General features: G+C 31.6%; 54 protein-coding genes and 1 riboswitch (2 of these 55 cut by a window edge). Of the genes, 25 read left to right on the top strand and 29 right to left on the bottom strand.

The window, feature by feature from the left end:
* The 3 genes in view from WNY78_RS04815 to WNY78_RS04825 are tightly spaced (at most 18 nt apart) and all read right to left on the bottom strand, a layout consistent with a single transcriptional unit that may run on beyond the window.
* Nucleotides 1-129: the start of a DUF4252 domain-containing protein gene (locus tag WNY78_RS04815; RefSeq protein ID WP_342872053.1), read on the bottom strand. It extends 441 nt beyond the left edge of the window; only the first 129 of its 570 coding nucleotides appear in the window; its start codon is at nt 127-129; its stop codon lies off the left edge, out of view.
* An 18-nt stretch (nt 130-147) separates the two neighbouring features.
* A complete protein-coding gene (locus WNY78_RS04820; RefSeq protein ID WP_342872054.1) occupies nt 148-669 on the bottom strand; it encodes a hypothetical protein in 522 nt (173 codons plus the stop codon).
* Nucleotides 656-1,165 (bottom strand): sigma-70 family RNA polymerase sigma factor, encoded by a 510-nt coding sequence (locus WNY78_RS04825; protein ID WP_342872055.1) that lies wholly within the window; start codon nt 1,163-1,165, stop codon nt 656-658. Before WNY78_RS04825 ends, WNY78_RS04820 begins: the two co-directional genes overlap by 14 nt.
* Nucleotides 1,166-1,483: 318 nt before the next feature.
* Here WNY78_RS04825 and WNY78_RS04830 point away from each other — a divergent pair, with 318 nt between their 5' ends.
* Complete coding sequence (locus WNY78_RS04830) at nt 1,484-2,995, top strand: S41 family peptidase (protein ID WP_342872056.1); 1,512 nt, start codon at nt 1,484-1,486, stop codon at nt 2,993-2,995.
* 79 nt (nt 2,996-3,074) lie between these two features.
* On the opposite strand, the gene WNY78_RS04835 is transcribed toward WNY78_RS04830, so the two are convergent.
* Entirely contained in the window at nt 3,075-4,127 is a 1,053-nt protein-coding gene (locus WNY78_RS04835; protein WP_342872057.1) for a YncE family protein, read from the bottom strand.
* A 10-nt stretch (nt 4,128-4,137) separates the two neighbouring features.
* Nucleotides 4,138-5,988, bottom strand: a complete 1,851-nt coding sequence (locus WNY78_RS04840; RefSeq protein WP_342872058.1) for a TonB-dependent receptor — start codon at nt 5,986-5,988, stop codon at nt 4,138-4,140.
* Between the two features lie 28 nt (nt 5,989-6,016).
* Nucleotides 6,017-6,217: riboswitch (cobalamin riboswitch) on the bottom strand.
* Nucleotides 6,218-6,477: 260 nt separating this feature from the next.
* On the opposite strand from WNY78_RS04840, the gene WNY78_RS04845 reads away from it, so the two are divergent.
* The 8 genes from WNY78_RS04845 (at nt 6,478) to WNY78_RS04880 (ending at nt 14,489) form a co-directional block, all read left to right on the top strand.
* Nucleotides 6,478-7,638 carry an ABC transporter substrate-binding protein gene (locus tag WNY78_RS04845; RefSeq protein WP_342872059.1) on the top strand — a complete coding sequence of 387 codons (1,161 nt, stop codon included), beginning with the start codon at nt 6,478-6,480 and terminating at the stop codon, nt 7,636-7,638.
* Between the two features lie 115 nt (nt 7,639-7,753).
* Entirely contained in the window at nt 7,754-8,776 is a 1,023-nt protein-coding gene (locus tag WNY78_RS04850; protein WP_342872060.1) for an iron ABC transporter permease, read from the top strand.
* Nucleotides 8,777-9,577 (top strand): ABC transporter ATP-binding protein, encoded by an 801-nt coding sequence (locus tag WNY78_RS04855; RefSeq protein ID WP_342872061.1) that lies wholly within the window; start codon nt 8,777-8,779, stop codon nt 9,575-9,577.
* A 126-nt stretch (nt 9,578-9,703) separates the two neighbouring features.
* On the top strand, nt 9,704-11,389 hold the full coding sequence (locus WNY78_RS04860; RefSeq protein WP_342872062.1) for a hypothetical protein: 1,686 nt from the start codon (nt 9,704-9,706) through the stop codon (nt 11,387-11,389).
* Nucleotides 11,390-11,398: 9 nt separating this feature from the next.
* Nucleotides 11,399-12,043 carry an SCO family protein gene (locus WNY78_RS04865; RefSeq protein WP_342872063.1) on the top strand — a complete coding sequence of 215 codons (645 nt, stop codon included), beginning with the start codon at nt 11,399-11,401 and terminating at the stop codon, nt 12,041-12,043.
* Between the two features lie 72 nt (nt 12,044-12,115).
* Complete coding sequence (gene rmuC, locus WNY78_RS04870; protein ID WP_342872064.1) at nt 12,116-13,504, top strand: DNA recombination protein RmuC; 1,389 nt, start codon at nt 12,116-12,118, stop codon at nt 13,502-13,504.
* 66 nt (nt 13,505-13,570) lie between these two features.
* Nucleotides 13,571-13,951, top strand: a complete 381-nt coding sequence (locus WNY78_RS04875; protein ID WP_342872065.1) for a 6-phosphogluconate dehydrogenase — start codon at nt 13,571-13,573, stop codon at nt 13,949-13,951.
* Nucleotides 13,941-14,489 carry an acyl-CoA thioesterase gene (locus WNY78_RS04880; protein ID WP_342872066.1) on the top strand — a complete coding sequence of 183 codons (549 nt, stop codon included), beginning with the start codon at nt 13,941-13,943 and terminating at the stop codon, nt 14,487-14,489. The genes WNY78_RS04875 and WNY78_RS04880 overlap by 11 nt, the downstream gene beginning before the upstream one ends.
* A 69-nt stretch (nt 14,490-14,558) precedes the next feature.
* Here WNY78_RS04880 and WNY78_RS04885 read toward each other — a convergent pair whose 3' ends face one another.
* From WNY78_RS04885 to WNY78_RS04895, 3 genes are read right to left on the bottom strand one after another with little or no spacing between them, the layout of a single operon-like run.
* Nucleotides 14,559-16,850 carry a TonB-dependent receptor plug domain-containing protein gene (locus tag WNY78_RS04885; RefSeq protein ID WP_342872067.1) on the bottom strand — a complete coding sequence of 764 codons (2,292 nt, stop codon included), beginning with the start codon at nt 16,848-16,850 and terminating at the stop codon, nt 14,559-14,561.
* Nucleotides 16,834-17,745, bottom strand: coding sequence for a FecR family protein (locus WNY78_RS04890; RefSeq protein ID WP_342872068.1), 912 nt, complete (start codon nt 17,743-17,745; stop codon nt 16,834-16,836). The genes WNY78_RS04885 and WNY78_RS04890 overlap by 17 nt, the downstream gene beginning before the upstream one ends.
* A 46-nt stretch (nt 17,746-17,791) precedes the next feature.
* Entirely contained in the window at nt 17,792-18,316 is a 525-nt protein-coding gene (locus WNY78_RS04895) for a sigma-70 family RNA polymerase sigma factor (RefSeq protein WP_342872069.1), read from the bottom strand.
* Between the two features lie 112 nt (nt 18,317-18,428).
* Here WNY78_RS04895 and WNY78_RS04900 point away from each other — a divergent pair, with 112 nt between their 5' ends.
* Nucleotides 18,429-19,502, top strand: coding sequence for a hypothetical protein (locus WNY78_RS04900; protein WP_342872070.1), 1,074 nt, complete (start codon nt 18,429-18,431; stop codon nt 19,500-19,502).
* Nucleotides 19,503-19,649: 147 nt separating this feature from the next.
* Complete coding sequence (locus tag WNY78_RS04905) at nt 19,650-20,417, top strand: T9SS type A sorting domain-containing protein (RefSeq protein WP_342872071.1); 768 nt, start codon at nt 19,650-19,652, stop codon at nt 20,415-20,417.
* Between the two features lie 98 nt (nt 20,418-20,515).
* Here WNY78_RS04905 and WNY78_RS04910 read toward each other — a convergent pair whose 3' ends face one another.
* The 6 genes from WNY78_RS04910 to rpmH form a co-directional block, all read right to left on the bottom strand.
* Entirely contained in the window at nt 20,516-21,283 is a 768-nt protein-coding gene (locus WNY78_RS04910; RefSeq protein ID WP_342872072.1) for a T9SS type A sorting domain-containing protein, read from the bottom strand.
* Between the two features lie 130 nt (nt 21,284-21,413).
* Entirely contained in the window at nt 21,414-22,286 is an 873-nt protein-coding gene (locus WNY78_RS04915) for a T9SS type A sorting domain-containing protein (protein WP_342872073.1), read from the bottom strand.
* A gap of 205 nt (nt 22,287-22,491) precedes the next feature.
* The gene (locus WNY78_RS04920) at nt 22,492-23,295 is read right to left on the bottom strand and encodes a T9SS type A sorting domain-containing protein (RefSeq protein ID WP_342872074.1); all 804 of its coding nucleotides are present in this window, start codon (nt 23,293-23,295) and stop codon (nt 22,492-22,494) included.
* Between the two features lie 5 nt (nt 23,296-23,300).
* A complete protein-coding gene (locus tag WNY78_RS04925) occupies nt 23,301-23,825 on the bottom strand; it encodes an ankyrin repeat domain-containing protein (protein ID WP_342872075.1) in 525 nt (174 codons plus the stop codon).
* Nucleotides 23,826-23,903: 78 nt separating this feature from the next.
* The gene (carB, locus tag WNY78_RS04930) at nt 23,904-26,756 is read right to left on the bottom strand and encodes a carbamoyl-phosphate synthase large subunit (RefSeq protein WP_342872076.1); all 2,853 of its coding nucleotides are present in this window, start codon (nt 26,754-26,756) and stop codon (nt 23,904-23,906) included.
* A 101-nt stretch (nt 26,757-26,857) separates the two neighbouring features.
* Complete coding sequence (gene rpmH / locus WNY78_RS04935; RefSeq protein ID WP_040278062.1) at nt 26,858-27,019, bottom strand: 50S ribosomal protein L34; 162 nt, start codon at nt 27,017-27,019, stop codon at nt 26,858-26,860.
* A gap of 196 nt (nt 27,020-27,215) precedes the next feature.
* On the opposite strand from rpmH, the gene WNY78_RS04940 reads away from it, so the two are divergent.
* From WNY78_RS04940 to WNY78_RS04950, 3 genes are all read left to right on the top strand, one after another.
* On the top strand, nt 27,216-28,115 hold the full coding sequence (locus WNY78_RS04940) for a DUF6263 family protein (RefSeq protein ID WP_342872077.1): 900 nt from the start codon (nt 27,216-27,218) through the stop codon (nt 28,113-28,115).
* On the top strand, nt 28,105-28,665 hold the full coding sequence (locus WNY78_RS04945; RefSeq protein ID WP_342872078.1) for a DUF2892 domain-containing protein: 561 nt from the start codon (nt 28,105-28,107) through the stop codon (nt 28,663-28,665). The genes WNY78_RS04940 and WNY78_RS04945 overlap by 11 nt, the downstream gene beginning before the upstream one ends.
* Nucleotides 28,666-28,810: 145 nt before the next feature.
* On the top strand, nt 28,811-29,497 hold the full coding sequence (locus WNY78_RS04950; protein ID WP_342872079.1) for a hypothetical protein: 687 nt from the start codon (nt 28,811-28,813) through the stop codon (nt 29,495-29,497).
* On the opposite strand, the gene cls is transcribed toward WNY78_RS04950, so the two are convergent.
* The 3 genes from cls to WNY78_RS04965 form a co-directional block, all read right to left on the bottom strand.
* Nucleotides 29,498-30,952: a cardiolipin synthase gene (gene cls, locus WNY78_RS04955; protein WP_342872080.1), complete on the bottom strand. Its 1,455-nt coding sequence runs from the start codon at nt 30,950-30,952 to the stop codon at nt 29,498-29,500. It lies immediately after the preceding gene.
* Nucleotides 30,953-31,909 carry a lytic transglycosylase domain-containing protein gene (locus WNY78_RS04960; RefSeq protein ID WP_342872081.1) on the bottom strand — a complete coding sequence of 319 codons (957 nt, stop codon included), beginning with the start codon at nt 31,907-31,909 and terminating at the stop codon, nt 30,953-30,955. It abuts the gene before it with no gap.
* A gap of 72 nt (nt 31,910-31,981) precedes the next feature.
* Nucleotides 31,982-32,647 (bottom strand): alpha/beta hydrolase, encoded by a 666-nt coding sequence (locus WNY78_RS04965; protein ID WP_342872082.1) that lies wholly within the window; start codon nt 32,645-32,647, stop codon nt 31,982-31,984.
* 115 nt (nt 32,648-32,762) lie between these two features.
* On the opposite strand from WNY78_RS04965, the gene WNY78_RS04970 reads away from it, so the two are divergent.
* Nucleotides 32,763-33,059 carry an N-acetyltransferase gene (locus WNY78_RS04970; protein ID WP_342872083.1) on the top strand — a complete coding sequence of 99 codons (297 nt, stop codon included), beginning with the start codon at nt 32,763-32,765 and terminating at the stop codon, nt 33,057-33,059.
* A gap of 353 nt (nt 33,060-33,412) precedes the next feature.
* Here WNY78_RS04970 and WNY78_RS04975 read toward each other — a convergent pair whose 3' ends face one another.
* Nucleotides 33,413-33,919 carry a hypothetical protein gene (locus WNY78_RS04975; RefSeq protein WP_342872084.1) on the bottom strand — a complete coding sequence of 169 codons (507 nt, stop codon included), beginning with the start codon at nt 33,917-33,919 and terminating at the stop codon, nt 33,413-33,415.
* 113 nt (nt 33,920-34,032) lie between these two features.
* Nucleotides 34,033-35,358, bottom strand: a complete 1,326-nt coding sequence (gene mtaB / locus WNY78_RS04980; protein WP_342872085.1) for a tRNA (N(6)-L-threonylcarbamoyladenosine(37)-C(2))-methylthiotransferase MtaB — start codon at nt 35,356-35,358, stop codon at nt 34,033-34,035.
* Between the two features lie 144 nt (nt 35,359-35,502).
* Here mtaB and WNY78_RS04985 point away from each other — a divergent pair, with 144 nt between their 5' ends.
* The 3 genes from WNY78_RS04985 to WNY78_RS04995 are packed head-to-tail and all read left to right on the top strand — an operon-like array spanning nt 35,503 to nt 40,080.
* Nucleotides 35,503-36,654: an ATP-binding cassette domain-containing protein gene (locus tag WNY78_RS04985; RefSeq protein ID WP_342872086.1), complete on the top strand. Its 1,152-nt coding sequence runs from the start codon at nt 35,503-35,505 to the stop codon at nt 36,652-36,654.
* 12 nt (nt 36,655-36,666) lie between these two features.
* A complete protein-coding gene (locus WNY78_RS04990) occupies nt 36,667-38,463 on the top strand; it encodes a hypothetical protein (protein ID WP_342872087.1) in 1,797 nt (598 codons plus the stop codon).
* Nucleotides 38,464-38,466: 3 nt separating this feature from the next.
* Nucleotides 38,467-40,080, top strand: a complete 1,614-nt coding sequence (locus WNY78_RS04995; protein ID WP_342872088.1) for an ABC transporter substrate-binding protein — start codon at nt 38,467-38,469, stop codon at nt 40,078-40,080.
* Here the strand turns inward: WNY78_RS04995 and WNY78_RS05000 are convergent.
* From WNY78_RS05000 to WNY78_RS05010, 3 genes are all read right to left on the bottom strand, one after another.
* On the bottom strand, nt 40,067-40,966 hold the full coding sequence (locus tag WNY78_RS05000) for a hypothetical protein (protein WP_342872089.1): 900 nt from the start codon (nt 40,964-40,966) through the stop codon (nt 40,067-40,069). The genes WNY78_RS04995 and WNY78_RS05000 overlap by 14 nt on opposite strands.
* A 17-nt stretch (nt 40,967-40,983) precedes the next feature.
* Nucleotides 40,984-42,159, bottom strand: a complete 1,176-nt coding sequence (locus tag WNY78_RS05005; protein ID WP_342872090.1) for a GlmU family protein — start codon at nt 42,157-42,159, stop codon at nt 40,984-40,986.
* A gap of 142 nt (nt 42,160-42,301) precedes the next feature.
* The gene (locus WNY78_RS05010; RefSeq protein ID WP_342872091.1) at nt 42,302-42,553 is read right to left on the bottom strand and encodes a type B 50S ribosomal protein L31; all 252 of its coding nucleotides are present in this window, start codon (nt 42,551-42,553) and stop codon (nt 42,302-42,304) included.
* 185 nt (nt 42,554-42,738) lie between these two features.
* Here WNY78_RS05010 and WNY78_RS05015 point away from each other — a divergent pair, with 185 nt between their 5' ends.
* The 7 genes from WNY78_RS05015 to WNY78_RS05045 all read left to right on the top strand — a co-directional run bounded on the left by WNY78_RS05015 (nt 42,739) and on the right by WNY78_RS05045 (nt 49,773).
* On the top strand, nt 42,739-43,254 hold the full coding sequence (locus WNY78_RS05015; RefSeq protein WP_342872092.1) for a DUF4199 domain-containing protein: 516 nt from the start codon (nt 42,739-42,741) through the stop codon (nt 43,252-43,254).
* Between the two features lie 58 nt (nt 43,255-43,312).
* Nucleotides 43,313-44,260: a glycosyltransferase family 2 protein gene (locus WNY78_RS05020; protein WP_342872093.1), complete on the top strand. Its 948-nt coding sequence runs from the start codon at nt 43,313-43,315 to the stop codon at nt 44,258-44,260.
* A 75-nt stretch (nt 44,261-44,335) separates the two neighbouring features.
* Nucleotides 44,336-46,066: a phospho-sugar mutase gene (locus tag WNY78_RS05025; RefSeq protein WP_342872094.1), complete on the top strand. Its 1,731-nt coding sequence runs from the start codon at nt 44,336-44,338 to the stop codon at nt 46,064-46,066.
* Nucleotides 46,066-47,898, top strand: coding sequence for an ABC transporter ATP-binding protein (locus tag WNY78_RS05030; protein ID WP_342872095.1), 1,833 nt, complete (start codon nt 46,066-46,068; stop codon nt 47,896-47,898). Before WNY78_RS05025 ends, WNY78_RS05030 begins: the two co-directional genes overlap by 1 nt.
* A gap of 354 nt (nt 47,899-48,252) precedes the next feature.
* Nucleotides 48,253-48,795: an RNA polymerase sigma factor gene (locus WNY78_RS05035; RefSeq protein WP_342872096.1), complete on the top strand. Its 543-nt coding sequence runs from the start codon at nt 48,253-48,255 to the stop codon at nt 48,793-48,795.
* Nucleotides 48,796-48,825: 30 nt separating this feature from the next.
* Entirely contained in the window at nt 48,826-49,326 is a 501-nt protein-coding gene (locus WNY78_RS05040) for a hypothetical protein (RefSeq protein ID WP_342872097.1), read from the top strand.
* Nucleotides 49,327-49,329: 3 nt separating this feature from the next.
* Nucleotides 49,330-49,773 carry a hypothetical protein gene (locus WNY78_RS05045; RefSeq protein ID WP_342872098.1) on the top strand — a complete coding sequence of 148 codons (444 nt, stop codon included), beginning with the start codon at nt 49,330-49,332 and terminating at the stop codon, nt 49,771-49,773.
* 36 nt (nt 49,774-49,809) lie between these two features.
* On the opposite strand, the gene WNY78_RS05050 is transcribed toward WNY78_RS05045, so the two are convergent.
* The 7 genes from WNY78_RS05050 to WNY78_RS05080 form a co-directional block, all read right to left on the bottom strand.
* Nucleotides 49,810-50,922, bottom strand: coding sequence for an oxidoreductase (locus tag WNY78_RS05050; RefSeq protein ID WP_342872099.1), 1,113 nt, complete (start codon nt 50,920-50,922; stop codon nt 49,810-49,812).
* A 91-nt stretch (nt 50,923-51,013) separates the two neighbouring features.
* Nucleotides 51,014-52,216: a YHYH protein gene (locus WNY78_RS05055; protein WP_342872100.1), complete on the bottom strand. Its 1,203-nt coding sequence runs from the start codon at nt 52,214-52,216 to the stop codon at nt 51,014-51,016.
* 53 nt (nt 52,217-52,269) lie between these two features.
* A complete protein-coding gene (locus WNY78_RS05060; protein WP_342872101.1) occupies nt 52,270-54,582 on the bottom strand; it encodes a CotH kinase family protein in 2,313 nt (770 codons plus the stop codon).
* Between the two features lie 135 nt (nt 54,583-54,717).
* Nucleotides 54,718-55,383 (bottom strand): SCO family protein, encoded by a 666-nt coding sequence (locus WNY78_RS05065; protein ID WP_342872102.1) that lies wholly within the window; start codon nt 55,381-55,383, stop codon nt 54,718-54,720.
* Nucleotides 55,361-55,894, bottom strand: a complete 534-nt coding sequence (locus WNY78_RS05070; protein ID WP_342872103.1) for a toxin-antitoxin system YwqK family antitoxin — start codon at nt 55,892-55,894, stop codon at nt 55,361-55,363. The genes WNY78_RS05065 and WNY78_RS05070 overlap by 23 nt, the downstream gene beginning before the upstream one ends.
* A gap of 61 nt (nt 55,895-55,955) precedes the next feature.
* Entirely contained in the window at nt 55,956-57,053 is a 1,098-nt protein-coding gene (locus WNY78_RS05075; RefSeq protein ID WP_342872104.1) for a YHYH protein, read from the bottom strand.
* 74 nt (nt 57,054-57,127) lie between these two features.
* Nucleotides 57,128-57,671: the 3' end of a YHYH protein gene (locus WNY78_RS05080; RefSeq protein WP_342872105.1), read on the bottom strand. Its footprint extends 563 nt past the window's final position; the window shows 544 of its 1,107 coding nt (coding positions 564-1,107); the start codon falls outside the window, past its right edge — the gene reads right to left on this strand; it ends in the stop codon at nt 57,128-57,130.

Here is a 57,671-nt window from a genome sequence, read left to right on the forward strand (position 1 = left end):
GCTAAACATTTTTTGATTGATAACTCCTGAGCTTACATCTTTCATGTCCTCATATTTATCAAACATACTTTGACCAAATGAGACTGAACTTACTAAAGCTATTGCGAATATTAATATAAATTTTTTCATAATTTCTTGTTTTAATTTTTACTTGTTTTTGTTTTGTTTTTTCTTTTTTGATTTTAAAATCTTGTTGGTTGCTTTTGAAAACTCTGCAACATGTTCAAAGTTCTCTGCACCTTGAGATAATTTATTAGACATTAAGCCAAACGCTGCCATATTGCTTTCACCTTGTTCAAATTTTGAACCTACAAGGTCAAAAACTTCTACAGCTTGGTTGTATGCTATTTGCTGTTCTACTGTGAGATCACCAATTGTCTTTTTCTTATCACCAAATTGGGTGGTGAAAATCCCTAACGAGAGTACTAATAATGCAGCGACAGAAATCCATTGATAGATGTAACTCTTTTTAGTTTTTAACGGAACGTCTTTTGTATATAAATCCTCTTGTTTTGTTGTGTTAAAGTATTGAAACATGGTTTTGTAAGACTCCAAATGTGGTGCAACCTCATCTTGAGCAAAATACGCTTTGAGTTGCTGCTCTTCTTTAATGGTTGTCTCACCATTGTCGTACTTTTCCAGTAATTTTTCTATACTATTTAATACCATAGCGATGTGTATTAGTTAATTTTTCTCTTATTGTTTTTCTAGCTCTTGATAACGCGACTCTAATTGCTGTAGGATTCATATCTACTACTTTTGCAATCTCATCAAAGTCATACTCTTCTATATCTCTAAGCTGTAATATTATTTTCTGTTGTTCTGGTAACTCTTCAATTATTTTAGACACCCAATCTACACTATCTCTAGCTTCAACTTGTTTTTCTAATGAGGTGTTATTCTCTTCGTAATTACTATGAACTATTTTCAAATTTTGTGCCTGTTTTGATTTTAATCTGTCTAAACAAAAATTCTTTGTCATTGTCATCGCAAAAGCTTCAATATTGCGATACTCTTTAATATTTTGTTTCTTATTCCATAATTTCAATAAAATCTCTTGCGTTGCGTCTTCTGCTTCTTCACGAGAAACTAGAAGTCTTTTTGCTAAACGAAAGACTTTATCCTTAAAAGGCAATACCAATTTTGTAAAATCAGTTTGTGTCATTTGTGGTTTGTTAGTTAAAAAACGAGTGATTAATTCCGCTTCTTATTATTACGACGAACATGTTTCAGTTTTGTTACAATCTATAATTTATATTAATTAGACCTGTCACATTGAGCGTAATCGAAATGCTTAGCATTACTAATAAATATCATTCGCAATATATTTTTTAATTTACAATAATGTAAGTAAATTTAGAGTTTACTAGACTAACTTAGTAATAGAAGTTGAAAAGGAAAATTAATCTAAAATTTCAGAATAAAAGTAGGACAACGCTATGATCTCTTTTTCTCTTCGGAAATTTTAAAACACAAAAACTACATGAACGTATTTAAAATTAGTCTGTTATTAATTCTAACACTGTCAATGACAAGTTGTTTTGAAGATAGAGACGATAATGCAATTGCTGCAAGTGAGATTAACGATTTTGTTTGGAAAGGTATGAATGCAGTGTATTTATATAAAGACGATGTACCAGATTTAGCAAATGATCGTTTTACGACCAATGAGCAGTATGGTAATTATTTAAGTGGCTTTACTGCACCCGAAAACTTATTTGAAAGTCTTATTTATCAAAGAGCAACGGTTGATCGCTTTAGTGTAATTGTTGATGACTATATTGCTCTCGAACAACAATTTAATGGTATCTCTACAAGCAACGGAATGGAATTTGGCTTATTTAGATTCAATGAAACTGATACTGAACTTTATGGTTATGTACAATATGTGATGCCAAATACATCTGCCGAAACTCAAGGTGTAACACGAGGTGATATATTTTATGGTGTTGATGGAGTCCAACTCACAGTAGATAATTATATTAATTTACTTTTTAGTTCTAACAGTAGTTATACTATTAATATAGGAAATTATGATGATAACGGAACCAACGATGATCCAAATGATGATAGTGTATTAGAAACTACAAATTCAATTGAGTTAACGAAACAACCTTATACTGAAAATCCAATTCTAATTAGTAACGTTTTAAATCTAAATGCTAATACAGTTGGCTATTTAATGTATAATGGATTTACAGGTACAGATGCTTTTGATTCTCAACTTAATGCTGTTTTTGCAGATTTCAATGCTGCTGGAGTTACAGATTTAGTTATCGATTTAAGATATAATGGTGGTGGATCGGTAAATACTGCCATATGGTTATCTTCAATGATTACAGGACAATTTACAGGAGACTTATTAGTAAGTGAACAATGGAATAGTGAACTACAAGCACAAATTGAAAATAATAATCCGCAAAGTCTATTAAACCCTTTTGTTGATGAAATGAGAAAGTTTAATACTGATGGTGATGTGGTATTTCAAGAAAGCATCAATCATCTTAATCTAAATAAGGTGTATATCTTAACGACTAGAGGAACAGCATCTGCAAGTGAACTGGTTATAAATGGTCTAAATCCATATATAGACGTTATACAAATAGGAAGTACGTCTAGAGGAAAATATCAAGCATCGATTACAATTTACGATTCTCCAAATCTTGGAAGAGCAGATGCAAATCCAAATCATACTTATGCTATGCAACCTTTAATATTTAAAACGGTAAATTCTGTTGGATTTACTGATTTTGATTCTGGTCTAGTTCCAAACATTATTGTTAATGAAAACTTTGGTAATCTTGGCGTTTTAGGATCCGTAGATGAACCATTATTAGCTGCAGCAATAGCAGACATTGAAGGTACAGGAAGGATAAGCAATCAAAATAATTATGATATCAAATCATTTAAAAGTTCTAAAGATTTTAAACAATTTTCAACAGATATGTATATCGATACTAATACAACGATATTAAACAGACTAGAATTAAAATAATAACTATCATTTTAGATATAAAAAAGCCACTCCTTTGAGTGGCTTTTTTATTGTTTATTTTAATCTAAATAGACTGTACTTAGTTGAAGTAAATTTTAGATGCTCCTAAACCTACATTAAAACTATTGAGTTCACTTCCTGAGCTTAAATCATAAATTAAAAGTTCACTTTGCTCTGTAAAACTAGCATCTGTTACATACAATAAACCATTATTAATTGCCATTCCGTATGCATAATTTGCTGTTATATCAAAAACTGGAGTACTTGGCAATGTTGTATCTGCATCTGCTAAACCATACACCGAATTATTTAAAACATAGTACGTCATACCATTACTATAAGTCATTAATTCAGGATGTGCACCTACAGGAAATTCTAAAGAAGATGTTACAGTATTATCATTAACATTAATTCTAGTTATTGCTCCTTCTGTTTCTAAAGGTGGATCTGCCCAAACAATATTAGCACCTGTACTTAATACGACTAAATTACCTGCTGCATCAAAAGCCATTTCATCTGGTACATCATTAACTGTGATTGTTTCAACTGTATTAGTAGATAAATCCATAGCGGAAATAATATTATTGGTATTATATCCACCTTTATGAGATACAAATAACGTTTCATTATTAGAAATTAACTGTTCTGGTCCTTCTCCTACCAAAACTGTAGATTCAACAGTATTACTTGTTAAATCAAGAACTGCAATAAAATCATCTGTTGCCACATTAGGATCTCCCCAATTTGAAACATAAGCTTTTCCATTCGCAAAACTTATATAACGAGGAGCACTTAATCCTGTTGTGATAGTTGTCACTTTTTCAAAAGTATAACGATCTACAACTGTAATTGAATTAGCTGTATCAGTAATGATGTAAGCTAAATCACCATTAAAACCAATAGACTGTAAATACACACCTAAAGCTTCATTGTTAACATTAAAATAAATTTGATTTTCTGTAGTTGTAAAATCTGAAGAAATAAATGAAACCGATCCTGCAGGACCTCCTTCTCCACTTACTAAAATCCCATTCTCGTAAGCTCCAAGAGGTTCTGGATTAAAATCATCATCATTTGAGCACGAAACCACTAATAATGACATTGCAATAATTGATAAAAAAACTTTTTTCATTGTAATTAATTTAAAATTTATAGAGTATTTGAATATTAAAATTTCGGTTTGGCATTGGTCTAAAAGCCACGTTTTGATACTTTTGGTTATATAGATTACTGAGTTTAAAACCAAGATCTATTTGATGATTCTCTTTTTCTAAAATCTCGTAGTTGCAACCAACATTAGCAACATTAAAAGCGTCTACACTATATAACGCACTAGATAAATTATCTGCTGTAGTAAATACGTCTCCATTGTATATCTGTTGATAATACATAGAATAGCGTTTAAAACGATATGCTAGATTAATATTAGCAGTATGAAATGGCACATAAATGAGTTGATTTTTAGTTTCAATGTCTTCGGAAACTGTATAAGCATAATTTAGTCTCAACTTAAATTGATGTGCTTTTATAGATTTCTCAAGTGCTGCACTTACTTCTAATCCGTAATTTTGAGTTTCTGCAACATTATCTGGACTCCATAATCCTGAAGTATTTGGCATCCATTGAATCAAATCTTTCGTTTTTATATAAAACGTATTTAGATTTAATTCAATTGATTTAGTTTTAAAATTTTGGCCTAAATCTATTTGGTAAGATGTTTCGGATTTTAAATTAAGGTTACCGCCTGGTTGCCAATACAAATCATTAAATGTTGGCACTCTATAATTTTTAGAGGTATTGACGGTTATTTTATAAGATTTTGAAATAGTATGAGCAACATCAAAAGCAAATACCAACGGACTATCAAAACCAGAAGTAAAATCCTGTCTTAGACTAAAACCATAATTCCACTTATTGTTAGCTTTATAATCTAAAATTGCTGTAGTAGAAAATGCTTGTCTGTTAGGATTCCCAAAACTACTTCCTTCTCCTTTATAATAGTTATAATCTACTGTTGTGTTAAGTTTTAGTTTTTGTGATAAATGTACATCAGCATTATAATTTGCAATGAACGTATTTACTTTTCCGAAGGAATACGCATCAGAATCCTGGTTACCAAAATATTTAAAATGCTCTTGAAGATGCGCTATCTTAAATTTCGAAGTCAAACTCGCGCTACGTCGCGTCCACTCCAACAATGTTCTCAAATTAAAATCTTCGTATTTACTATTTGAAGGTGAATTTGTAGTGCCAGATAATTGACGATCACTACTATAATTTTGATGGTACAATTTTAGTACATTATTTTTAGACAAAACATAACCAACATTAACGCTTAAATCAAGATTATGAAAGGCACCATTTTCATTTTTTAAGTCTGTTCCAAGAAAGCGGTAATCATTTTCAGAATTCACATAAGCAGCACCAATATTTGCTGACCATGTTCCATTTCCGAAGGACGCATTATAACTCATATTTTGCGTATCAAAACTCCCGAAAGCAACTAGAATGCGATTATCAAAGTGTTTTTTAAAATCTAAATCATTAGACAAATGAATTGTACCACCAATCGCTCCACTACCATATTGCACGCTCCCTCCTCCACTTCTTATGCTTATATTATCGTAATTTACGGTTGAAATAGTGTTGAAATCTACTTGTCCGTTGAGCTGAGAATTAATATTAATTCCGTTCCAAATCACAGCTGTTTGAGATGCATTTGTTCCTCTAAACGATGGAGATGACACCATACCATAACCATTTTCTTTAAAGTAAATATTGGAATTGAAACGTAGAATATCTGTTAATGAAGATTTATATTTTCTCAAAATAGAATCACTCAATACAGTTAGTTTGTAACCTTTAGCGTATCGTTTTAACTTGACGTCACTCAACACCACCTCATCCAGCTTTTGAATAGAATCCAAAGTTGTTTGCGACCAAGTTAAACTGCTAAAAAGCAGAAATAAAGAAAATAGTGTTATCTGTCTCATACCTCAAAGACTTTTCTCCCGAAAGTCATTTTTGATTTAAGAATTTGGCAGGTCTCCTGACTTGCGTCTTGTTATTGGTCTTCCCAGAAAAATTATTTTCCAGTGACTTGAAGGTAATAACAAGCTTTATAGCTTACAGTTGCGGGAACAGTTCTGGAATTGAAAATTATTTCTCACCAGATTCCCTTTTAATTGACTTTGTCGTCATTCTGAATTTATTTCAGAATCTCATCATACTTTTAAGTATGTGATTAGCGATTTAGTCAAACCAAAATTCAAATGCAAAAGTAGTATATTAAAGTAACTCGATAAGACAAATTGTTACTTTTTCTTATTCATTTTATAGATAAGATAAATGAATCCAATTAAAAAATGGGCAATAATAATACCTGCAACAATATATAATGTTAAATTTGAATCGCCTCTCATGGTATAATTTTTATCAAAATTAATGATAAATCATCAATCTAAAAGTTACAAATGTTACCAATGAAATATTTTAGAATATTATTACTTCTTTTAATTATAAGTTCATGTAAAAATGAGACAAAACAAGATCTAATTACAACTCCTACAACTCAACACCAAGAGTTAAAATATGCCGAAGGCTTTTTAGTTACAAATGCTAAAAACTATAAACTACTAACAATTAAAAGTCCTTGGCCTAAGAGTGAAAAAGTTTTTAAATATGTATTAATTTCTGCGGAAGAAGCTGCTAAAACAACATTTTTGAAAGATGAATTTGATGGTATTATCATAACACCTGTTCAAAAAATTGTAGTAACCTCAACAACTCATATTCCAGCGTTAGAACTTTTAGAAGTTGAAGAAACTCTAATAGGATTTCCTGGAACAGATTATGTGTCTTCAGAAAAAACAAGAGCTAGAATAGATAACGGAAACGTAAGAGAATTAGGAAAAAATGAAGGGATCAATACCGAAGTTTTATTAGAATTACGTCCAGACGTTGTAGTCGCTTTTGGTGTTGATGGTACCAATAAAAGTATGGAAACAATTCAAAAAGCTAGAATCCCTGTGATTTATAATGGAGATTGGGTTGAAAAATCACCTTTAGCAAAAGCAGAATGGATCAAGTTTTTTGGTGCACTCTACAATAAAGAAAAAGTAGCAGATTCTATTTTTAACCAAATAGAACAGGATTATTTAGACGCAAAAAAAATTGCTTCAAATTCTACAACACGTCCAACTGTTTTATGTGGAGCGATGTATAAAGATGTTTGGTATTTACCAAATGGTACAAGTGCAGAAGCACAATTTTTAAATGATGCCAATGCAAATTATTTATGGAGTGACACAAAAGAAACAGGAAGCATCGCTTTAAGTTTCGAAGCCGTTTTTGATAAAGCTAAAACTACAGATTTATGGTTAAGTCCGTCGTATTATTCTAGTTACGAAGCACTAGAAAAATCGAATCCTCATTATAAGCAGTTTAGCGCATTTCAAAATAAAAATGTTTATACGTTTTCTAATACCACAGGTAAAACTGGAGGAGTTACCTATTATGAATTAGGAATGGCTCGACCAGATTTAGTACTCAAGGACATGATAAAAATTTGTCATCCTGAATTATTACAAGATTATGAAACGACATTTTTTAAGCCTTTGAAATTAACTAATAAAATAGACTAATGTCATTCAGAGCATTCCGACGACAGTCGGAGTCGAAGAATCTTTTTAATAAAATTCAAATTAAATAATGAGATTCCTCGTTCCTCGGAATGACAAATGTGAATGACAACAAAATATGAAAACCAAGCACACATATTCATTCTTTATCTTAGCAATTGTATTATTGCTATGCTTTGTTGTGAATATTAGTTTAGGATCTGTGAGTATTCCATTTTCCGAAGTAATTGCAAGTGTTTTTGGAAATTCTAACAATGAATCTTGGCAATATATCATTCAGGATTATAGATTACCAAAGGCATTTACAGCGATTTTGGTTGGTTCTGGTTTAGGTATTTCAGGATTGTTGATGCAAACGTTATTTCGTAATCCGTTGGCTGGACCATTTGTTTTAGGAATAAGTTCTGGAGCAAGTTTAGGCGTTGCTTTAGTTATTTTAGGTTCTGGATTATTTGGAGGTATTTTTGCAAGTGTACTCATTTCTAAGTGGAGTATTGTAATTGCAGCAAGTTTAGGAAGTTTTCTAGTCTTATTAGCAGTATTACTCGTTTCCTCAAAAGTGAGAGACACAATGGCCATTTTAATTATTGGATTGATGTTTGGTAGCATTACAGCAGCAATAGTGAGTGTTCTCTCCTATTTTAGTTCTGCGGAACAATTGCAACAATATATATTTTGGGGCTTTGGAAGTTTAGGAAATCTCTCATGGAATGAATTGTTTATTTTCTTCGGAATATATCTCCTAGGAATTCTATTAGCCATCTTCTCAATTAAAGCATTAAATACATTTTTATTAGGAGAAAATTATGCTAAAAGCTTAGGTTTAGATGTCAAAACAAGCAGATTTATTATCATCATCGCTACCAGTTTATTAGCAGGAACCATAACTGCTTTTGCAGGACCTATTGCGTTTATCGGGTTGGCAATTCCGCATATGACAAGACAAATTTTCAATACTTCTAATCATAAACTATTGTTACCAGCTGTATTTTTATTTGGAGCTATTGTGATGCTTATTTGTGATAGTATTGCACAATTACCATCAAGTGATTATACGCTACCAATTAATGCTATTACCTCTTTAATTGGAGCTCCTGTGGTGGTCTGGTTATTGGTACGACAACGTAAAATGGTGTTTTAAATGACAAAAAGCAGCAAACATACCATCCTAAAAACCAAACACCTTTCCATTGGCTATAAAACCAAGAAAGGCACATCTGTTATTGCAGACAACATCAACCTAGAGCTCAAACAAGGAGAACTCATTGGTCTTGTTGGTGCCAATGGAATTGGAAAATCTACACTTTTAAGAACTTTAGCGACTATCCAAGAACCGTTGGATGGTAGTATTGAAATAAATGACATTCTAATTGAAAATCATACTGCTCTAGATTTAGCTAAAACGATGAGTTTGGTGCTAACTGAGCAATTGATGTCTAAAAACTTGTCGGTTTTTGAGTTGGTGGCTTTGGGTCGTCAGCCGTATACTAATTGGGTTGGAAATTTATCTGAGAGAGATATTTCCGAAGTAAAAAAAGCTATAGAGCTTACAAACATTACAGACATACAACATCGTAAATGTTTTGAGTTAAGTGATGGTCAACTTCAAAAAGTCATGATTGCAAGAGCATTGTCTCAAGATACTCATTTGATTATTCTAGATGAACCTACGACACATTTAGACATGTATCACAAAGCTTATATTTTGAAACTGCTTCAAAACCTTGCAAAAGAGACTAATAAAACGATACTATTTTCGTCGCATGAGATTGATTTAGCGATACAATTGTGTGACACGATGATTGTGATGACTCCTGATGATGTGGTTACAGATTCGCCTTGTAATCTAATTATGAAAGGAACATTTGAAACTCTCTTTCCGAAAGATTTGATTGGATTTGATAAAAATACGGGGAGTTTTAAGGTTAAAAATGACAATTAATGTCGCTAGTCTTATTATTTTAAGCTATTTTTAGATGATTGAAAATCAGATTTTTAAAAACATTTCAATCCCCACTTTTTAATAATTTGTTTTTCATCTTAAGGCATTCTTCAAAACCAATAAAAGATGAAATTATTAAAACTGCATTGTATTTTATTATTACTATTCATTTTTGCATGTAAGGACAAATCTCCAAAACCAAATCCTGCATTAGCATCTCTCGATTTACTTCGTGGTGACATCTTACTTTGTGGTAGCCCTGAGTTTGGCGATGTCAGTTTTGGGTTAGAATGTAAATATGATGTTCGAGAAACGTTTGATTTGGCTATTTCATTACTTCATTCTTTTGAATATGATGAAGCAGAAAAAGCATTTGTAAAAGTTATTGATGCAGATCCAGAATGTGCTATGGCATATTGGGGAATTGCCATGAGTACATATCATGAACTTTGGGCTCCTCCTGGACCAAAAGAACTAAAAAAAGGGGCCACACTCATAAACATAGCAGAATCTTTACCAAAATCAAAACGTGCAGAATTGTACTTAGATGCCTTAAAAGCATTTTATACAGATTGGGACACTATAGATCATAAAACTAGAGAGCTATTATATGAAAAGAAAATGGAGCACATCTATAACACTGAAAAAGATGATATTGAAGCTGGAATATTTTACGCTTTAGCCATCACTTCTGCTGCAGATCCAAATGACAAAACATATGTTAGTCAGAAAAAAGCAGGAGCTATTTTAAAGAAACTGTTCAAAGAACAACCTAATCATCCAGGAATTGCTCATTATGTCATTCACACGTATGATTATCCAGAAATAGCAGAAAATGCTTTGCAAACAGCTAGACGCTATGCAGAGATTGCTCCAGCATCTGCTCATGCGCAACATATGCCTTCTCATATTTTTACACGTTTAGGACTATGGCAAGAATCTATTGAAACTAATATAAACTCAGCAGCATCTGCTGTATGTTATGCAGAAAGTGTTAATCCTGATGCTAATTGGGTAGCAGAAATACATGCTATGGATTATCTGGTCTATGCTTATTTACAACAAGGAAACAATAAAGAAGCTAATGCACAATATGCCTATCTAAAAACCATAAAAAAGATTTTTCCTATTGATGACTTTGGAATTGCTTATCCAGCAAACGCAATTCCTGCTCGCATTGCATTAGAAAACAGACAATGGGAAAAAGCTGCTCAACTTGAACAACCTACAATGGAACTTAATTGGGACAAATTTCCTTGGACAAAATCAATATTACATTTTGCAAAAGCTTTAGGTTCTGCACGATCAGGTGATATCACATCTGCAGAATATGAACTTGAAATCATTAGATCTTTAAACAAAGAACTCCTTGAAATGAATAACGCTCAATCCACTTATAAAGCTGGCCAAGTATTAGTTGAAATCAAAACCACTGAAGCTTGGATTCAACTAGCAAAAGGAAATACTGAGGAGGCACTCACATTAATGAAGCATGCAGTAAAATTGGAGAGCGAAACTTCTAAGCATCCTGTTACTCCAGGAGAAGTCCTGCCTGCCGATGAACTCCTAGGAGATATGTTCTTAATTTTAAAGAAACCTCAAGACGCTTTAGAAGCCTACGAAATAAACTTAAAAGGACATCCTAATAGATTTAATGGGATTTATGGTGCTGCAATTGCTTCAAAACAATTAGGAAATACTGAAAAAGCAACTTTGTATTTTAAACAACTTCTAGAGCTTGTAAAAGATTCTAACAGTGATAGACCAGAATTACTAGAAGCAACTAATTATCTTAATAACACATCTATTTAATCCATCATAATGAATAGTAAAAAGCGGTATTTAGGTTATATTGTCTTATATATTTTCTTCGGAAATGTATCATGTAACACAAATACGCAAAAAGTATTACCAATCTATAATCCAGCAGATTTTAAATCAGAACTGGTTGATAAAAGCCTTAGAAATAAAAACTCAAATCATACCGTTTCAGATTTTAAACTCATCAATCAAAACGGACAAATTATCACGCAAGACAATTACAAGAACAAAATTTATGTCACCGATTTCTTTTTTACAAGTTGTGCCACTATTTGTCCTATTATGACAGATAATATGGCAAAAATTCAAAAGGAGTTTTTAAACAATGATGATATTATGTTCTTGTCACTTTCTGTTACTCCAGAAATAGATAGTGTTTCAGTTTTACGAAACTATGCAAATCAAAAAGGCGTTATTGATAAAAAGTGGAATGTCACTACAGGAGAAAAAAAGCACATCTACAATTTAGCACGTCAAAGCTACTTTGCTGTTGTAGAACAAGGTGATGGTGATCTCCAAGATTTTATTCACACACCAAACTTCATATTAATTGATAAGGACAAACAAATTCGAGGTATTTATGATGGCACAAATGTCGATGACATCAAACGTATTATTGAAGATATCTATGTTTTAGAAAACTAGATTATATCTTTTTATTACAATCCTAAAATTTTCAACAAATCCGTTATCTTTGAGTAAATTTCCATACTCTTTATGAACGACAGTCTTATTCTCATTTTAGCTATTATTTTATCTGCAGCCATTGGTGCCTATCTAGGTATGCTTTTTATTAAACTGAAAAGTAAAAGTGAACAGAGTACTTTAGAAGAACGCAACTCAAATTTAGCACAACAACTTCAAGAGTTAAAAATATTTCATCAAACTGAGAACGAGAAACAAGATTCTTATTTCAATACTAAGTTGGGAGAGCTTTCTCAGACGATTTCAAAAATTGAGAGTGAACGCGAAGAGATAAGAAGAGAAAAAGAATTTTTAAATACTGAGCTAGCTAGACGCAATAGTGAATATGAGAACCTTCAACAATTAAGCGATAAACGTGATGAAGAAATTGAATTACGTCAAGAACAGTTGCGTAAAGATTTTGAGTTACTAGCCACGAAAATCTTAGATGAAAAATCTGAGAAATTCACACTTCAGAATAAAGAAAACATCAAGAATATCTTGAATCCGTTACAGGAAAAAATTCAAATTTTCGAGAAAAAAGTAGATGATACTCAAAAGGAAAGTATAAGCATGCACTCTGCTTTGAAAGAACAATTATTAGGTTTAAAAGATTTGAACCAACAAATGACAAAAGAGGCTACCAATTTAACTAGAGCTTTAAAAGGTGATAGTAAAATGCAAGGTAATTGGGGAGAATTAGTTTTAGAGCGTGTGCTAGAAAAATCTGGTCTAGAAAAAGATAGAGAGTATTTTGTACAACAAAACTTTACTAGAGAAGATGGTACTAGAGTATTACCTGATATTGTTTTACACCTACCAGACAATAAAAAAATGATTATTGATAGTAAGGTGTCTTTAACAGATTATGAACGTTATGTTAATGCAGATGAAGATGAACGAGACTTTTATTTAAAAGCACACATCAATTCTATAAAAAAGCATGTTGATCAGTTGTCTGAAAAAAAATACGAAGATTTGTACGATATAGAAAGTCCGGATTTTGTATTACTTTTTATTCCAATAGAGCCAGCGTTTGCAGTAGCCATTAATGCAGATAACTCAATCTATAATAAAGCCTTTGAGAAAAATATTGTCATCGTTACACCTTCTACGCTGTTAGCAACATTAAGAACTGTTGATAGTATGTGGAATAATGAAAAGCAACAACGAAATGCCATAGAAATAGCCAGACAAGCTGGAGCATTATATGATAAATTTGAAGGTTTAGTAAAAGACTTAACAGGTGTTGGTAAAAAGATTGACGATGCTAAAAAAGACTATTCTTCTGCGATGAATAAATTAGTAGAAGGAAAAGGAAATCTTATAACAAGTGTTGAAAAAATCAAAAAATTAGGAGCTAAAGCTAAAAAATCATTGCCAGAGGCTATCATAAAAAGAGCCAAAGATGATGAAGAATAATCCCATTTACCTATTTGTGACGTCATTCAAAAGCAAAGAATTAACAAATTTAAAAGTTGAAAAAACATGAAAAAAATATTGAGCTTTCTGGTCATAGGAGTTATTGTTGTTCTCGCTTTATACTATGCTGTAATTTATTTTGTACCCTATAGTGAAGGGTATCGCTCTGGAGAACTCATTAAATTTAGCAGTAAAGGTTTTGTTGCTAAAACTTGGGAAGGTGAAATAAGCCAAGGAATCTCTGGCGCACAAATTTTCTCTTTTTCAGTATTAGATAAAGACGAAGAAGTTATAGCAGATTTAAAAAAGTTTCAAGGAGAATACGTTAAACTCACTTATATTGAACGTTATGGGACTTTCTTTTGGTTAGGTGATAGTAAATATTTTGTTACTAAAGTTGAACAAGAATCTTCCCCTCATTTTAGAAATAAAAACAATGACTTATAAAAAGATAGACTCGACAAGAATTAGCATTTCTCAACTTATGCAACCATCAAACTCCAATTTTGGAGGTAAAATTCATGGTGGATATATTTTGAACTTAATGGATCAAATTGCTTTTGCTTGTGCCTCTAAACATTCTGAAACGTATTGTGTTACTGCCTCTGTTGATACGGTTGATTTTTTAAATCCTATTGAAATTGGCGAATTAGTCACTATGAAAGCATCTATAAATTTTGTTGGCCGCACCTCAATGGTTGTTGGGATTAGAGTAGAATCTGAAAACATTAGAACCGGAGAAATCAAACACTGTAACTCGTCTTATTTTACAATGGTTGCAAAAGATGATAATGGTAACTCTGTAGAAGTGCCTGGACTCATAATCAATGATAAAACCGAAGTAAAGCGTTTTTTAAAATCCATAAAACGAACTGAAACTAAAAAACTTAGAAAAAAAGAATTTGAACATGCAGATTTTTCGCATACACACTACCTTGATGATTTAAAAAAATACCGTGTAAAAATTGAGCTTCCAGATAATTAGAAATTTGTACTCATCATAAAGATAGTTTTAATGAAAACCTCGAGGTATAGCTTTGAGGTTTTTTTGTGATTAGAAATGAACTCTAAATACGGCATTTGGTGTGATACCTAATGAATTTTGTGACGTTTCACTCACGCTATCATCACTAATTCTATAAAACTTATTAATTTCATTATTCGTATTAAATAGATTCCAAATAGAAACACCAAGATCTGCTTTCGTGTTTTTAAAAAGCTTAATATTATATACTGCGGAAACATCAACTCTCAAGTAATCTTTAAGCATTCTAGAGTTTGTAGTCTCAAAATTGATAGCATCATCTACAATTTCATTTCCAACAATTGGTTGTGTTGTTGGACGTCCAGAATGCCAATTCAATCCCGTAGATAGTTTTAAATCTCTTAACGTATAATTAGCTCCAAATGAAACAGTATGAGTGATATCAAAATTATTAGGAAACATTTTTTCTTGTAGAGCATCAAAAGTATAATCACTATTTAAATACGAATAGCTTAACCACGTTGTAAATTCTTTAATTTGTTTTCTTAAAATAAAATCTACGCCAAACGTGTCATAACTGCCACTTGTTTTCACAAACTCATATTGATTTTGAAACCCTTGGCTTTGTGTCGTAATTCCGCTTACATATTTATAAAATGAATCTAAGCTAATAAGCCATCCTTTTTTATTAAAACTTAATCCTAATGAGACTTGTTTACTCTTAATCACAGGAATGTCCTCATTATTAGATAATTGCCATCGACGCTTTTCTATACCTAAAAAGTCATTCTGAAAATTAATCACTTGAGACGTATTTTGATGTTTAAACTCTCCCAAAAATTCTACAGCAAAATTGCTTAAAAATTGATAGGTAATTGACAATCTTGGTTCTAAAATATGCTTTTTAAACTTATCTATATAATTATGTCGCAAACCAAAACTTAAGCTTGTTTTTTTATTTAACGACGTGTAATATAATTGAGAAAAGAGTCCGTGAGTTCTAACAACTTCAGAAATTAAAGATTTAAAACGAGGTGAATCAACATCATCTAAATTTGTGATTTCAGTTTCTACAAAATGATACCCATTTAAAATTTGTAGATGATCATTAAGCTTATAATTAGCTAGAAATTTTAAACTAGTTTCAGATACTATATTTTCTTGCTGAAACCTTTGTGCATCAAGTATATTAGCATTTATAGCTTTTAGTTTATAATCGGTTTCATAGGCTTCAAAAGTGGTTTGCCAAGTATCATTCCAAACTCTACTATAATGTAATGCACCAGCAATACTATTTTGACTTAAACTGCTTTGACGAGACGTTTCTACATTATCAATTAAGGAGTTTTCATTAAATCGCAATTCGTTATTTGCAGTTAAAAAATTAACTTGTAATTGATCTTTATCTGAAATCTCATAAAGCCATCTTAACGACATATCATAGAAATCAAATTCTTGGTCAGAATTCACAATATCGTTAGCGTTAGATTCAACTTCCGTATTTTGAGATATACGCTCAAAAAAGTTAGAATATGTTGGAGTTTCAGTAAAATCACTAATCGATTTTCTAGCTGCGATTTGCAACGATGACTTTTCACTTAAGGGAACATCTGCAAAACCATTTGCATCAATAAAATTGACACCTAGACTTCCTTTTAAAGTATCATTAATTTTAGTGCTAGTTTCCATAGCGATAGTTCCTGAGACACCATCTGTAAGTGTTGTGTTAGTCCCATTTTTTAATACATTGACCTGTTGTGTTATCTGCGGATTAAACATAGATATCAAACCAAAGAAATGACCAGATTGATACATCTTAATGCCGTCCCAAAGTATTAAATTCTGGTCGTGGGTTCCACCTCTAATATTAATATTTGAAACAGTTTCGTTAATACTTTGAACTCCAGGAAATGCTTGTACTGCCTGCAATACATCTGGTTCTATTAAACCTGGTAAAATATCTAATTGAGAGAAATCAATTTTATAAGACCCATTATTTAATTTATTAATTCCTTTTACAATGTATTGAGAAACGACAACGGGAGATAATTGCTGAAGATTAAAAGCGGTGTTTTTAATACTAACCAAAATAAAAGTACCATCTAAATTTTTAAATGAAAATTTAGTATTTAACTCTAGATAAGATAAAGCCTGATTTAAGGTTAAAGTTTCCGAAGGAGGAATAATTAAAACTCCTTTTAGGCTAGCCTCAGCATAATTAAACTGAATATTATACTGGTGCTGTAATGTAGTTAAAACTTGAGTTAATGGCTGTTTTTTTTGTGTATTTTGAGCAATAGTTACAAACGATAGCGCAAAAAATAGAAAACATAAAAAATATACTTTATTTTTTATTGCCATAAATCACTACATCATTTGAAGCATTAATTTTATAGGTCAAACCCATGGGCTGTGTAATAGATATAAGGGCATTTTCAATATTATCATGCATAAATCCTCCTGTAAATAAACGATCTTCATTTACATTTGAAAGTCTAATTTTGATATCATATTGACGTTCAACTTCTGCTAGAACAGCTTTATAAGGAAGTGCTTTAAATGTACTTTTATTGGATGTCCATTCTGGTTTTGAAGATGTCGTCTTGTCTACAGAAAAAGAATCTTCCAAAATTCTAAACGTATCTCCTGCTAATAACTGTTTTGTGTGAGATCCTGAGGTTACACTTACTATGCCTTCAAAACACTGTACTTCAAAATAATGATCTCGTTGTTTTACATTAAATGCTGTACCTACAACTGTAACAATACCTTGAGAGGTGATTACATCAAAAGTTTCACCTTTGGAAACTTCAAAATAAGCTTCACCATTTAGATTCAAACTTCTATTGTTTTCCCAATCTTTTTTACTGTAATTAATTATTGAACCTGCATTTAATGTCACTTTTGAAGCATCTGGAAGTTCAACTGTAGTATGTTGAGTAGCTAATGTTTGTACTTGACTAAGTGTATCATAGAACATTGTAAAATAAACACCTAAAGCAATAACTATAACACTAGCAATTCTCAGAACTGGTTTTAACCATTTGATTCTTTTTGATCTACTACTCTTATTTTGGTATGCCGTTTTAAACTCATTAAATGATTCTGGTTTAGAAAAATTTGAGGCTTTAAATTGTTTTCCGCTTCTAACAATAGCTTTATATAATGCAAAATCTTCTCCTTGCTCAAAAGTGTCCATTTCGGCAGCAGATAACTCATTATTCAACCATTTTTTGATTTGGTCTTCTTTACTCATAAATATATTCCTATTAATATAACAACCTCACTCCTATTTCTCCTGATTATTTTATTTTAAATCCTTCTAATTCTTTCTTTAAAATATTAAATGCACTATAAATACGATACTCAACAACTTTATTAGTAACTCCTAAAAAATCGGCTATCTCACGATGAGTCTTACCTTCTGCCTTACTTAACAAAAATGCGACACGTTGATCTTCAGTCAAACTTTCTAGTACTTTTTTATAACGTTCAAAAAACTGCTCTTGCTCTAAAATAAACTCTGGTGTTTCATTTGTATGAGATCTAGGAGCCATTTTTTGATGATTAAGAACCACTTTATGGTGTTTAATATCATTGAGCACCATATTATTTGCAACAGTAAACAAAAATGATTTGGCTTTACTTAATGTAACCTTTTTACAATTATCCCAAAGTTTAATAAACGCGTCTTGCACTTTATCTTTTGGGTTAAACTGTTCGCCATATTTATAATATAAAAAATTATGAACGTCTTTAGAATATGTATTATACACATGTTCAAAAACTTTGGCTTCACATATATTTTCGTTTAAATCTTTTGGCAAGTTGTTTATTTTTAGAATCTAAAGGTAAATATATTTTTATTTTATTTTCAGGAGTTTTAAAAGTTGAGTTGTTATATATTAAACAGCATTAGAAATATTCAAATGCAAAATCATGAAAACAACAATTAAATCAACTTTAATTTTACTTTTCTTATCTCTTATGGTGTTTACATCATGTAGAACTGAGGAGACCGAATTCATAAATACTCCTCCAGAAGACACTATAGAAAGTAATTCTACTATAGCAAGTTTGATTCAACGTACTGTAACTAATGATGGATCTAATGATAATATTTTAGATTTAGCCAATTGTTTCAATATTAAACTACCTATAAATGTTACTGCAAACTCAATTCCTGTCAACATAAATACTAGTGAGGATTATTATGCCGTAGAATCCATTTTTGATGAATTCATAGATGATACAGATGCTCTAGATATTACATTTCCTGTCACAATTGTGAATTCAGATTTTTCCGAAGATATTATAAATAATATGAGTGAACTTAATACTAAAGCAAGCAATTGTAATGGAGAAAACACTAGTGATGATGATATTGAATGTATTGATTTTATATATCCGTTTTCAGCATCAAAATTTAATATAACTAATGAAATAATTTCTACGGAAACGTTTACTAACGATCAAGATTTGTACAGTTTTATTGAAGACATTTCGACAGATGATATAACGAGTATAAACTTTCCAATATCTGTTCTATTATCAAACGGCACATCATTAGAAATTAATTCACTCAGCGAACTTGAAACAACAATAGAAAACGAACAAAACGTTTGTGATGAAGATGATGATTTTGATTACAATGATGATGATTGTGATGATTGTACTCAAGAATTACTAGCCAACTACTTAACCGGTTGTCAAAATTGGTATGTTGATAAAGCTAGACGAAATAACTTCAATTATGATGATATTTATGATGGTTACGATTTTAATTTCGCTACAGATGGCACAGTAACCGCTTACTGGAATTCTACATCAGCAACTGGCACATGGTCCACCTCAGGTATAGCAAATAATATAACTGTAAACATAAATATTCCAGGACTGTCGTATTGTAATAATACTTGGAATCTCCAAGAAATAAATACTAATAACTTAACAAAAATTGATTTGAGAATTGATGATGAAGATAGACTGAGATATCGAAATACTTGCAATTGAAAATAACTCACTTTTGAAAAAGAAAAATTAAGGAATTAATTGTTTAGTAGTTGTCCAAAATTGCAAATACATGAACTGCTTTAACATAAAAAAGTTGAAGCAGTTTATAAATCAAAAATAAATTAACTATTACATAAACAAAAAACTATGAAAACAAATTACTTATTTAAAATCGCGTTTACACTTTTATTTACAGCTTTCTTAGGTCAACAAACCAATGCTCAAGAATTTAAGCTATTAGTTGTTGATCCAGCAGCAGATACAGTTACCATCAAGAATTTTGGTACCACAACAGCAAATGTTGGAAATTACAGACTATGCTCACTATTTGGATATAAGACGCTCTCTTCACAGACAACCTTAGTTAGTGGTTCATTCAATCTTGCTCCAAATGAAGAAGTCACAGTATCTATTAGCGGTAATTACTTGAATGATACTGCTGCAGATTTAGGTCTTTATCTACCTACAGGTAATTTTGGGACTGCTGCCAATATGGTAGACTTCACACAATGGGGAAGTGGTGGAAATGGACGTGAAAATGTAGCAGTAGCCAAAGGGATTTGGACTGCAGGCACATTTATAAACGTAGCACCACCTTACCATTTTAATGGTAATGTATCAGATTTTGGTGTAAACTTTTGGGATACACTTTTAAGTGTTAATGACTTTGACGCAATTTCAAGTTTTAGTTTGTATCCAAATCCTACAAATTCAATATTACATATTGAACTAAATAACAATCAAGTAGATGTAACTTATGACATTTACGATGTTCTTGGAAAACTAATAACTTCGGAAATATTAGAACCTGGAAATTCATCTAAAATTGATGTTTCTAACTGGAACAATGGTTTATATCTTATTAAAATTTCAAATGGAGATAACACTGAAACTAAACGCTTTGTAAAGCATTAAACATAGTGATTTTAGTTAGTATCAAATTATATTTTAAATTAATAATGCAAAAAGCCATCTTTAAAAGATGGCTTTTACTATATATATGATTTAATATCTTATTGCTTAATAAAACGTTTTGTTTGTGTGACATCATCACTAGAGACTCTTACGATGTAAACACCAGTATTCCATTTACTAACATCAACAGATATTGTTTGAAGACTTCCTACTTCTTCCTCTATTACTTTTTTACCTAACAAGTCAAAAACTCTAAGTGTAGCATTCTCAATACTACTAGGAATACTAACGTTTAGATTTAATGATGCAGGATTTGGCGAAATATTAAATTTGGTAATCTCTTCAAAATTTTCGGTATTTAGTAAAGTATCCCAAAATGCAACACCTCTATCATTAGCGCCTCCAATAAATTCATAAGGAGCTGCTACATTTATAAATGTTCCTGCAGTCCAAAAATTATTTGTGACAGCTACAGATTCTCTACCATTGCCTCCACTTCCCCATTGAGTAAAATCTATCATGCTTGCAGGAGTACCAAAGTTACCCGTTGGTAAATACAAACCTAAATCTGCAGCATCATCAATTGCATTACCTCCTGATAATGCAACTGTTACTTCAACTGTTGCATTAGGCATCAAATTTAAAAAACCATCAATTAATGCCATATCACTCAAAGTCCCATATTTAAATTTTGAGCATAATCTATAGCTTGTAATATTTATAGTTGTAGCTCCAAAATTTTTGATTTTAATACGCTCAGTAGAAGGATCAACTTCAGTGATTCTTAATTGTGCATTGGCATTTTGAATAGAAAACCCAAAACAAAAAATGAGTAAAAGACTATAAAATGTGTATTTTTTTCTCATAATATCTTGTTTAACAAATTGAAGTCTCCTACAATTTAGTGAAATTTTAATTAAATTATGAGTGTAACTAAAAATAAAAAACCCACTAATTGTTCATTAATGGGTTTTAATATTAGAATGATTATTTTATTTATTGCTTCACAAAACGCTTTGTAAGTGTTTGTTGACTTGTTGAGATTCTTACAAGATATACTCCCGAATTCCATCTTGAGACATCAATTGATGAATTCAAACCATTGACCTCTTTGAAGTATACTTTTTTACCTAAAATATCATAAACAGTAATAGTTGCATTATCTAAATTTTGAGATAAATTGATGTTTAATTTTGAAGTTGCTGGATTTGGAGAGATTTCAAATTCGTTCTGAACCTGTAATTCTTGAGTACTCAACGTTGTTGATGCTGTAATATTATCTAAATTAATTGTTGACACTACTACATCTGGATTTGCCCATGTTGGAGAATTACTACTCAATATTCTCATTGTATTAACGGCTGCTAATGCGTCGCTAATTGAAACAGCTCCTGATCCTCCAACAGATGTAAAATCTGAGGCAGAAATTGGAATAGTAACCGGTTGCCAACCAGAACCTGCTATAACATTAACAGCATTGGTTGTACATATTCTTTTACCGTTAGGACCTTGAAATGCTATTCTTAAGTTTAAATCATTGGTTAAAACTCTAACATCAAATTTAATAGCTACAATACCTTCACTTATATAGTTTGAAGACCACTGTGCACCAGCATTAAATATAACCATTTTGCTGCCTGCACCACCAGATTCAGGAGGAGTTGACGTATATGTTAAATAATTATCGTCTACACCATCTGGTCCATCTGTAGTAACATTTGCAGGTGGTGAAACCGCAGAACTTGGGCTTCCAATAATCCAATCTTGAGTTGTACCATCCTCAAAATCGTCTATCTGATTGGCAGACACCTGCGACAGTGCAACTAAAGAGGTTAATAACAATGATAAAAAAAGTAATATTGTTTTCATAGCCTATATTATTCTATTGAAATCTGTTATAATACTTTAAAAGTATAGCAAAAATGATTCCAATTTAGCAATTTTCAAATTTTCATCTAATTTAGTGATAAAAGGTAAATTAATTAAGACCTCCTTTAAAAAAACTTGTTGAATCCAAAATAAGAAAGGCTACAAACAATGTTTGTAGCCTTTCTTTTATTTTTAATCTATTTGTCTATTGCTTCATGAAACGTTTCATTACAACAGATGTTTCCGAAGAAATTTTAATAATATATAAACCACTATTCCATTTAGAAATATCAAAAGTGGTTACAATTGCATTTATCTTTCTATTTAAAACTTTTTTACCTAAAACGTCATAAATTTCAACAACTGCATTATTATTAAACGTTCCCAATTCTAAAGTAAAATTGTTTTTAGCTGGATTAGGAGATATTTTAAAATCATTAACTTCAAAAGTATCATTACTTAAAGTTAAACCTTGCATAGTAATTCCTCTGTTATTACCATGCCACACTAATGGATCGTTATCAAATCTCGCTAAAGCCCAAACAAGTTCTAAGGTCGTTGCACTTGCAGAAAACACATAATCGTTAGGGTTACCAGTATTATTTAATCTAGTTGAAACTACTGTTCTAACACCAGATGGTACATCTAACGTATTTGAAACTGTAGTCCAATCACGCTCACCTTCTCTATCTTCTGTTGGCGTAATTCCTGTTGCATCTTGTCCTGGATCTTGACCTTCAAAGCCATAATACCTATCTGTTACAGATGTATTATCAAATATTACAACATCTCCTCCTGAGGTCATACTCTGCACTCCAAACCCAACACCAAACCATCTCAAATCTGGACCAGTCATTGTTAATGTAGTCGTGGTTGCATCAACATCTATTTGTACAGTATATGGTGTGCCAGTATTATTGGCAAAACTCATTACACCTGTAGTATAGCTTTGAGAAAAAGCCATAGTAAAGCAAAAAACACCAATTAAGGCTAAAGTAATTTTTTTCATAGTAATTATTTTTTATTGATAAGATCAATTATCGATTTGTTATTAGTCATAGCTGCATATTCTTTTGCTGAATTCCCTCTCTTATCTTTGAAATCCACATCTGCTTTAGCATCCATGAGTAATTTAATTATTTTTTCATTTCTAAAAATAATAGCATAATGCAAAGGCGTTGTACCATTTACATCTGCTATATTCGGATTAGCATTTAACTCAAGTAAACGCTCAATAATTACGGGTCTGTTTTTATAAACAGCAGCCATTAGTGGTGTACCGTAATCACTATTTCCATCAATATCATTTACTTCGGAAGCTAAAAACAAAGCAACCTCAGTATTTCCTTTATAACATGCTAATGTTAAAGGAACATAACCTTCTTTATTTGCTGTATTAATCGTATCAGAGTTAATTTTCATTAACGCTTTAACCTCTTCTATTGTACCAGTACGAGCAACATCAAAAATATCTTTTTGGGCAAAAGAAATAAATGTTACCAGTAGGCAGTTGATTAAACAGAATTGTTTGATATTCAAAATTATAGGTTATCAGAAATGTTTTGCAATTTAATAAATTAAAAACTCTTTTAAAGAGTCGTTTAACGAATAAATTGGCTATTTGCTCAAATACATTTTACGTCTAGAATACAAATTATAGAACTCATCATCCTTTAAACTATCAATAAATAAGATGCTTTCTCCAGTACTTTTCATTTCTGGACCTAGTTTTTTATTCACATTTGGAAACTTATTAAACGAGAATACTGGTTGCTTAATCGCATAACCTTCTAATTGTGGATTAAAATCAAAATCAGTCACTTTCTTTTCACCTAACATGACTTTAGTTGCATAATTCACATAAGGTTCTCCATACGCTTTAGAAATAAATGGCACTGTACGTGATGCTCTTGGATTAGCTTCAATAATATATACAATATCATCTTTTATAGCGAATTGAATATTTATTAAACCAACGGTATTTAATGCTAGTGCAATCTTTTTTGTATGATCTTTAATTTGTTGCATTACAAACTCACCTAAATTAAAAGGTGGTAACGTTGCGTTACTATCACCAGAGTGAATTCCGCAAGGTTCAATATGTTCCATGATACCAATGATGTACACATTTTCTCCATCACAAATGGCATCAGCTTCAGCCTCTATTGCTCCATCAAGATAATGATCTAAGAGCAATTGATTTCCTGGCATTCGTCGTAATAAATCAACAACATGCTCTTCTAGCTCTTGTTTATTTATTACAATTTTCATCCCTTGACCTCCAAGAACGTAAGATGGTCTTACCAAAATTGGAAAATCTAAAACATCTGCAATTGCAGCTGCTTCATCTGCTGTTGTTGCGATATCAAATTGTGGATAAGGAATATTATTTTCCTTTAAAAGATTTGAGAACAAGCCTCTATCTTCAGCTAAATCTAGAGATTGATAAGTTGTACCAATAATTTTTATTCCGTAGCGATCTAATTTTTCAGCTAACTTTAAAGCGGTTTGTCCACCTAGTTGAACAATGACACCTTCGGGCTTTTCATGACGAATAATATCATAAATATGTTCCCAAAACACAGGTTCGAAATATAATTTATCTGCAATATCAAAATCGGTAGACACCGTTTCAGGATTACAATTGATCATAATGGTTTCGTAGCCACATTCCGCAGCTGCTAATACACCATGTACACAACAGTAATCAAACTCTATACCTTGACCAATTCTATTTGGACCAGATCCTAAAACGATAATTTTCTTTTTATCTGAAACAACACTTTCATTGGCTGGAAATATGTTTCCTTCGGAAGTTTCTACTTCATTTTCAAACGTAGAATAGTAATATGGCGTTTGCGCTTTAAATTCCGCAGCACACGTATCTACTAATTTATAGACACGATTAATTTTTAATTCGTCACGTTTATTATACACTTGGCTTTCTAAGCATTTAAGCATATGAGCAATTTGTCTGTCTCCATAACCTTTCTGCTTTGCTTCTAATAATAAATCACGCTCAATAGTCTCAATTGTAAATGTCGAAATTTCTATTTCTAGTTGATGAAGTTCTTCATATTGTTTTAAGAACCACATATCAATTTTAGTGATTTCGTGGATTCTACTCAATGGAATTCCCATTTGAATCGCATCATAAATTGCAAACACACGATCCCAACTAGCAAATGTGAGTTTATCAATTATTTGCTGATAATCTTTGTATCCTTTACCATCTGCTCCTAAACCATTACGTTTAATTTCAAGTGATTGAGTTGCTTTATGTAGTGCTTCCTGAAATGAACGTCCAATTGCCATCACTTCACCTACTGCTTTCATTTGTAGGCCTAAAGTTCTATCTGAGCCTTCAAATTTATCGAAATTCCAACGAGGAATCTTCACAACCACATAGTCTAAAGTAGGTTCAAATAAAGCAGAAGTAGATCCTGTAATTTGATTATTTAACTCATCTAAGGTGTAACCTATTGCTAGTTTTGCTGCAATTTTTGCAATTGGGTAACCTGTTGCTTTACTTGCTAATGCTGACGATCGAGACACACGAGGATTAATCTCAATTGCAATTATTTCTTCTTTTTCATCAGGACTAACAGCAAATTGCACATTACAACCACCTGCAAAATCACCAATACTACGCATCATATGGATTGCCATATCACGCATTTTTTGAAATGTTTTATCAGACAAGGTCATTGCAGGAGCTACAGTAATAGAGTCTCCTGTATGAATTCCCATAGGATCCATATTTTCAATAGTACAAATAATAACAACATTATCATTAGAGTCACGTAATAACTCTAATTCATATTCTTTCCAGCCAATTAAGGCTTTATCTATCATGACTTCGTGAATTGGAGAGACTTCTAAACCACGAGTTAATAATTCATCAAAATCTTCTTCTTTATAAACGATAGCTGCACCATCACCACCTAAAGTAAATGATGCTCTAATGACTAAAGGAAAGCCAAACTCCTGAGCAATTTCTTTTCCTTTTAAATAAGATGTAGCTGTTGCTTGTGGTGCCATACCAACACCAATTTTAAGCATAAGCTCTCTAAACTTTTCTCTATCTTCAGTAATATTAATAGCATCAATATCAACACCTATAATATCTACGTTGAAATCTTTCCATATGCCTTTTTCATCTGCTTCAATACAAAGATTTAATGCAGTTTGTCCACCCATTGTTGGTAAAACAGCATCAATATGAGGATGCTCTTTTAATATTTTAATGATAGACTTTGTGGTTAAAGGCAACAGATACACATGGTCTGCCATGGTAGGATCTGTCATTATTGTTGCAGGATTAGAATTGATTAATATTGTTTCAATTCCATCTTCACGAAGTGAACGTAAAGCTTGTGTTCCAGAATAATCAAATTCGCAGGCTTGTCCAATAACTATTGGACCTGAGCCAATGATAAGGATAGATTTTAATTTTTCATTTTTTGGCATGATCGAGTTTTTTTTATGGTTGCAAAAATAAGTAACGAATGGGTACAAAAAAAGGCGTTACACCTAAGTAACGCCTTTTAAATATTAACAATTGTTAATCATTATCTTTTATGTCTAGTTTCAGTTGACACAGACAATTTCTTTCTTCCTTTAGCTCTTCTACGTGCTAAAACTTTTCTTCCATTTACAGAAGCCATTCTTTCTCTAAAACCGTGTTTATTTCTTCTCTTTCTTTTTGACGGTTGAAACGTTCTTTTTGGCATTGTCGTATCTTTTTAAAAAACTTAAATTCTTTTTATGGTTTTGAACTCTTCTCAAAACTGCGTGCAAATATACAAAGAGTTTTTACTTTGCCAAACCAAAATTTAAAAATATTTTGTGTTAAATATAACAATCCCATAACTAGCTACTAATTGACAAAAAATTAGTTTCTTTGTAAATTGAAAATTTAATAACTAAATGAAACCCTTTTTTACAACAATTCTCGTTGCATTTATTGCGACTACAAGCGTATTGAACGCACAAACAAGCCTAACTTACAACTTACAGGTTGGTGATCAATTTAAAATAAAACAAGTTGCCAATCAAGACATTGTTCAAGACATGAATGGTCAAAAGCACGAAATGAAAAATCTACTTGAAGGTGATTTTACATTTATTGTTGAAGAAGTCAATGATAGTTTATATGGTTTAAAATTTAAATTTGACCGTTTTAAAATGGTATCGTCTTCGAATTTAATTGGTGAGATTATTTCGGTTAATACAAATGATAGTATTGCTGATGATGATATTGAAGGAAAAATTTTCGCTCAATTAGTTACAGTAGATTTGGCAATGGACATGTATAAAAATGGTAAGATTAAATCTATTGAAGGTTCTAATGAATTAATTTCAAAAATGGTTAATGCTGTTGGAGATATAGATGAGTTTACAAAAGAGGTCATGAAAGAATCTATGAAAGGTGAGTTTAGTAACGAAAGTCTTTCAAAGAGCTTTGAACAAATGACGTATATCTATCCTAACACAACTGTAAACATTGGAGATAGTTGGGAAAATGATTTTGAAGGCGATTTATCTTCAAAAAACACTTGGACCCTAGATAACATCACTGATGATGAAATTATTATTACTGGCAAAAGTAGCGTTATCTTTCTAAATAAGGATGCTGATGTTGAAATGAATCTAAATGGTGATATGACTTCTAATCTTATTATTTCAAAAGAAACTGGTTTTGTAAAAACAATGACTACAACCTCTGCAGTTGAAGGAAATTCAATCATGCACAAAATGAATGATTTAAAAGTACCTACAACAATTACATCAAATATTACATATAAAATAGAAAAACATGTTCAATAAAAATATCAAATTAGTCATAGCTGGATTAATAATAGCTTATGCTGTTTATCAATTTACCGAAGGTTATATTGGTAATGGCATCATGTACATTTTATTATCTCTTATATTTATTTTCTTATACTTCAAAAATGAATTTATACTACTTGCATTTTTAAAACTTAGAAAACAAGATTTTGAAGGTGCTAAACTTTGGTTAAATAAAATTAAGAATCCACCAAGTGCTCTTGTTAAAAAACAAGAAGGTTACTACAATTATCTTCATGGTGTTATGGTTTCTCAAACCAATATGAACGAAGCCGAAAAATACTTTAAAAAAGCACTAAACCTTGGTCTTTCTATGGATCATGATGTGGCAATGGCTAAATTAAATCTTGCTGGAATTGCTTTTAGCAAACGCAGACCTATTGAAGCTAAACAGCTTTTAAATGAAGCTCAAAAATTAGATAAACGAGGTATTTTAACAGAGCAAATTAAGATGATGAAAGATGGGATGAAAAAGTCTCAAGGACCAAAGCAACATTACGGAAATCGTAATATGGGAAGACGTTAACACTCCTCTTTTCAACGTCTTTTTATCGATTTATTATTCATCTAGTGTTCATTTCTCTAGTAAATAGAGCTTTTCAACGAGTTTTTATACGCAATTTTACTATTACGTCTACATTTGCAGCCAGTTAAACAACAAATAATTAGACATGAGGATATATATTACAATACTTATGTTAGGTTGTATGTTTTTAGCGTTCCCTCAACAGCAAAAAACCTACTTTGATTCTCAAATCGCCCTACATTTGAAAGCTTATAAAACTAAGTCAGAAATTGCTATGCAAAATGGTGATAAAGAACAGGCTAAGTTTCTTTTTGATTCCCTTTTTGAAAATCATTTAAAATTTAGTCATATTAGGGATTTTTCGCTTAACAAAGTTAAAGGCGGCACTTTAAAAACATCATCTATTGATAAACCATTCCTTTTAATTACCAAATCTTCTTGGGAACAAATTAAAAAAGAAGAAGTTGATGAAATTAATAGAATGTCTAAAATGTATAAAGGGCAAATTGAAATCATCATTTTATTTTGGGATTCTAAAGACAAAGCAAAACAACATTCTAAAAACTACAACTCAAACGTTACTGTTACTTATATAGATGAGCGTGATAATAACGCAAATCATATTATTAAACCATTTAAGCATTCATTTGGAGCACCAGCTTGTTTCTTTTTTTCCGAAGAGAAACAACTTTTGAAAATTGATAAAAAATTCACAATCTCAAATGCAGATAACAGATCTGATGTTGCTTTTAATGTAATTCATGAAAATATTAAATGGATGCTTTTTAGTGATGAGCCAACAAATAGTGGGATTATTACAACTTTACAATAATTATAATAAAGGAGCCCAAAGCCTGCTAAATGACTCTTTCAATTTATTAAATCTAGGTCTGGTTTTCCAACGTTCAAAATCAATGACCTCACAATCTTCAATATCTTTGATAAATTGAGTTTTTAAAATTTTACTTTCTTCGGAATCATACATCAAGGCATTAATTTCGAAATTAATATTGAAACTTCTGTTATCTAAATTACAAGTTCCAATTGTTGCGAATATATCATCTACAACCATCGTTTTTGCATGAACAAAACCTTTACAATAACGATACACCTCAACTCCTGCCTCCAATAATGGCTCTATATAAGAATTTGTTGCACTCTCTGCTACCCAACTATCAGAACGTTTAGGGATTATCAATTTAACATCAACACCTATCTTAGCTGCAATTTGCAAAGCGGTAACCACTTGATCGTTTGGGATGAAATAAGGTGTGGTTATGTAAATATAACTTTCGGCATTATTTATAGCTGTTAATATTGCTTCCATGATATTTGCCCAATCAGTATCTGGACCACTGGCTGCAATTTGTATGGCAACATCCTTTTTACAATCTGTTACTGGAAAATAACTTTGCTTTATTTCAATAGAATCTTCTGTTACAAAATCCCAAGTGGTTAAAAAGTGAAATTGTAATACTTTAACTGCTTCTCCATAAATTCGTAAATGTGTATCTCTCCAATACACACTAGAATCTTCAGTATTTACATAATTATCAGAAATATTTATACCTCCTATGTAACCTATTTCACCATCAATAACTACAATTTTTCTATGATTCCTATAATTAGACTTACCTGTTAAGCTAGAAAAAACAACTGGCATAAATGGATAATGTAAAACACCACTATCATTCAATTGACGTTTCATTTTTGAAGACAATTTACTACCAACATCATCGTAAGACATTTTTACTTCAATTCCTTCTTTAGCTTTATTGCATATAATATCTAATAGTTTTGTACCTATGGTATCATCTTTAATAATGTAATATTCTATATGAATATGATTTTTAGCATTTTGTAAATCTTTGAGTAAGCGCTCAAATTTCTTTTCACCATTAAAAAGTATATCAACCTCATTTCTAATTGTTAAAGGAGACCGCTCACTGGCTTTTAGAAGTTTCACCAGTTTAATCTTATCATCTAACTTTTCATTTAAAACTCTTAAATCCTGTTTTTCAGCTGATAAACTTTTACCTGCAGACTGAATAACATGTGAGTTAATAATATGCTTTCTATTAAAAATTTTGGTTTTGCGATATTGTTGGCCAAATAGATAATAAATGACAAGCCCAAAAAAAGGAAACAGTGCCAAAATAATAATATAAGACACTGTTTTTGTTGGATTTATATTTTTTAAAAGAACCGTAATAATTGCAGATATCGCCAATAAATAATTGACAATAATCAAAACTGAAAAATAATGTTCTTTTAGAAAGTCAATCATTTAAGGCTTAGTTGAATAATACCCTTCTTTTGGGATTTCAATCACATATTTTTTTCTTGAAGAATTATTAAGCTTTGGCTCTCTTAACCAAGGATTATGAATCTTTAGAATTTTATAATTAATACCATATCGTTGGGCAAATTTTGTAAAATCTGTAACTGCAGTATCAACTTCAACTTTGTAAGTTGGAATTGGTTTGTATAAATCTTGAGCTGTGAAATTAAAACCATATTTTTTTGGATGACTTAAAATCTCTTTTAAAGCCACAATTCTAAATAAATAACGTCCTGTTTCTTCTCCTAAAAGTAAATCATAGTAATCATCTACTGCTTGATCTCTTAATCGATTAGAAACTCCTGCATTACCTGCATTATAAGCTGCGGCTGCAAGCGTCCAAGACCCTAAATTTTCTTTAGATTTTAATAAGTACTTACAAGCAACTTCTGTTGCCATCTCTAAATGATAACGTTCATCTACATTTTTATTAACTTCTAAACCATTCTCGCGTCCTGTTGCTGGCATAATTTGCCAAACGCCTCTTGCTCCAGCTGGAGATACTGCGTTTGTTAATCCACTTTCTATAACGGCTAGATATTTAAAATCTTCTGGAATACCATGTTTTTTCAATATTGGTTCTATAATTGGAAAATACTTTTCGGCACGTTTAAACATTAATAAACCGTTTGATTGCCAATAGGTATTTACTAACAATTCTCTGTCCATTCGCTCTAAAATATCTGGATCTTCTAATGGCATAGCTTCTCCTGCAAAATCTAAATGATCTGGTACAGATAAAGCATAGACGTTATAATCATTAATTAGTTTTGGTGCTTCTATAACTTCTTTATCTGAAACTGTATTATCTGAATCGGTTTTATCAGTCTGTACTGCAAAAATGAATAAACAAGACACACATATTAAGCCAATAGCAGCTAAAATATTTTTAATAATTTTCATAACACTTTTATTTAGGGACAACCATTAATTGGTTGCATTTCAAATGTATAAAATTAAATGATGTGTTTGTAGTTAGTCTAAAATTAGTTTTGGTAAATTTTCGTTAAACCATTTATATTTATTGATGATCATGATGTGAGTTCCTCCTTTGATAACAATACAATTTCCTACGCAAGAATGAGGAAATACAGCATCTTTTTCACCATGAATATAAATAGCATCTTTATTAGGAGTTTCTTGATTCCATTCTATGATATTTTTAATTGACCAATCTAAATAATACTTATCATTAACCGATAAGTATTTTTTATATAATTCAATACGTTTCGTTATCGTTTCACCAAAAGCATATTTTGCTAAAAAATCAATATTTGAGACCAATTGAGTAGGTAATATCTTGTATGCCTTAGTGTATTTCATAACTTTCATTCGTTTAGGCAACTCATGTTTAGATTTGACACTCGATACGACAAATAACTTTCTAAGTGAGATATATTTACTCATTTCTTGAACTAAAATTCCTCCAAATGAAACCCCTAACAAAACGATGTTTTCATGCTTGATATGTGTTTCTATCATTCGCTTTGCGTAAGCCTCTAAAGTTTCACTTTTATTAGGAATCATCCACTCTAACCAATGAATTTCAAATTGATCTTCTGGCAACTTAATATGCTCAAATATGATAGGGTTTGCTGCCATTCCTGGCATAAGGTAAACATGTATAATTTCTTGTTGCATAAGTGATTAAATTAACGATATGTAATATCTGTGATATTTTTCGTAAATTTGTAATACAAAACTATGCAAAAGTATAGTTCCACCCTACCGACCATTGAATTAAATACAAATTATTATGATTGATGCTGCTGAATTAACAGACAACGACTTTCTACGTCAATTTGAGTTGAAAGTACAAGATGAACTAGCAATAATTGAATATTCTAGTCAAGATCGGAAAATCTTTTTAACCAAACTTATTATTCCAGAATGTGTAACCGACGAAAATTTTGAGGAAGAATTTCTTACCTTAGTTTTTGATCATATTGCAGAAAGCAGTTTGAGCGTTGTACCTACAAGTCCTGAAATTGCAAAATTTATTAGGCGACATAGAAAATACAAAAAAATGCTACCTGTTGGCATTAGAATATAAAACACAAAAAAATCCGAAACGTTTTAAGTTTCGGATTTTTTTTCGCTATCAATCTAAAATCTATGGGTTGTTATATAAAAAAGTAATATCTTGAAAGGTTGGTTGTTTTCTTAACTACCACTTGCTGTTAAAAACAATAATACTACAGTAATTAAGGATGCAATTAATAATTTTCTCATTTTCTTGTTTAATAGGTTTTTATTAAAATCGAGCAAATATAATTCAAGATTTGAACTGCACAAATATTATTTCATGTCTTCGGAAATAAAACGATATAACACTATTTTTTAACGTTGAAACAAAAAATTCCGAAGAAATTATCTCCGGAATTAAACTATTTATGTGATGTTAGATTATAACTTGGTATACGACAATACTAAATCTCTTGTTTCTATAATTGTCGTAAAATCTTCATTATAAATTTCAACTTCATCAACTAATATAATATCAAATAAATTATTGCTAATTGTAAAAACATTATCATTAAACTGAAATGTATTAACATCAACTTGACTAAAGCCTGTAGCAAAACTAATCACACCTTCTGCACATTCTATATTAACATCATAAGTTGTATCAATTTCAGATTTTGTAATATTTATAGTTGGGTTATAAGTTTCATTTGAAGATACAATGCTAGAAGTTTCAAACTTTAAAATTTCATTATTGACGCAATCAATCTCATTTAACAAGTTAAGATGACTCGTTCCATCTTTATCAATATCAAAAGAAGTTCCAATACTATAACTAGTTAATTTCCATTCTCCAATAACTTGCGATTGATTTACAACTTCTTCTTTAGCACAGGAGCTTAATAAAACGAAGCTAATTGTAAGTATGAGGGATATTTTTTTAAACATAATGAATTATTCATTTGAAATGTAAAGATAGTTGACATTCAATGTCTTCCTAATAAGTTAGACAAGATTAACATATAATCGACAACGCAACATTACACCAAATTGTATACAATTTAAACCGCATATTCTTCTTGAAAATTAAATCTAACCAAACCATCGTCATCAATTTCAGTGAGTTTAACAGCTTGTAGTGTATTTACCAACTCTGGGTTCCAAGGTGCTTTAACTTTTACATAATTTTCTGTGAACCCATGAATATAACCTTCTTTGTTCTCACTTTCAAAAAGTACAGTTCTGGAACTTTCTAACTGACTTTCATAAAATGAACGTCTCTTTTTTACTGAAAGTCCTCGCAACATCTTACTACGTTTAGCTCTAATATTTTTTGGAACAACACCTTCAAGAGAAGCTGCTACTGTATTATCACGTTCTGAATACGTAAACACATGCAAATAAGAAATATCTAATTCATTGAGAAAATTATAAGTCTCTAAAAACAACTCATCTGTTTCTCCAGGAAAACCTACTATCACATCAACACCAATACAAGCATGAGGCATGACTTCTTTAATTTTTGAGACACGATCTACATATAACTCTTTCATGTAACGACGACGCATTAGCTTAAGTATTTCGTTATTTCCACTTTGTAATGGAATATGAAAATGAGGCACAAAGGCGTCACTTTGAGATACAAATTCTATGGTTTCGTTTTTAAGCAAATTTGGTTCTATTGATGAAATCCTTAAACGCTCAATACCTTCTACTTTATCTAGAGCTTTCACAAGTTCATAAAATGTATGCTCATGCTTTTTATTCCCAAATTCTCCTTTTCCGTAGTCACCAATATTAACACCTGTAAGCACAATTTCTTTAATGTTTTTTGCTGAAATTGCTCTGGCATTTTCAAGAACATTCTCTAAGGTATCACTTCTAGAAATCCCTCTAGCTAAAGGAATCGTACAATAGGTACATTTATAATCACAACCATCTTGTACTTTTAGAAAAGCACGTGTGCGATCACCAATCGAGTAACTCCCAACATAAAAATCGGCTTCTTCAATTTCGCAACTATACACTTCTCCCATGTCATTTTTTGAGAGATCATTGAGGTAGTCTGTTATTTTAAATTTCTCTGTGGCACCAAGTACTAAATCAACACCATCAACATCTGCTAATTCTTGTGGTTTTAATTGCGCATAACACCCAACTGCTGCAACAAAAGCTTCCGGATTTACCTTTTGGGCTTGTTTAACAATAGATTTAAAACGTTTATCTGCATTTTCTGTAACAGAGCATGTGTTGATGACATAGATATCTGCTTTATCCTTGAAGTCTACGCGTTCAAAACCTTCCGAAGAAAAATTTCGAGCGATTGTAGATGTTTCAGAAAAATTGAGTTTGCAACCCAACGTGTAAAATGCGACTTTTTTATCCATTAAATCTGTTTAGAATTTCTGTAGGCTTAGAAATCTATTATATTTACTTGTTTCTAATTTAGAGTTGGTAAATTTACGTAATACTTAACCATTTTACAATCTATTCGCCTTCTCTACATTTAAAAATCAATAATTTATACATGTATGTCTCAAGCAGAAGCTAGAATAAAAGAGGTTATTTCTTTTCTTAATAATAAAGATACGGTTCTTGGATATCGAAAACTCATGGATTGTGTGATTGATACTCAGGATTTAGATTTGTTTAGGGAAGTCATAGCATTGACCGACTGGAAAGAACAATTCCCAGAGAAAGAAGAGGAGTTAATTGAGCGATCTCTTGCTATTTTAGAACGGGTTGCAACCATTCCAATTTCAGAATATAACACTAAAAATCCAGTGGTTATTGGTAGCGATTTGATTAAAAGCTATGGTTATAATCGGTTTAAACTTGGACCTATTTCTGTAAAAATTCATAAAGGCGAAGTGTATGGTTTGGTTGGCGAAAATGGAAATGGTAAAACAACATTGCTTCGTGTGTTAGCTAAAGAAATCAAACATAATGAAGGTCTGCTTGATTTTAAATTTGACACGACCTATAATTCAGAATATGATTTGAGAACAAATTTGGTATATATCCCTCAACGTACTCAAAAATGGTATGGTAGCTTAAAAGACAACCTCAAATTTGTGTTGTCTAATTATGGGATTCCACCAGAAGAAAATGAAACTAGAGTCTTAATGATGATTGCTCGTTTTGGTTTATGGAATTACAAACACCTCAAATGGAGTGAACTCTCATCTGGTTATAAAATGCGTTTTGAATTGGCGAGAACATTATTACGTCAACCAGAATTATTACTGCTAGATGAGCCTTTAGCGAATCTAGATGTATTGGCACAACAAGTGATTCTCGAAGACTTAAAGTCCATGTGCAACTCTATTAATAATCCTATTGCACTCATCTTGAGTTCACAGCAATTGTATGAGGTTGAGAAAATTTCTGATAAAGTTATTTACCTAAAAGACGGACAATACAAAGACAACAAACAGGTGGTTACTGACGAAGACAACCAACTTATTGTAGAAATTGATTGTGAAGCTAAACGTGATGAGCTCATGACGATTTTTGAGAATTTAAATCTCGAAAAACTAATTTATAATGGTGGAATTTATGTGGCATACTTTAACCAAAACACTGCATTTTCATCTGTTTTAGAATCGCTTGGTAAACATAAAGTAGATGTTACCTATACTAGAAATATTACTAAATCTACAAGACGATTCTTCGTTTCTTAATCTCGCTTCAAAATGAAAAAATTTATTTTTAAAACTAATCAATATTTATTGGAGCGTTATCCTACGATTTGGAATACAAAGCTGGTTTGGATGCTCTCGATAGCTATTTTACTTCACATTGTGTTTTTTGTGTTTGGCTTATTTACACTTGCTAATCCTAAGATGCTACAAGAACGTAATGTTCAAAGTATATTTTTTGAAAACGGGAGCATCTTTTTGTCCATAGTCATTTCTATTTTACTACTTGTAGCTTGGGTCATTTACATGTTTAAAAACAATGCTTTTAAAAACTTTTATCCATCAACGAGACTAAAGTTATTTGGGCAGTTTATCTCTTATATCATCATTATATTTAGTTGTACAACATTTTATATCTCTTATCAATATGGAATGAAAACTCAAATTATTGCGACATATCCTGATGAACAAGTCAATAAAGAAATTGAAATTGCTAATGATGCAGCATTGTTTCTATCTGAAGATATTGCAGATTACACCTTAAACAAACGTAGGTTCCCAAAACCATTTTACGAATTATATTGTGAGGATAACTCTAAGTTTATAGACTATGATAAGTCATACCTTTCTTTTGAAGAAGATGACTACCAATACTATTCGCTTCGTACCATTGAAACTCCAATCGATGAGCCTTTTAACAATACCATAATTGAGGGCTCTAGTGACTCTTACCAAAACACAGGATATGTATTTAACAAAACCACAGATTCTATTAGAACTTACTATTTTAAGGACTCTGTTGTTAATGTTCAAGGTCTAGTTAAAACAGCTTTTCCTAGTTATTACAATATGTCTTCTACATTTTTTGTTTCTAGAAACGACACACTTAATGATGATGATGATTACAAATATGATTATAGCTACAATGATTATAACTACAATGATTATTTAGATTATGATTATAATTACAAAACGTCCTTTTCATTAAGAGATCGTTTAAGAAACAAGCGTAACTACGAACTTCTAGAGCGTAATGACAAACAAGAAATCAAGCAACTTTTAGAAGACTTTTTAAAGTTCTCAAACTACTATAAAATTGATCACAGCCTAACCACAGTTGGCTGGTTAAATTTAGTGTATCATCCTAATAATTTTGAAGTCAAAAACTTTATTAGAGACGAAGCAAAAAGTGAATATGATTACCCAGAAGTTATTGCCGTAGATAGAACAAAAACAGAAGAGTTTTATTACAATCACTTAACAGACTATCATTATGAAAACAGTGCGCTTCGTAATGTATTTGAAAACATTGAAAGCATAAAAGCAAGTGATCCATTAGAGAGTATTCATGTATTTATGTGGATAGCCTTCTTTTTCGCAGCCATTATATTTGTTTTTAGAGTTACAGGTCTCAAACAATTACTATTTAGCATTATTACCGTTGGTGTACTCACGTTGACCATTTCTCTAGTTGCTGCTTTAATATTTTATCTTGCTGGAAATGGTGATGCTGCAGAGTATTTCATGGTCTATTTGATACTTGTAATCGCAACCCTCATTTTATTAATCCCAATTGTCTTTTATAAACGCATAAAAAAGTTAGTAGTTGCTATTTGTTTAAATATTTCTATCGTTGCGTTTCCACTATATATATTGTTAATACTGGTCATAATTAACATGCATCAATTAGATGCTTGTAATAAGTATTATAGAGATATAAATTATCACTGTAACACAATATTTGATCTTTTTGAGTTTGGTTGGAGTTGGATTTTATTTTTCTGCGGAATTATTTTCATATTTTTCTACACCAAAATCATTAAAAACTGGAAATCACTTCCCGAAGGTTAATCTATGAACAACAATTATAAACACATATTACTATTATTTTTGGTTCTCGTTTTGTTGTCCTGCGGAAATGAAACAACAACCCAAAAAGATCATCTTGTTTTTAGATATAACGAACACAAAAATATTGGCTCTTTAGATCCTGCGTTTGCCAAAGACAATGCAGACAATTGGGCAATTAACCAACTGTTTAACGGTTTAGTGCAAATGGATGAAGATCTTAATGTGCAACCTTGTATTGCAAAAGAATGGACTATTTCTGAAGATGCACTCACCTACTCGTTTTCACTTCGTGATGATGTGAAATTTCATAAGCACACTCTCTTCGGAAATGACTCAACTAGAACAGTTGTAGCCTCAGATTTTGTATATAGTCTCAACCGATTATTAGATAAAAAAATAGCATCACCTGGACGATGGACTCTCAACAAAGTTGACACCTTTGAAGCTGTAAACGATACTTTATTTCAAGTTAAGTTGAAGCAACCATTTCCTGCTTTTTTGGGATTATTGACCATGAAATATTGTTCGGTTGTGCCAAAAGAAATTGTAGAGCATTATAATAGTGATTTTAGATCTCATCCTATTGGTACAGGACCATTTCAATTTAAACGATGGGAAGAAAATTTGAAGCTCGTTTTCCGAAGAAATAATACGTATTTTGAAACTGATGATATAGGTGAAAAGCTACCATATCTAGAAACTGTTGCCATCACATTTTTACCAGATAAGCAAAGTGAGTTTTTACAATTTGCTCAAGGTAATATTGATTTTGTTTCTGGATTAGATGCGTCTTACAAAGATGAAATTCTCACAGCAACAGGGAACTTGAGAGCGCAATATGCAAAAGATGTTAAAATGATTAGAGGTCCTTATCTCAACACAGAGTATTTGGCGTTTTTCATGGACTCTCAAGTTTCAGAAATGCAATCACAGCTATTACGACAAGCCATCAATTACGGCTTTGATAAGCAAAAAATGATGACTTATTTACGTAATGGAATTGGGATTCCTGCTTATGGTGGTTTTATCCCAAAGGGACTACCTGGTTACGACGAATCCATAGGTTTTACATTTCAGCCAGAAAAAGCGAAGCAGTTAGTACAGCAATTTAAAACAGAAACTGGTATTTCAAACCCTGAAATTACCATTACCACAACAAGTAACTATTTGAGTTTTTGTGAATACATCCAACGAGAACTTCAAAAAATTGGAATCATAGTAAATGTAGATGTGATTCCTGCTGCCACATTAAAAGATGCAAAAGCTAATGGTAAACTAGATATGTTTAGAGCAAGTTGGGTCGCAGATTATCCAGATGCCGAAAATTACTTATCCTTATACTCAAGCAAAAATTTTGCGCCTAATGGTCCAAATTATACGCATTTTAAAAGTGAACAATTTGATGCTTGGTACCAAGAAGCATTTACAATTACAGATACGAAGCAACGTGAAGCACTCTATACAAAAATGGATAGTTTAATCATGTCACAAACACCTGTTGTCACCTTATTTTATGACGAGGTTGTTCGTTTCACACGTAAAAATGTAAATGGTTTAGGAATAAATCCAATTAATATGTTGGATTTAAAACGTGTTAAAAAATCTACTCTAAAGTAAAATAGTAAATATCATCATCACCTTTACCTTTTGGTCGTCTAGACGAGAAGTAACCTTTTGTTCCATCGTCATTTATAATATAACAAAAATCATCGCTTCTGCTATTAATTGGTTGTGGTAAGTTTATAGGCTTTGTGGTTTCTGGATCACCATTTAGATCATAGCTGTAGATATCTAATCCTCCAACACCTCCAACTCGATCTGAAGCAAAGTATAATACATTGTTTTTGCTCACAAAAGGAAACATGTCTTTTCTAGGCGAATTGATTTTTTTACCTAAATTTTCTACTTTTCCGTATTCACCATTTCCAATAATTTTCACCTTAAATAAATCGGTTTGACCATGTGCTCCATCAGCATTAGACGTAAAATATATTGTAGAACCATCTGGACTCAATGTTGCGTGACCGTAATTATAATTTGGTTTACAAAAAGGTAATGGCTCAAAATTAGTCCAACCAATACCTTCAACATATTCACCTCTTTGAATATTAAGGTTTATAGATTTTAGTTTTCGCTTATACGATTTACCACGTTTCATAAAATTAGTAGTAATGTACATGTATTTACCATCATTGCTAAAACCAGCACTTGAAGTGTTAAATACAAATTTTTCAGATTTATTAAATTGCTTAGGGTTAATAATTTCACCGTCTTCAGTCATTTGAGCTTCGAACATGGTAAAAATCAATCGCTTATCATTATCACGTCTTGCTTTATTTCTATTATCAAGCATATAAGAGGTATAATAGACTTTATCACCTTTATAGAAAACAACACCATACTGACTTTTATCGTCGTTAAGTTCTAGGTTTTTGATAGTGTAGGTTTGGGCAAACCCAAAATTTAATGCCAATAGTAAAATAAAAGGGCTAATAAACTTCATGTTTTTATAATTTAAGGTTAACTTTTTCTCCATTTTTTGGTCTCTTCAAAGACGTGTTCTAAAATGGTTTTATCTACTTCAGTAAATTCTATATCTCGACGTTTCATAACTACTTCAGCAACTTCAAACGCTTTATTAGTTAGATATGTTGTAAAACCTGAGTTTCCTCCCCAAGAAAAACTTGGTATAAAATTTCTAGGAAATCCACTTCCAAAGATATTAGCACTAACTCCAACAACTGTACCAGTATTAAACATGGTGTTAATTCCACATTTGCTGTGATCTCCCATCATGAGTCCGCAAAATTGCAGTCCTGTTCTAGCAAAACCTTCTGTTTGGTAATCCCAAAGTCTGACTTCGGCATAATTGTTCTTTAAATTTGAGTTATTGGTATCTGCTCCAAGGTTACACCATTCACCTATTACAGAGTTTCCTAAAAAGCCATCATGACCTTTATTAGAATATCCAAAAATGACCGAATTATTAACTTCTCCTCCAACTTTACTATGAGGTCCAACAGTGGTTGGTCCATAAATTTTAGCACCTAATTTTACAGTTGCGTGTTCACAAAGCGCAAAAGGACCTCTAATGATACTACCTTCCATAACCTCTGCGTCTTTACCAATATATATTGGACCAGTATTAGCGTTTAGTGTTGCAAATTCTAGTTTGGCACCTTCTTCTATAAATATATGTTCAGCTCCAAGAACGTTGCAAGTGCTTGAAATTGGTTGTGATATTCTGTCTTGTGTAAGTAAATCAAAATCTGCCTGGATAGCTTCTCCATTAATTGCAAAAATATCCCAAGTATGCTCTATTTTTGAAACTGTCTCATTACATTCAATAGCATCATAAGTCTCAAAATTTACTTCTTCTTGAGAATCTTTTGTATAAAATGCAATCACATCTTCTCCAGAAAATACAGCTTGATTTTCTTTCAATCCTTTTATAATGCTAACTAGTTTGGCATTTGGCAAAAATGAAGCGTTAATCATAACATTTTCATCTAACTCTACCATTGGATATTTCTCAGATAAATACTCTTCGGTGATTGTTGTAGTTGTAGACCCTAAATGGTGTTCCCATTTTTCTCTAATGGTAAGAATACCTACTCTAATATCTGCTACTGGTCTTGTAAACGTAAAAGGCAAAAGGTTATTACGTGATGGTCCATCAAAAAGAATGTAATTCATATCAAAGTTAGATGTTTGAAGTTAGAAGTTTTTCACTCCTGCTTATAATTCAATTATATATATCAAAAGTAGATTAATTATAGAAAACAAAAAAGCCTTCGGAAAAAATCCTGAAGGCTTTATAACTATTTTGATTCTAAGCTTATTTTTTAAACTTAGCGTATTTGTTTTTGAACTTATCAATACGACCAGCTGTATCTACTAATTTAGACTTACCAGTGTAAAATGGGTGAGATGTTCTAGAGATTTCCAATTTAACTACTGGGTATTCAACACCATCAACGTCAATTGTTTCACTAGTCTCAGCAGTAGATTTAGTTAAAAACACGTCTTCATTAGACATATCTTTAAATGCTACTAATCTATAATTTTCTGGATGTATTCCTTTTCTCATCTCTTTATGCTTTAAAATTCCTTACTATTTTGGAGGTGCAAATTTAAGTAATTTTTGTAAATTACCAATAAATTATTTCTTTTTTTGTTGAGAATTAATTTAAACTTATTCTAAGAAGAAAATTGTAACGTTTTAAAACAAATATATACTAACCAATCATATTAACTAATTATTCAATTAAAATTATGGAAACTCAACCAATTACAGCAGGAAAATTTGGAATTAATTATGGCATTATACTAGGTGTCGTTATGATTGCCATTTCAGTGATCACTTATGTAACAGGCATGGCCTTAGAAGGCGTGCAATGGCCAAATTACTTGTATTACATTATATTTCCTGTGGTTATATTTTATGCTATTAGCAAATACAAATCGCATAATGCAAATGTGTTAACGCTTGGAAATGCTATTAAATTAGGCGTCATTATTGGTGTGATTAGCGCTATAGTTTACATTGTTTACTTTTTAATATTTACTTATGTTATTGATCCAGAATTTATGTCTCAATTGATGGAAGTTGCAGAAGAAAACATGCTAACTCAAAATCCTGATATGACACAAGATCAAATAGACCAAAGCTTGAAATTTATGGAAATGTTTCAAAGCCCAGGAATTATTAGTGCTTTTTGGATAGGTATGAGTGCTCTTTTTGGACTAATATGGTCACTAATTGCTGGACTAGTAATGAAAAGTAAATAATCTATAGAGCTTAAATAAATTCAGTATTTTTGAATTATTAAATTTTCAAAATCACTAAATGAATATATCAGTAGTCATACCACTACTTAACGAACAAGAATCTATAACAGAATTACACGATTGGATTGCAAAAGTTATGCAGTCCAATCGTTTTTCGTATGAAATCATTTTTATTGATGATGGTAGTACTGATGATTCTTGGGCTACAATAATGGCATTATCACAAAAAAACGAAAGTGTAAAAGGGATTCGTTTTCTTAAAAACTTCGGAAAATCGCAAGCCTTACACGCTGGTTTTGCTAAAGCAGAAGGTGATGTGATCATAACCATGGATGCAGATTTACAAGATAATCCAGAAGAAATCCCAGAACTCTACAACATGATTGTCGTTGATAAATTTGATCTGGTTTCTGGATGGAAAAAGAAACGCTATGATTCTGTAATTTCTAAAAACATGCCATCTAAATTATTTAATTGGGCTGCTCGACGAACGTCTGGAGTTAAACTCAATGACTTTAATTGTGGTCTTAAAGCTTATAACAACAATGTGGTTAAAAACATTGATGTTAATGGCGAAATGCATCGTTATATTCCTGTGCTTGCAAAAAATGCTGGCTTCACTAAAATTGGTGAGAAAGTCGTACAACATCAAGCTAGAAAATATGGTGAAACTAAATTTGGAATGGACCGCTTCATCAACGGATTTTTAGATTTAATTACGATTTGGTTTTTATCACGCTTCGGAAAACGTCCAATGCACCTATTTGGCGCTTTAGGCGTTATTATGTTTGCTATAGGTCTTGTATTCGCAATGTATCTAGGAATAGACAAATTATTTTTAAATCAAACAGGACGATTAATTACTGAACGTCCGCAATTCTATATTGCATTAACAACAATGATATTAGGATCTCAGTTTTTTGTAGCTGGATTTTTAGGTGAACTCATTCTACGGTCAAAACGTGATAGTAGTCGCTATTTAATCAAGCAAGAACTTAATTTTTAATATCCAACTGATTTATTACTAGCTTAACGCTTCAAAATTATTGAATTACGTATTTTTACATTATAAACACATCACATGACACATATTGAACCACAACTATTAGAGCGTGTAAACTCTTGGTTAACACCAACTTTTGATCAAGACACTCAAAATCAAATAAAAGATTTAATTGCCAACAATAAAGATAATCTTAAAGAGAGTTTTTATAAAAATCTTGAGTTTGGAACTGGTGGTATGCGTGGTGTTATGGGAGTTGGAACCAACCGAATTAACAAATATACGCTAGGAAAAAACACCCAAGGATTGAGTAATTATATGAAAACTCAATTTCCTTCGGAAACTTTAAAAGTTGCGATTGCATATGATTGTAGACACAATAGTAAATCATTAGCAAAAGTGGTTGCAGATGTGTTTTCAGCTAACGGAATTCACGTTTATCTCTTTGAAGATTTACGTCCAACACCAGAATTATCGTTTGCTTTGAAACATTTAAATTGCCATTGTGGTATTGTACTAACAGCATCACACAATCCACCAGAATACAACGGTTATAAAGTGTACTGGCAAGATGGCGGACAATTAGTACCACCAGAAGATGCTGAAATCATTGCAGAAATAAATAGATTGGCTTATGATGAAATTAAATTTAAAGCTAATGAAGATTTGATTGAATACATTGGTAAAGAAGTTGATGACGTATTTATAAATGAATCTATAAAAAATGGGAGTTTTGATACCTCTTCCGAAGCAAAAGAAAATTTAAATATCGTATTCACTTCGCTCCACGGAACATCAATTACCGCAATTCCAGAGACCTTAAAACGTGCTGGCTACTCCAATGTTAATATCGTTGAAGAGCAACGCGAACCAAATGGAGACTTCCCAACTGTGGTATCACCAAATCCAGAAGAACCTGAAGCTTTAAAAATGGCTATGGAATTAGCTGATAAAGTTGATGGCGATATCGTCATTGGTACAGATCCAGATTGTGATCGTTTGGGTGTAGTAGTTCGTAATTTAGAAAACCACTTAGTGATTCTAAATGGTAATCAAACGATGTTATTAATGACCGATTTTCTATTAAAACAATGGAAAAACGCCAATAAAATTAATGGTAATCAATTTATTGGATCTACAATTGTTTCTACACCAATGATGTCTGTTTTAGCAGCTGCATATAACGTAGAATGTAAAATTGGATTGACAGGTTTTAAATGGATTGCTAAAATGATAAAAGACTTTCCTACTATGGATTTTATTGGTGGTGGAGAAGAAAGTTTTGGGTTTATGGTTGGTGACTTCGTAAGAGATAAAGATGCTGTAACCTCTACGCTACTAGCTTGCGAAATTGCTGCACAAGCAAAAGCAAATAACACAACAATGTATGAGACTTTAATTGATTTATATGTTGCGCATGGCTTTTATAAAGAACGCTTAGTATCTATAACTAAAAAAGGAATTGAAGGTGCTCAAGAAATTAAGCAAATGATGATTGATGCTCGAGAAAATCCATTACAAACTGTAAATTATTCTAAGGTGGTTTTAATTGAAGATTATCAATTATCAATTTCTAAAAATACAGTTACTGGAGAAACGACAACAATAGACATCCCAAAATCTAATGTTTTAATTTATCATACAGAAGATGGTAGTAAAATTGCATTACGACCAAGTGGGACAGAACCAAAAATCAAATTCTATATTAGCGTAAATACAACTTTAGACAATGTGTCTGCATTTAAAGAAACGGAACAACAATTGGAAGCTAAGATTGACAACATTTTAAAAGACATGAAACTTAGTTAATGGATTATATTAAAAAACTTACAAGATTCATTGTTCCGTATAAACGCTTTGCAATATTAAATATCATTTGTAATGTTTTTTATGCACTTTTTGGAACTTTGGCAATGGTTTCTCTAATGCCGATTATAAACATTTTATTTGGCGAAACTGAAAAAGAATACATTAAACCTGAGTTCTCAAGCTTTGGAGATTATTTTGTAAAAGATAATATTGTTGATTACTTCAATTTTTTTGTAACCAATAAATTAGAAGTTGATGGTCCTAAAGCGACATTAACGTTTATGATCATCATCATCATTTCTCTTTTCCTACTCAAAAACTTTTTTAATTATCTAGGGCTTTATTATATCACATTTTTACGAAATGGTGTTTTAAAAGATTTAAGAAATGAGATTTATGAAAAAACACTAAGACTCCCTATTTCATTTTTTTCTGAAAAGAAAAAAGGAGATATTATTGCAAGAATTTCGGGAGATGTCAATGAAGTACAAACCTCTTTATTATCCATTTTAGAATTGATTGTAAAAGAACCGCTAACAATCATATTTGCAATTGTAGCTATGTTTTTAACAAGTGTTAAACTTACTATTTTTGTATTCTTGTTTATTCCTATTTCAGGTTTTATTATCTCAATTATTGGTAAAAAGTTGAAAAAACATTCTGAAAACGTTCAACGAGAACAAGGCATATTTTTATCTACTTTAGAAGAAACTCTTGGTGGCTTAAAAGTTATTAAAGGCTTTAATGCTGAATCTAGTTTCGTCTCAAAATTCAAAGAATCTACACAACGGTTTTTTGGATTTTCAAACCAATTATTCAATCGACAAAATTTAGCATCACCAACGAGTGAGTTTTTAGGCATTGTCACCATTGCAACCTTACTTTGGTATGGTGGTAGTATGGTATTAATTGACAAAACCTTATCTGGAGGTGCATTTATTGGTTTTATGGCCTTAGCTTATCAAATCCTTACACCTGCAAAAGCTATTAGTAAAGCATCTTATAGTGTAAAACGAGGAAATGCAGCTGCAAATCGTGTACTTGAAATTATAGAAACTAAAAGTACTTTAGAAGATAGTATAGATGCGCTTGTAAAAACTGATTTTACTTCGGAAATTGGCATCAACAACATCTCATTTAAGTATGAAGACAACTTAGTCCTTAAAAACTTTTCTATTAAAGTACCTAAAGGAAAAAGTGTTGCTCTTGTTGGACAATCTGGTAGTGGAAAATCAACCATAGCAAACCTCGTCACTCGTTTTTATGATGTCAACGAAGGTGATATATCTATTGATGGACATGATATTAGAACCATTACGAAACATTCATTACGTAGCTTAATGGGATTAGTCACACAAGACTCTATTCTCTTTAATGATACAGTAAGAAACAATATTCTCATTGGAAAGGAAAATGCCACAGACGAGGAAATCGTTGAAGCTTTAAAAATTGCCAATGCATGGGAATTTGTAAAGGATTTACCTAAAGGCATTGAAACTAATATTGGAGATTCTGGAGGTAAACTTTCTGGTGGACAACAACAACGTTTAAGTATTGCAAGAGCAGTTCTTAAAAATCCACCAATAATGATTTTGGATGAAGCAACATCTGCACTTGATACAGAAAGTGAACGCTTAGTTCAAGATGCATTAGAAAAGATGATGAAAAATAGAACTTCTATCATTATCGCACACAGATTATCTACTATTCAAAATGCAGATGAGATTATTGTAATGCATAAAGGAGAAATTGCAGAGCAAGGAACTCATAATGAGCTCATGGCAAAAAATGGTGTCTATAAAAAATTAGTTGATATGCAGAGCTTTGAGTAAAAAGGCTAAAGCTTAAATTCAGCTTATTGAAAATAATCAAAATAAGGTGACTGAGCTTGTTAAAATATAATATTTCCGAAGTAAATAGAAAAAAGAAAAGGATGCTCCGTTTGGTGGCATCCTTTTCAGTTAATTACCATATTTGGGGAAAATGGTAATAAAAAGTAGGTTAGACTCAGACAAACATAAATGAAATAAACGTACAAAACAAGAAAAAACTGCATTTCACCCCTTTTAATTTACACTTTATCGATGTTTTTAAATGCAAATAACTAATATTCAACACTTTATATAAAAAGTTATTTTCAATTAAACTTTCTGTAAATTGTTGAGTCTAAAATAAAAACGTTTTTATTGGATAACGAACATCAGTTTATACAACAACTTACGCATCCAGCTACAAAAGAAGCAGCCTACAAAGAACTCTTAACGTTGTATAAGGAGCGCTTATATTGGCATATTCGTCATATAGTAAAATCTCATGACGATGCAGATGATGTGTTACAAAATACGTTTATTAAGGTTTATAAAAACCTAGACAACTTTAAAGGAGATAGTAAATTATTTTCTTGGATGTATCGCATTGCAACCAATGAATCACTCACACATCTCAATAAAAATGCTAAGCGTCTAAAATTTTCTTCGGAAGAATTACAGCAAAACGTCATAAACAATCTTAAAGCAGATGTTTATTTTGAAGGTGATGATATTCAACTTAAATTACAAAAAGCTATTGCTACTTTACCAGAAAAACAACAAATCGTGTTTAATATGAGATATTTTCAAGATATTAAATACAAAGACATGTCAGATATTTTAGAGACAAGTGAAGGTGCATTGAAAGCATCATATCATATTGCAGCAAAAAAAATTGAAACCTATTTAAAGCAAGATTAAACTAATGTAAAACTTTTTAGTCTTATATATATGAAACATAAAAAATTAGATAATATTAACGCTTCAGGATTTAAAGTGCCTAAAGATTACTTTTCACAAGTTGAAGAGCAAATTCTAAATGATGTGCATTTAAAAAACAAAGTTAAAAATTCTGGTTTTGATGTTCCTGATTCTTATTTTGAAACATTAGAAGACCAAATCTTCGAAAGACTAGATATCAAGAGTGAAACAAAAATCATCCCATTGTTTAATTGGAAAAAAACACTTTATGTATCTGCCATAGCTGCATCTTTAGTGTTGATGTTTAATGTGTTTTATAATGCTTCGGAAGAATTAACTTTTAGCTCAATAGACACTGCATCCATTGAAGATTATTTAGCAGATGAAAATTACACAAGTTATGAATTATCTGAGCTTTTAACTTATGAAGAACTAAGCAATGATAATTTTATAGAAACTAAAATTACTCAAGAACAACTGGAAGACTATTTACTTAATAGCTCTAATCTAGAAGATCTCTTAATAGAATAACACATGAAAAAAACAATATTAACCCTTTTAGTCTGTATAATAACCTTAACATCTTATTCTCAAGATAAAGATAAGCGAGAGCGCTTTAAGGCTTTAAAAGTAGCCTTTATTACAGAGCGTTTAGAACTTAGTGAGACTGAGGCTCAAAAATTTTGGCCTATTTACAATGCTTATGACAAAGAAAAAGATATGCTGCGTCATACTGCTAGAGAAAAGCGACACAACTTAAAATTAGAATCTCTTACAGAAGCTGAAGCAAAAAAAGCACTTATAGATTATTTAGCTTTTGAAAAAGAACAACAAAATCTTAAAGCAGATTTAATTGAAAGCCTACTCACAGCTATACCTGCAAAAAAAATCATCTTGCTTAAAATTGCTGAAGATGAATTTAAGAAGCAAATGCTTGAAGAGTTTCAAAAACGAAAAGAAAAATACAAGAAAAATTAAACCTAAAATATAAAGAAGCCAATTTGGCTTCTTTTTTTATTTTTTAAATGAGAGTTTAGCAATACGCTTATTTCCTGCAGCATAAGCCACACTATCATTTAAAAACCTGATAGTATAAAAATCTTCATCACTTAAATGTGTCCAAGAGTTTCCAGCATCATTAGAGTAATCAATGCCTTTAAAACCAATAGCGACTAATTCTTTAGCATTAGAGTTTGGTACATATTGCACACAACTTCTATAACCTGGAGATTGGTTTTGAGCAACAAGTTGCCATGTTTTACCACCATCTTTGGTTCTTATTTTATTTGCTGAGCTATCTGCTGGTTTGGTATAATCTCCACCAATACCAAAACCATTATACTCATCATAAAAATCTATAGAATAAATACCTTCGGTCTCTTTATCTTTAACTATTGGTGTATTTACAGTTGTCCACGTAACTCCTTTATCATCTGAGTAATAGATTCTTCCTGCAGTGGTAGCGACCCAAGTTTTGTCTCCTACAATTGCAATATTAGTATCACTAGCAGCAAACGCACCTTCTCCTTCAATTCCTTTTGGTAATTGATCGCAAGTTAATTTAGTCCATGTGTTACCACCATCTCTTGTAATAATCACAGATAAACAACCCTCTGTACTATCACCAATAGCGATGCCTTCATCGTCGTTCCAGAATTCCATAGAATCATAGAATGCTTTTGGATGGTTTTCTCTATAAACTATTGGCCAAATCGAATCATTTACTGCAGTAAACATTGTAGCTGGACTACCAATAGCTAATGCAAAAAATTGTTTCTTAGTTTTAGCAACAGACCTAAAATTGGGTACAGAATCTTTAGAATAATTAAAATCATAAAAAATTTGACATTCTAAAGTTTCTGTATTTGTATAATCTAAACTTAAATATTTAGATGTATAAATAAAACCTACCTCACCATTTGAAGTGGCAAAAACAGCTGTATCTGCTTGATCAACCTCTAAAGCTCTCACATTTAAAGTAGAGTCTTGCATTAAGATTTTTATTTCTAGTGTAGGAATCTCATTAACAACAGGTTCATACTTAAATGTATTAGCTCTAAACAATCCGCAACTCCCTAAACCGATAAGAAGCATTGGTCCTAATAAAATTACAAGTATCTTTTTCATGATTTTCTAATTTCTATAAAAATAGAAAAGCTTCATGATATAATCACAAAGCTTTCAAATTATAAAATAAAGTATTTCAAATTATTATTTTTTATCCCTTAACAGACATTGATCCACTAACACCATGTAAACAACCCAAAACCTGATTACTTCCTGCATCTCCTGCATGGTAATGATAACCTCTAACATCGTCATAATGGCCATTACATTCATCTAAATCATTATAAGTCTTACCGTTTTTGTCCTGGTGTGCATAGATTCCAAAGCCATCCATTGCATAGCCAACCATTGCGGCATGTATATCTTTTTGTTCGATCTCTTTTGTAGAACCTGTTACTGCATGATAGTGATAGCCTGCATGAGGATTAACATGACCTCCTGCATCATCTAAAGGTGCAAGTGTATGAGCTGCAAGAATAGCGTGCGTTGGTGCTGGTGCTTCAAAATTAACTCCATTAAATGCAATACCAATTCCATTTCTACCTAAAGCATTTGAATTTTCTAAATACATAGGTTTTACTGGTATAACATAAGTTGATACTTTCTCTCTATAATAATCTGGCAAACATTCTACACAATAGTTTTGATATTCTTCATCAACATCTGGTTTAGCTGCACCTTCACATTCTTCTTGAGTTTTTGTAACTTTTACTGTACCATCTTCTCTAAACAGAGCCCATTCATCATCAGAATAAAACTCTTTTAGATTAGCAATAAAATGCCCATCTACATCATAGACTTTTCCATCGTTAAACCAAATACCTCCTAGATCTTTACCGTCTTCTATATGTGTTGGACACCAAGGTCCCATTGAATGCTCAAAAGGACGAGAAGCTGTTGTAATGATATAACAAAGCGCTTTGGTACCGTTTGGAAGTGTAAGTTCTTCTTTTGTTATATCTTCTAACATACTCTCCTTTATAAAAAGCGAAGGATCAACATTTACAGTAATTTCAAAATCTTTTTGAACGTTATTATTACTATTCGTATTTCCAGACGCTATTCTTTCTAGTCTAGGTGCACTTTCTAATTCTTCTTTAGTAAGAAAACCATCATCATTTTTATCTATTTTAGAAAAGTCATTTAACAACGGTCCATGTACCTCTGACTTTGATAATTTCTCGTCATTATTAGTATCCATCTCAGATAATAATCCTGCAACACTAGGTCTTTCTTCTTCAAACTCATTAGTATTATTATTTTCACTAGATTTTGTAACCTGTTTACAACTCACCATTATCATAGTACATATAAATGAGAGTAGAACTATTCTAAAAAATTTTGAATTATCCATATAAAAGTCTTTTAGGTTTTAGAAATTAAAATATCTTTTAATATTATTTTTAGTTAATTTTTTGCAATTTTCAATACTGAAATATTATTCACCACAACCATATATAACCCCTTAGAAAAAGAGGTAAAGTCAAGAGTTATTGCATTTTCGTTAGAGAAATTATTGTCATACAATAGCTGTCCTTGTAAATTATAAACTTCAACAGACTCAATTGCATAATTTGAATTTTCTATTTCAAGGTAGTTAGATGTTGGATTTGGATAATATTTTAATCCGCTATTAAAAAGCACCTCATCTACAGAAAGTGTTTCATTATTAAACCCAAAAGTTGGTGTTTGAATTACAAAATCTCCTGTACCATTAGGGTTTCTAGCATAAGCCATATCTGTAGTTTGCTCTCCAAATGTTATGTTTTGTAAAATGGTTCCATCTGCATACGATAAAATTGCTGTTTCACCACCAGAGGAGAATTTAAAATCTGCATGAAAATCACCTTGTTCTGGATCTTTATCACACCAAACAATTAAATAACTATCAGCATCTAAAGTTGTTCCAGCAGGAAATTGATAAACCAATGGATCTGTTGCATCATCAGATAAATACAAGTTATCCAAACTAATTGTTGCATCAGTTGTATTATACAATTCAATCCAATCTTCATATTCACCTTCTTCATCTGTTTCACCAGTATCGTTAGATGCTAAAATTTCATTAATTACTAAATCACCAACGTTTAATGTAGCGTAAGTGGCATCTATTGTATAAAATTCATATTCTGCTCTTGCAGGCGAAAATGCTCCAATATTATTATTTTCAGCATAAATATAATATTGCATATAAGCATCATTTATAGTTACCTCAACACCGTATATATTATCACCTGCTGCTCCATCATTATGTGCTCCATCATCAAACATTAAAACTTTTGTAAAAGGAACAGTTTCGTCTGTTCTATAACCTAAATACACATCATTTGTATCTGTAACATTAGCAGTCATTGTAATATTTTCACCAATAGTTGGTACTGCAATAGAAGACCCTAAATTAGTTATAGAAGGCTGCGTATTTGTAAAATCTGATTGCGCTAATAAGTATGAACTTCTTTCATTCATCAAATTAGTTAAACCAGAAGCTGTATTCATCCCTAAACTATAATCTGTATCTATATTTCCAGTAAATTGAGCGTCTGTATAAAACTTATTAGTATCTGCAGTAACAGCTGCTGAAATTATAGCCTGATAATCGTTAGCTAAAGTTAAGTAGTTTGAATTACTAATGTTCTCAGTTAAAATGGTTTTAAAATGTGCTAAATACATTCTTTTGTACTTAGGCACTGTCAACAACTTAGACACTAAAGGAAAATCGCTACTTGTATCATGCAATAAATGATCTAATTGCGCTTTTTGTGTAGTTGTATTTAGATTACCTCCTCCACCAGGACCAGGACCACCTCCACCTTCACCTGTCATAGCGAAAGTTCCGAAGGACATATTCAAATCCCACACTACAGGTTTAAATTGACCGTTATTGTCTTTATACAAATAGTAGTTTTGTTTAAATTGCCCAATATAGCTATCTAGATTCACCATAACATTATCAAATGCTAACATCCAAATTGCCATATCCACATCTAAAACAGTTTCGATATTTGTGATATCGTTGTTTAAAATATTCGTTAACTCTATTAAATCATTCCAATGAGCAACCGCAACTGCTGGGTCTGTGTCATCATCAGATTTAATTTCATAAGCATCATCATAACTCGCACTATTAGTTCCTAAATAAGCTAAATTTGGCAAATTAGTAGATTGAGGTCCTGCACCATCTGGCGGACTACAACTAAAAAAAGCATTGTCATTAGAGTTAAAGTGTTTGTTTACAAACTTTTTAGAGATAGACTCTGTGTTTGTATATAACCCAATTAAAGTCCCATTTACATAAACATTAGCATAGTTTGCTTGTGGTGCATCCATATACTGATTTACAATACTATAGGCAACAGTCTCTCTCACAAAAGAAGGATCAAACATCACATTTGCCAGCTTGATATCTGTATAACCTTGATAATCCTGATCTACATAAGTATCTAACTCTATATGAAATGGATTTTTTGTTTGATTCGCATTATAAGAACTGTTTCCTTTATACTTAACACCTACTTGGTTATAAATCGTTCCGTTAATCGTTACCGATTGAGCTTCTGTGTAATTATTATCTCCTGCTTTTTCTGCATCTAGAAGCGCATCCCAATTGCTTTGTGCAAAAACGATCTCAATAGTTTGAATCGTATTAACATCATATAAATCTTGGGAAAACAATTTTGAGATGGCAAGTAGAAAAAGTGAAATTGTAATTATTTTTTTCATTTGATTATTGGTTTTAATTATTTGCTTATTTCTTTAGATGCTCATTATTATAAAAACTTGTGGTAAGAATGGAAAAAAATAGAAAAGCTCCATGACATAATCATGAAGCTTTTCATAAAAATCAAAAACATACTATCAATCAATCTTTCTTTGAAGGGTTTTTACATCTGCTATTAATTGTTGAACAGCTGTTTTGTTTAACCCGTTGTAAATTCCTCTTATGTGTCTATTTTGGTCTATGAGTACAAAGTTTTCGGTATGAAGAAAGTCATCATCTGTTTTTTCAAGACCTAAATCTTCTTCAGCAAAATAAGATTGTCTACCTAAATCATAAATTTGTTTACGATCTCCTGTTACCAAATGCCATTTACTATTGATGATGCCTTTATTATCTGCGTATTGTTTTAGAGCTGGCACAGAATCAGTTTCTGGAGTTACCGAGTGTGACAACAACAAAATGTCTTTATCTTTTAAAAACTCATCTTGTAACACTTTCATATTTGCTGTCATTTTAGGACAAATGCCTGGACATGTTGTAAAAAAGAAATCTGCTATATAGATTTTATCCTCAAATGTTTTTTCAGTGACTGTCTCTCCTAATTGATTTGTTAAACGAAATGATGGAATCTTATGAAAATCATTAATTTCTTTAGATTCTCCATCTAACCAATTTGGTGTAAATGTAGCCTCAGCATAATACGGTAAGGTATCTACTCGACTACTTTTTTCGTTTTTTGGAGCCTCATTGCAAGACACCAAAATTAGAACCAATAAACAACTAATTATTCTGTACAATTTCATCTTCTAATTGAAAGCATAGACTCGCGCGTTTTAATCCAAAAATGCGTCCGTTTTTTGCTTCGTAGTTATTATAAATTTTTCCGTTATCTCTCCAAGCTTTTTGTAAACCTTCTTCTTTCCCATTAAGGATGGTCATTTGTTTAAACAAGTTTCCTGATTTATACCATTGCAATTGGATGCCATTAACGATACCATTATTATAGTTTGCTTCGGAACGTAATTTTCCGTTTTTCCACCAAGATCTTGCTCTACCTTCTCGAAGTCCGTTTTTATAAGTTGCTTCAAAACTTAGTGTTCCATCTTTAAACCATTTTCTGTAGAGTCCATGACGTTTGCCATTTTTATACTCGACGGTTTCGGCTTTTACCATTTCAGAATAAAACATTTCAGAAACACCCGTAAAGGGTTGATTATTATAAAACATCAACCCTAAATTTGGTTTCAACTCTAACGCACTCTTATTAATTATTATAAAATCTGTTGTATTTATTGCAGCTTCTGCAAGCTCCATAGGTTGCTGTGTTTCCTTTTGACAGGAAACAATGATCAACATACTTATACAAAAGAATGTATTATTGAATATTACTTGGAGTTCCTTGATAATCACCTGGGAATAAAATATAATATGCGTTTAAATATAATTCGTTTTGAATGTGGTAGTGATATTCTGATGCACCATCACTATGTTGTGTTGTACTTGTGTGACCTCCAGACGCATCTAAATCTGTTGGATATGTAGCTGTTGAGTTACATTTTCTTCCGTAGATAAAAAATCCGTCAGCAATAATCCCAATTAATTCCTCATCATCGTTAGACCACGCTTTAGTTTCTAAATGGTAATGATAACTTTGTGGACCTGTATGAGCTGCTGTATAATCTAAAGAACCTACTGCATTATCCAAAGGTACATTTGGTCCTTCTTCATCATTATAAATCATAGAACCAGAAATTGCAATACCAATTGCGCCTAAACCGGTTGAAGTAGAATTTGCAGCCAATTGAGGGTTTGCAGACACTGTCAATGTATATGAACCATTAAAATCGTCTATATTTCCTGGTGCCATTTGATCATATGATGTTACAGTAGGTTCTACCCATAAAGGATGGTTAGCATCTGAAACTGTTGTCATTGTATTGCCATTAGGACCAGTTATAGATCTTGAGACTGTATTAGACCAGTATGGTGATGTGTGATTTGGTAAACCGTTAGTTTCTATCACAACATTAGAACCGCTTAACATGATATCTGTGTTATCAGTATCGAATTCTGCAAAAGCTAAATGTAGCGTCGCTGGAATAGTTTCGTCACTTGTAGTAAAACTGAAAGATACTGTTGTATTTCCTCCATTACCATCTGAAGCTATAACAGTTCCTGAATATAATGTCAAAGCATCTAAACCAGAGAATGTATAAGTTTGAGTGGATAAATTAGCAGCTAATTCTGATCCATCTAAATTTACGGTATAAGTTACTATATCTCCATCATCATCTGTGGCTTGCGTCCAGTTTATAGTAGCTCCAGTTTCTGAAGTTGAACTCACAACAACTGCAAAAGTTGAAGGTGCTTGATTCTCTGTATCTCCATTACCAGAATCATCGTCACTTGAACACGCATAAAATGCTGTTGATAGTGATAAAATCACTAATAGAATTTTAAAATAGTTTTTCATTTATTATTATATTAATTAGTTATTGTTATATCTATAGATGTGGTTTTTAAAAAAAACTTGCGCAGGATTAAAAATTATTTTTTTCTACCTGGTCTTTGACCTTGTTGTCTTGGTGTATTTTTTAATTCTTCTTTTGTAAGGTACCCATCATTGTTAGCATCAACTTTTGAAAAATTATCAGCTAATGGTCCTTTGACTTCTTTTGGTGACAATTTACCATCGTTATTCTCATCCATTTGTTCAAATAGTTGATCAATATTTGGACGACCTCCTTGCTCTTGCTCTCCTCTTGGTGGACCTTGTTGTTCTTGTGAAACTTCACCCATTAAACAACGACTTACATAAGGGAACTCTGCAGTTACTAGATACATGTAATTTCCATTTAATGTAATTCCGTTGCACTCATCTAAATCTCCAGAACCTTCTACAAATTCAAAATCTGAACCATAAGTACCATCATGATGTCCTCCAACAGAAATATCTATGGTTTTATGAGTTGTATACGTACAATCTTCTCCTTCTCTGTCTCCATCTAACAACTTGTAGCTTGGTTTGTATTTTCCGCTTTTAGAGTAATACATAGGGAAACCATCATGAGCAAAACCAACATGAATTAAA

Origin of the sequence: Psychroserpens sp. AS72, from assembly GCF_038900375.1 — a bacterium.
In the GTDB taxonomy this organism is placed as follows: Bacteria; Bacteroidota; Bacteroidia; order Flavobacteriales; family Flavobacteriaceae; genus Psychroserpens.

Bases quoted from the DNA above. Each gene is read 5' to 3' on its own strand.
- carB (WP_342872076.1), bottom strand. From the start codon at position 26,756: ATGCCAAAAAATGAAAAATTAAAATCTATCCTTATCATTGGCTCAGGT.
- WNY78_RS04910 (WP_342872072.1), bottom strand. From the start codon at position 21,283: ATGAGAAAAAAATACACATTTTATAGTCTTTTACTCATTTTTTGTTTT.
- WNY78_RS05070 (WP_342872103.1), bottom strand. From the start codon at position 55,894: ATGGAGCTTGCAGAAGCTGCAATAAATACAACAGATTTTATAATAATT.
- WNY78_RS04975 (WP_342872084.1), bottom strand. From the start codon at position 33,919: ATGTTTAAAAAAATATCCCTCATACTTACAATTAGCTTCGTTTTATTA.
- WNY78_RS05065 (WP_342872102.1), bottom strand. From the start codon at position 55,383: ATGAAATTGTACAGAATAATTAGTTGTTTATTGGTTCTAATTTTGGTG.
- WNY78_RS04860 (WP_342872062.1), top strand. From the start codon at position 9,704: ATGAAATTATTAAAACTGCATTGTATTTTATTATTACTATTCATTTTT.
- WNY78_RS04840 (WP_342872058.1), bottom strand. From the start codon at position 5,988: ATGAGACAGATAACACTATTTTCTTTATTTCTGCTTTTTAGCAGTTTA.
- WNY78_RS04850 (WP_342872060.1), top strand. From the start codon at position 7,754: ATGAAAACCAAGCACACATATTCATTCTTTATCTTAGCAATTGTATTA.
- WNY78_RS05050 (WP_342872099.1), bottom strand. From the start codon at position 50,922: ATGAAAAAGATACTTGTAATTTTATTAGGACCAATGCTTCTTATCGGT.
- WNY78_RS04875 (WP_342872065.1), top strand. From the start codon at position 13,571: ATGAAAAAAATATTGAGCTTTCTGGTCATAGGAGTTATTGTTGTTCTC.
- WNY78_RS05010 (WP_342872091.1), bottom strand. From the start codon at position 42,553: ATGAGAAAAGGAATACATCCAGAAAATTATAGATTAGTAGCATTTAAA.
- WNY78_RS04985 (WP_342872086.1), top strand. From the start codon at position 35,503: ATGTCTCAAGCAGAAGCTAGAATAAAAGAGGTTATTTCTTTTCTTAAT.
- WNY78_RS04855 (WP_342872061.1), top strand. From the start codon at position 8,777: ATGACAAAAAGCAGCAAACATACCATCCTAAAAACCAAACACCTTTCC.
- WNY78_RS04940 (WP_342872077.1), top strand. From the start codon at position 27,216: ATGAAACCCTTTTTTACAACAATTCTCGTTGCATTTATTGCGACTACA.
- WNY78_RS05060 (WP_342872101.1), bottom strand. From the start codon at position 54,582: ATGAAAAAAATAATTACAATTTCACTTTTTCTACTTGCCATCTCAAAA.
- WNY78_RS04965 (WP_342872082.1), bottom strand. From the start codon at position 32,647: ATGCAACAAGAAATTATACATGTTTACCTTATGCCAGGAATGGCAGCA.
- WNY78_RS04950 (WP_342872079.1), top strand. From the start codon at position 28,811: ATGAGGATATATATTACAATACTTATGTTAGGTTGTATGTTTTTAGCG.
- WNY78_RS04885 (WP_342872067.1), bottom strand. From the start codon at position 16,850: ATGGCAATAAAAAATAAAGTATATTTTTTATGTTTTCTATTTTTTGCG.
- WNY78_RS04845 (WP_342872059.1), top strand. From the start codon at position 6,478: ATGAAATATTTTAGAATATTATTACTTCTTTTAATTATAAGTTCATGT.
- WNY78_RS04890 (WP_342872068.1), bottom strand. From the start codon at position 17,745: ATGAGTAAAGAAGACCAAATCAAAAAATGGTTGAATAATGAGTTATCT.
- rmuC (WP_342872064.1), top strand. From the start codon at position 12,116: ATGAACGACAGTCTTATTCTCATTTTAGCTATTATTTTATCTGCAGCC.
- WNY78_RS05015 (WP_342872092.1), top strand. From the start codon at position 42,739: ATGGAAACTCAACCAATTACAGCAGGAAAATTTGGAATTAATTATGGC.
- WNY78_RS04900 (WP_342872070.1), top strand. From the start codon at position 18,429: ATGAAAACAACAATTAAATCAACTTTAATTTTACTTTTCTTATCTCTT.
- WNY78_RS04945 (WP_342872078.1), top strand. From the start codon at position 28,105: ATGTTCAATAAAAATATCAAATTAGTCATAGCTGGATTAATAATAGCT.
- WNY78_RS05025 (WP_342872094.1), top strand. From the start codon at position 44,336: ATGACACATATTGAACCACAACTATTAGAGCGTGTAAACTCTTGGTTA.
- WNY78_RS05000 (WP_342872089.1), bottom strand. From the start codon at position 40,966: ATGAAGTTTATTAGCCCTTTTATTTTACTATTGGCATTAAATTTTGGG.
- WNY78_RS04820 (WP_342872054.1), bottom strand. From the start codon at position 669: ATGGTATTAAATAGTATAGAAAAATTACTGGAAAAGTACGACAATGGT.
- WNY78_RS05075 (WP_342872104.1), bottom strand. From the start codon at position 57,053: ATGAAAAACTATTTTAAAATTCTATTAGTGATTTTATCACTATCAACA.
- WNY78_RS05040 (WP_342872097.1), top strand. From the start codon at position 48,826: ATGAAACATAAAAAATTAGATAATATTAACGCTTCAGGATTTAAAGTG.
- WNY78_RS04915 (WP_342872073.1), bottom strand. From the start codon at position 22,286: ATGAAAACAATATTACTTTTTTTATCATTGTTATTAACCTCTTTAGTT.
- WNY78_RS04825 (WP_342872055.1), bottom strand. From the start codon at position 1,165: ATGACACAAACTGATTTTACAAAATTGGTATTGCCTTTTAAGGATAAA.
- WNY78_RS04865 (WP_342872063.1), top strand. From the start codon at position 11,399: ATGAATAGTAAAAAGCGGTATTTAGGTTATATTGTCTTATATATTTTC.
- WNY78_RS04880 (WP_342872066.1), top strand. From the start codon at position 13,941: ATGACTTATAAAAAGATAGACTCGACAAGAATTAGCATTTCTCAACTT.
- WNY78_RS04970 (WP_342872083.1), top strand. From the start codon at position 32,763: ATGATTGATGCTGCTGAATTAACAGACAACGACTTTCTACGTCAATTT.
- WNY78_RS05020 (WP_342872093.1), top strand. From the start codon at position 43,313: ATGAATATATCAGTAGTCATACCACTACTTAACGAACAAGAATCTATA.
- WNY78_RS05005 (WP_342872090.1), bottom strand. From the start codon at position 42,159: ATGAATTACATTCTTTTTGATGGACCATCACGTAATAACCTTTTGCCT.
- WNY78_RS04960 (WP_342872081.1), bottom strand. From the start codon at position 31,909: ATGAAAATTATTAAAAATATTTTAGCTGCTATTGGCTTAATATGTGTG.
- WNY78_RS04920 (WP_342872074.1), bottom strand. From the start codon at position 23,295: ATGAAAAAAATTACTTTAGCCTTAATTGGTGTTTTTTGCTTTACTATG.
- cls (WP_342872080.1), bottom strand. From the start codon at position 30,952: ATGATTGACTTTCTAAAAGAACATTATTTTTCAGTTTTGATTATTGTC.
- mtaB (WP_342872085.1), bottom strand. From the start codon at position 35,358: ATGGATAAAAAAGTCGCATTTTACACGTTGGGTTGCAAACTCAATTTT.
- WNY78_RS04995 (WP_342872088.1), top strand. From the start codon at position 38,467: ATGAACAACAATTATAAACACATATTACTATTATTTTTGGTTCTCGTT.
- WNY78_RS04905 (WP_342872071.1), top strand. From the start codon at position 19,650: ATGAAAACAAATTACTTATTTAAAATCGCGTTTACACTTTTATTTACA.
- WNY78_RS05030 (WP_342872095.1), top strand. From the start codon at position 46,066: ATGGATTATATTAAAAAACTTACAAGATTCATTGTTCCGTATAAACGC.
- WNY78_RS04990 (WP_342872087.1), top strand. From the start codon at position 36,667: ATGAAAAAATTTATTTTTAAAACTAATCAATATTTATTGGAGCGTTAT.
- WNY78_RS04835 (WP_342872057.1), bottom strand. From the start codon at position 4,127: ATGAAAAAAGTTTTTTTATCAATTATTGCAATGTCATTATTAGTGGTT.
- WNY78_RS05055 (WP_342872100.1), bottom strand. From the start codon at position 52,216: ATGGATAATTCAAAATTTTTTAGAATAGTTCTACTCTCATTTATATGT.
- WNY78_RS04830 (WP_342872056.1), top strand. From the start codon at position 1,484: ATGAACGTATTTAAAATTAGTCTGTTATTAATTCTAACACTGTCAATG.
- rpmH (WP_040278062.1), bottom strand. From the start codon at position 27,019: ATGCCAAAAAGAACGTTTCAACCGTCAAAAAGAAAGAGAAGAAATAAA.
- WNY78_RS05045 (WP_342872098.1), top strand. From the start codon at position 49,330: ATGAAAAAAACAATATTAACCCTTTTAGTCTGTATAATAACCTTAACA.